Consider the following 57,671-nt stretch of genomic DNA (forward strand, 5'->3'; position numbering starts at 1 on the left):
CGTATGCTTTAGTCGGTACCGGCGGACGCTCGGGTTTATACATTGAGGCGATTACCGGCAAATATCGCCACAATGCGAAATTTGTCGCTTTCTGTGACACCAACCAGACGCGTATGGATTATGCGAATCAGCAACTGGAGCAAAGCGGTATTGCCCGGGTCTCCACCTGGAAAGCTTCTGATTTCAATACGATGCTCGACGAAACTAAACCGGATATCGTCATTGTCACCAGCATGGATCGCACGCATGACGACTACATTGTCCGCGCCCTGCACGCCGGTTGTGACGTCATTACCGAAAAACCGATGACCATCGATGAAAACCGGGCACTACGAATTCTTGATGCCGTCGACGCTACCGGTTATCAGGTTCGTGTCGCGTTCAATTACCGCTACGCGCCCCATCACAGCAAAATCCGCGAACTGCTCCAGCAGGAAACCATCGGTGAAGTCCTTTCTGTTCATTTCGAATGGCTGCTCAATACCGAACACGGCGCCGACTACTTCCGCCGCTGGCATCGCGAGAAACGTAATTCCGGCGGTCTGCTGGTACATAAATCCACGCACCACTTTGACCTGATGAATTTCTGGCTTAACAGCACGCCGGAGAAAGTTTATGCGCAGGGCGATTTGCGTTTTTACGGCAAGGAAAATGCCGAGAAGCGCGGCGTAAAAGATTTCTATCCGCGCGCCCACGGCTACAAACAGGCGCAGAATGATCCTTTCGCACTGCATATGGCAGGCAACCCGCAGCTCAAAGCGCTGTACCTCAATGCTGAACATGAAGATAACTATTTCCGCGATCAGAGCGTTTTCAGCGATGGCATCAGTATTGAAGATACGCTGTCGGTGCTGGTCAAATACCAGAACAAAGTGCAGCTGACCTATTCGCTGAACGCTTATCTGCCTTGGGAAGGCCTGAACGTGGTGTTCAACGGGTCGAAAGGCCGTATCGAGATGAAAATTGTCGAGATGTCCTACGTGAACGCGGGTGGTAAAAGGGAGAACGAAGGCAGTATAGAAAAAGCCGAAATCACGGTTTATCCGTTGTTTGCGAAACCGTGGCAGGCGCAGTTCCAGCTGGGCGAAGGCGGTCACGGCGGCGGTGATAATGCGATGCTGGAAGATCTCTTCGGCGAACGCACAGATGATCCGTTAAAACGCGCCGCCGATCACCGTGCAGGCGCTATGTCGATCCTCACCGGGATCGCCGGAAACCTATCAATGCAAACTGACCGGCCGGTTTACTTCAAAGACTTCGAACTGGTTAAACGCCTGTGTCAGAAGAAATAACACCCACAAAAAAGGGACGCGATAAGCGTCCCTGTCGGAATCATAAATAGCCAAGCAATTCGTGTTGTGGAAAGGCGGCAACCGAAGGGATCCGATGAGCTTACACCGGTAAGTGATTCGGATCCCTGAGAGAAGCCAACGCATCCACAGTGCGAAGTGCGACGGCTACTAGTCGCGAAAGTTTTTGAACTGGAACGGCTGGCCGAGATCCCCGTTGCGAATCAGCGCCATGACGGCCTGCAAGTCATCGCGGGCTTTACCGGTGACACGGACTTCATCGCCCTGAACCTGCGCCTGCACCTTAATCTTACTGTCTTTGATCAGCTTGACGATTTTCTTCGCCAGCGCAGATTCAATTCCGGAATGCAGTTTGGCTTCGAGGCTGTAGGTTTTGCCGCTGTGCTCCATCTGCTCAGGAATTTCCAGTGCGCCGCCTTCAATGCCACGCTTGGCCAGCTTTTCACGCAGAATATCCACCAGCTGATTCACCTGAAAATCAGATTCGCTGGCGACTTTAACGCTCTCGTTCTTTTCGTTGAGATCGAAGCTGGCAGGAATGTTACGGAAATCCCAGCGGGTTTGCAGTTCACGGCTGGCATTTTCCACGGCATTGCGCACTTCCTGCATGTCGATTTCGGAAACAATGTCAAAAGACGGCATAATCGCTTCTCCCTGTAGTTTTGTATTGCACGTTTTATGGCGAGCATAATGTCGATGATGGCGTGCATAATACCGCCTTCAACCGTCGATGCCAAACGGCAACAAAAAACCAGCCACACAATGTCGCGATGGTCAAAAAGTGCAGGTGAAAATGTGATGTACAGCACGAATGTCTATACTAATAAGATAACCGGACAGCAGAATATTCTTTCTACAACCGGCTTTAACGGCGGTTTTCGCCACATTCCCCGGGAGGCACAATGAAAATAACAGTTCTTGGTTGTGGTGCGCTGGGGCAACTTTGGCTTTCAGCACTTTATCAGCAAGGCCACGACGTTCAGGGCTGGATACGTATTCCGCAGCCATTTTGTGCCGTCAACGTGATTTCTCCCGAAGGCATCGCCTTTAACCGTAACCTGCCCACCAACGATCCTGAGCATCTGGCGCAAAGTGAATTACTGCTCGTGACCCTGAAAGCCTGGCAGGTTTCCGGAGCCGTCAGCGCGCTGATGCCGATACTTAACGATAATTGCGCGATATTATTGCTGCACAACGGCATGGGAACCGTCGATGAATTACCGCCTAACCGGCTGGCGATTTTGCAGGGCGCAACCACGCACGCGGCGCGCCATGAAGACAACGCCATTCTCCACGTTGCCACCGGTGCCACGCATATCGGGCCCGTTTCGCCGCGCGCTGCGGCGCTGAGTTCTCTGGCAGATGTGCTGCACCACGCGTTGCCGGACGTCGCTTGGCACGACAACATTAAACCGTCGTTGTGGAATAAACTGGCGGTGAACTGTGTGATTAATCCCCTGACTGCCACCTACGATTGTACCAACGGGGATTTGCTGGCGTATGCCGACCAGATTGAACAAATCTGTCAGGAAGTCGCGCAGGTCATGGCGATTGAAGGCGTGGAAATTCACAGCGAATCGCTGCTGAGTTTTGTTTATCAGGTGATTGATTCTACCGCCGCCAATCACTCTTCCATGTTGCAGGACATCCGCAATCAGCGTCACACTGAAATTGATTACATCACCGGTTACCTGCTGCGTCGCGGACGCAAATACGGACTTAATCTGCCGGTCAACACCCGACTATTTGAACAAATTAAAAGAAAGGAAAACGACTATGAGCGCATCGGTTCTGGTCTGCCTGGCACCTGGTAGCGAGGAAATTGAAGCCGTCACCGTGATTGATTTGCTGGTTCGCGCCGGCATCAATGTCACAACCGCCAGCGTTGCGGGGGATGGCAATCTGGAAATCCGCTGCTCACGCGGCGTGCGTATCCTGGCAGACGCCGCGCTGGTGGATGTCGCCGATGACGACCATGACGTTGTTGTTTTGCCCGGTGGCCTTGGCGGCGCGACCTGTTTCAGCGAAAGCCCGCTGCTGGTGGAGAAAGTCCGTCAGATGCGCGTGAGCGGTAAAATCGTGGCGGCCATCTGCGCCGCACCCGCGCTGGTGCTGGAATATCACGATTTATTCCCTGTCGGGAACATGACCGGTTTTCCGGGCCTGAAAGACAAAATCGATCCGAACAAATGGTCCGACCGCCGGGTAATTTTCGATCCGCGTGTAAACCTGCTCACCAGCCAGGGGCCGGGAACGTCCATGGAGTTCGCGCTTAAAATTATTGACCTGCTTCTGGGCAAAACCAAAGCCGCTGAAATTGCCGCACAACTGGTACTGGCGCCGGGTATTTATAACTTCACCGATTAAAGCGCGCGCGAATCCTAATCCGGATGCCGCAAAGCAAAAGGGGCTCAGCGATGCTGAACCCCTTTTTTTATCAGAGCGAATTTTTGTATCAGAGCATAGAACTAGGGGCGATAAACTTTGACGTTGTTAAAGCCCTGCTCTTTCAGGTATAGCGCCTGTAAACGGCTCATCACGCCACGATCGCAATACAACAAATAGGTTTTAGTCTGGTCGAGGTCGCCAAACTGAGTCGCTAGTTTGTAGAACGCCAGAGGTTTAACCTCAACGTTTTCCAGTGTCAGCGGCTGCGCGTCGACTTCATCCGGCGCACGAACATCCAGCACGATATCAGTTGACGTAAATTCAGCGACCGTTTCAACTTCCAGCACGACTTCTGCGGCTTGCGCTGCAATTTCGCGAATATCGACATTTCGCGCTTCGCTGACCACTTTATCCAGCACGCTGAAATCGAACATCGCTTCTTCGGCTTCGATTTTCGCTTTCACGGCTTTCACCGTCGGGCTTTTGGAAATCACGCCACAATATTCCGGCATAGTTTTCGCAAAATCTTCCGTGCCGATTTCACGGGCAATCTTGATAATGTGCTCTTTATCATGAGAAATCAGCGGACGCAGGATCAGCGTGTCAGACACGTTGTCGATCAGGCGTAAGTTGGTCAGCGTCTGGCTGGACACCTGGCCCAGCGCTTCGCCGGTCACCAGCGCCTGCACGCCATAACGTTCAGCAATAGAAGAAGCGGCGCGCACCATCATACGTTTGAGCACCACGCCCATCTGACCGTCTTCCACTTTCTCGAGGATCTCGCCCACAACCGGTTCGAAATCGACAGAGATGAAACGCACGCGGTGTGAGCTGCCAAAACGGTTCCACAGATAATGTGCTACCTGTTTCACGCCAATTTCATGCGCCGCGCCGCCCAGATTGAAGAAGCAATAATGCACACGACAGCCGCGACGCATCAACATATAACTGGACACACCGGAGTCGAAACCGCCGGAAATCAACGACATCACGTCTTCCTGCGTGCCGATCGGATAACCGCCCTGACCTTCGAGACGGCTTTTCACCAGCACCAGTTTGTCGTCGTTGATTTCCAGTTTCACCGTCACCTGTGGCGCGGTCAGGCTAACTTTTGCCGATTCGATATGCTGGTTAAGACCGCCACCGATGTAACGTTCTGCTTCGGTCGAAGAAAAATCATGTTTACCGCGACGCTTAACACGCACGCAGAACGTTTTTCCTTCCACTTCAGCACGATACGCTTCCAGGGTTTGTTCGAAAATATGGTGAAGATCCGTGTAAGGACGGTCTTCCACTTCTTCGACATAACGGATACCCGGAATACGGCAGAGTAATTCCTGAATCAGGTCGTGTTTGCTTTCGTCTTTGCTGCGAACTTCGATATGATCCCAGTGGCGGACTACTGCCAGCGTCTCATCATGCGGTCGCACCACGTTGCGAATGCTGCTTGAGAGGATCTTAATGAAGCGCAAACGCACAGATTGGCTCTTGATGGTGATTTCAGGGAACAATTTAATGATAAACTTCATGGCAGTCTTTTGTTAGCGGGTGAAAAAACGGGGTAGTAAGTCGCTGAATAAGGATCTAGGATCCTATTATTGCTAAGCCAGATGTATGTTATGTGTCACATTAGGCTTAGCAATAATATCTGCGGCGCAGAGTATATCACTTAAAATGCGTACTCTGTGCACAAAACCCAACAGCAGATGTCATGCTGAACAGGAATGTCTCTCGAGGCTGAAAACCAGCTCTGCGGCTCAGGCCTCTGATCATCAATTCTGATCAACGATATCAAAAGAGAATTATGCCAAAAAAATCTGCACCACCTGCCAATTTTGAAACGGCCCTGGCCGAACTGGAACAGATCGTTTCCCGCCTTGAATCTGGCGAGTTGCCTCTGGAAGATGCGCTGAACGAATTTGAACAAGGCGTCCAGCTGGCACGTCAGGGGCAGCAAAAACTGCAGCAGGCAGAGCAGCGTGTTCAGATCCTGCTCGACAGTGATAATGATGCCCCGCTGACCCCTTTCACCCCGGAAGCAGAGTAACTGGTCATGTCTGAAGCGATCTCCTTATCTTCTTCTGACAGCTTTACTGGCGAACTTCGTGCCATGCAAAAGCGTGTCGATGGCGTTTTGACGGCCTACGTCAGCGCGCAACCTCTTGCGGATTTACCGCTGGTAGACGCGATGCGCTACGGCTCGCTGCTGGGCGGAAAACGTCTGCGCCCGTATCTGGTGTATGCCAGCGGTCAGCTGTTCAGCCTCGATTTGAAAAATCTGGATGCACCTGCGGCGGCGGTAGAATGCGTTCATGCATATTCCCTGATCCACGATGATTTGCCTGCGATGGACGACGACGATTTGCGCCGTGGTCAGCCGACCTGCCACATTAAATTCGGCGAAGCCAATGCCATTCTTGCCGGTGACGCACTGCAGACACTGGCATTTTCGATTCTCGCCGATGGCGATATGCCGGACGTGGCCGTGAAAGATCGCCTGTCGATGATTTCCGAACTGGCCAGCGCCAGTGGAGCCAGCGGCATGTGCGGCGGTCAGGCTTTAGATTTGGCCGCCGAAGGTCAGCAGGTTAATCTTGAAGCGCTGGAAAAAATCCACCGTCACAAAACTGGTGCGCTGATTCGCGCCGCCGTGCGCATGGGCGCACTGGCTGCCGGTGAATCCGGACGCGCCGTGTTGCCCATCCTCGATAATTACGCACAGGCGATTGGTTTAGCGTTTCAGGTTCAGGACGATATTCTGGATGTGATTGGCGATACCGCCACCCTGGGCAAACGTCAGGGCGCGGATCAACAACTCGGTAAAAGTACTTACCCGGCCCTGCTGGGCCTGGATGGCGCAAAAGCCAAAGCGATGGATCTGTATCAGGAAGCCGTTTCCGCACTGGATCAGCTGGCTGCACTTTCTTACAACACAGCGCCACTTCTCGCGTTAGCCAGCTTTATCATTGAACGCGATAATTAAACTTACTATGAGCAACTGATGAGTCTTGAATTAGCCAAATACCCGACACTGGCGCTGGCGGAGAATCCAGAAGATCTCCGCTCACTCCCAAAAGAGAGCTTACCCAAGCTCTGTGACGAACTGCGTCAATATTTATTGGCCAGCGTCAGCCAGTCCAGCGGACACTTTGCGTCCGGTTTGGGAACGGTAGAACTGACCGTCGCCATGCATTATGTCTACAACACGCCCTTCGACCATGTGGTCTGGGATGTGGGCCATCAGGCCTATCCGCACAAGATTCTGACCGGCCGCCGCGAACGCATTTCCACCATCCGCCAGAAAGGCGGGCTGCATCCGTTCCCGTGGCGCGGCGAAAGCGAATACGACACGTTGTCCGTGGGTCACTCCTCGACGTCCATCAGTGCCGGTCTGGGCATGGCCGTTGCCGCCGAGCGTGAAGGCAAAGGCCGCCGCACCGTTTGCGTGATTGGCGATGGCGCAATCACTGCCGGGATGGCTTTCGAGGCCATGAACCACGCGGGCGATATCAAACCGGACATGCTGGTTATCCTCAATGATAACGAGATGTCGATTTCCGAAAACGTCGGGGCGTTGAACAATCATCTGGCGCAGTTGCTGTCCGGAAAGCTGTATTCGCGTCTGCGTGAAGGCGGTAAAAAAGTTCTGTCCGGCCTGCCGCCGATTAAAGAGCTGGTACGTCGTACTGAAGAACATCTGAAAGGCATGATGGTGCCGGGTACGCTGTTTGAAGAGCTGGGCTTTAACTATATTGGCCCGGTTGACGGACACGATGTGGTGGCGCTGGCGCAAACGCTGAAAAACATGCGCGAGCTGAAAGGCCCGCAATTGCTGCACATCATGACCAAAAAAGGCAAAGGCTACGCGCCGGCGGAAAAGGATCCGATCAGTTTCCACGCCGTGCCGAAATTCGATCCGGCTTCAGGCACGTTGCCAAAAAGCAAAGAAGGCCTGCCAACCTACTCCAAAATCTTTGGCGACTGGCTGTGCGAAACAGCGGCCAAAGACAGCAAACTGATGGCAGTTACGCCTGCGATGCGCGAAGGCTCCGGCATGGTGCGCTTCTCGCGTGAATATCCGCAGCAGTATTTCGACGTTGCGATTGCTGAACAGCACGCGGTGACGTTTGCCGCCGGTCTGGCTATTGGCGGCTACAAGCCGATTGTCGCGATTTACTCGACGTTCCTGCAACGCGCGTACGATCAGGTGATCCACGATGTGGCCATCCAGAATCTGCCGGTGCTGTTCGCCATTGACCGTGGCGGCATCGTCGGGGCCGATGGCCAGACGCATCAGGGCGCTTTCGACTTGTCCTTCCTGCGCTGCATTCCGAACATGACCATCATGACGCCAAGCGATGAAAACGAATGTCGCCAGATGCTGCATACCGGTTATCACCATAACAGCGGCCCGGTAGCAGTGCGTTATCCGCGTGGTAACGGCACGGGCGCCACCTGCGAACCGCTGGCGTCGCTGCCAATTGGCAAAGGCGTTGTGCGCCGTGAAGGCGAGAAAGTGGCCATCCTGAACTTCGGTACTTTACTGCCGGACGCGCTGGCAGCAGCTGAAAAGCGTAATGCCACCGTCGTGGATATGCGTTTTGTCAAACCGCTGGACGAAGCCCTGATTCAGGAACTGGCGGCCAGCCATGAAGTACTGGTGACGCTGGAAGAAAACGCCATTATGGGCGGTGCGGGCAGCGGCGTAAATGAACTGCTGATGTCCAAACGCATTCTGGTGCCAGTGCTTAATATCGGCCTGGCGGACAGCTTTGTTCCGCAAGGCACACAGGACGAAATCCGTCACGATCTGGGGCTGGACGCCGAAGGCATCGACCGTCAGATCACCGACTGGCTGGCCTGATCCTTTTCCCCTCTTTCGGCCTGAAAGAGGGGATTTTCCTTTCTAACTTTTTCCACCGTCACCCAATCCTGCCGTTCAGTAAGCTACAGTTATAGCGTGCTAATCATTTTCACGATTTTCTGACTTCAATTCATCCTGACCAGGAGATGTCATGCAATACACTATTCTCGGGAAAACCGGCCTGAACGTCTCACGCCTGTGCCTTGGCTGTATGACGTTCGGTGAACCAGATCGCGGAACCCACGCATGGACACTGCCCGAAGAAAGCAGCCGCCCTATCATCAAACAGGCGCTTGAGGCGGGAATAAATTTCTTTGATACCGCCAACAGCTATTCTGACGGCAGCAGCGAAGAAATCGTCGGCCGCGCACTGAAGGACTTTGCAAAGCGTGATGAGATTGTTGTGGCGACCAAGGTTTACAACGCCGTCACCGGCCTGAAACCGGGGCTTTCCCGCGCATCAATCCTGCAGTCTATCGATGACAGCCTGCATCGTCTCGGCATGGAATATGTCGATTTACTGCAAATCCACCGCTGGGATTACGAGACGCCTATCGAAGAAACGCTGGAAGCGCTGAATGACGTCGTCAAAGCCGGTAAGGCACGTTTTATCGGCGCATCTTCCATGCACGCCCATCAGTTTAAGCAGGCGCTGGATGTCTCCGCGCAAAATGGCTGGGCGGGTTTTGTCTCGATGCAGGACCAGTACAACTTGATCCAGCGCGAAGAAGAAAACGAAATGTACCCGTTGTGTCTGGAAAAAGGGATTGCGGTTCTGCCCTGGAGCCCGCTGGCTCGCGGTAAACTCACCCGTCCCTGGGGCGAAACCACCGCGCGTTCTGTGTCGGATAATTTTGCCAAAACGCTGTACGACGCGACGGACGAAGCGGACGGTAAAATCGCTGAACGAGTAGGAAAAATTGCAAAAGATCACGGCGTGCCGCGAGCGCAAATTGCGCTGGCGTGGATCCTCAGCAAACAAGTTGTGACAGCACCGATTATCGGCGCATCCCGCCCTGCGCATCTGACGGATGCTATTGGCGCGCTGGACATTACGTTGTCAGCAGAAGAAATTGCAGAGCTGGAAATGGCGTATGTGCCGCACGAGGCCACCGGTTTTAAATAATCTCAGCCGCTGATAAGTGGTTGAAACGTAAAAAGGCGCTGCGGGAAACCGGCAGCGCCTTTTACATCATAGCGTATCAGCTCAGAATAACGGCCAGTGATGCCCCACCATATAGATAATCGCGGCAGCCAGAACACCGGCGACCACATCATCGATCATGATCCCCATTCCGCCCTGTACATTGCGATCAAACCAGCGGATTGGCCACGGTTTCCAGATATCCAGCACGCGGAAAACGAGAAATCCGATCAGCACCCAGCGCCAGTCATTCACGGGGATTGCCATCAGGGTGATCCACATCCCGACGAATTCATCCCACACAATACTGCCGTGGTCATGAACCCGCATATCACGCGCCGTCTGGCGGCACAGATACACACCGATGCAGATGCTGAACATAACGATCATGGAATACACCTGCCACGGCAGGTAAGTCATCACGATCCAAAACGGAATTGCCGCAATCGAACCGGCGGTGCCCGGTCCGACAGGAAATAAACCACTGCCGAAACCTGTTGCCAGTAAATGCCACGGATTGCGCAGGTTCAGACGCTTTTTCGCAGCCGCCATGTCCTGCACCGGATCACCGGTTTTTCCTTTGTACCCTGCCGGGCGTTTTTTACGGCTTATATTCACAACAACTCCTTACCGGCAAAATGATCGAACCCCTGCCATTCAAGCTTAACGGCGGCCCCGGAACGCATAAATTTGAGGCCTTCAGAAAGCGGAGCAATTTGCCCGACACAGGTAAAATCAACGCCCAGATGGCTGAGCGCAACATCCAGCGCGCCACGGTTGATTTCCGGTACGGTAAAGCACAGCTCGTAATCTTCACCGCCCGTCAGCGCCCATTTCAATGCCTGTTCAGGATCAGCGACTGACTTCATGGCATCGGAGAACGGGATCGCATCGAGATCGAGGCGCGCACCACAATCACTGGCTTTAAGTATATGTTTAAGATCAGAAATCAACCCGTCAGACAGGTCGATCGCTGAGGTCGCTAAATCGCGCAAGCCTTGCCCCTGCAAAACGCGTGGGGACGGACGAAGATGGCGTTTCAGCAGAAAATCGCGGGTTTGGATATCACTGACATTCAGCTCTTCGAGAAGGATCGCCAGACCCGCTGCGCTGTCGCCCAACGTGCCGGTGACGAAGATCCAGTCTCCGACGCCTGCGCCGCCGCGTGTTAATGCGCGACCGACGGGAACCAGCCCCTGAATGGTCAACGTCATGCTCAGCGGACCGCGGGTAGTGTCACCGCCAATCAGCTGCATACCGTAATAATTGAGCTGGTCGAAAAGGCTGTCACTGAAGGCCTGCAACCAGTCAGGGTTCACTTCAGGAAGCGTCAGCGCCAGCGAAACCCACGCAGGATCGGCGCCCATTGCAGCCAGATCGCTGAGGTTAACGGCCAGCGCTTTGTAGCCGAGATCCGCCGGTGAAATCGTTTTGAGAAAATGGATGCCTTCGACAAGAGTATCGGTACTGACTGCTAAAAGTTGCTTCTCGCCCACCGTCAGTAAGGCACAATCATCACCAATGCCTAACTGAACATCCTGTCGGGCGGTTCTGAACCTGTTGAAGTAGCGAGTGATTACATCAAATTCGCCGCATGCCATAGCACAATTCCAAATCGTTAGAATGACTTAAGGCCGGAAGCCCGGCCTTAAAAAGGGGTGTCACACAGAGGATAAGCGAGGTGACATCACCAGATTATCAACAGAGTCAGTATTGCACCGAAAATGACTGTCGCCATTTGTGAATACCACTGACGCTGGCTGACGATCATTTTTTACGAATGTGCGGGCCCGCTTTGTCCAGCACACCGTTGACAAACTTGTGACTGTCTTCAGCACCGAAGGTTTTAGCCAGTTCGATAGCTTCGTTAATCGCCACTTTGTAAGGGACGTCCTGGCGTTTGCTCAGCTCAAACAGAGCCAGACGCAAAATCGCTCTTTCCACCTGGCCCAATTCATCCAACTGGCGGGACAGGTATGGCGCCATCAATGCATCGAGTTTCTCTGCACTGTTTGCCACACCAGACAGCAGTTCGCGGAAATAGGCAATGTCTACGTCTTTGACATCCTGCTCGGTCAGGAATTCTAATTCAACATCGGCGATGTCATTTTTCGACAACTGCCAGGAGTAAAGCGCCTGGACGGCACATTCACGGGCGCGGCGACGAGCAGCAGGTTTCACGGATTTCCCCTTAACAAGATTCAGGCCTTAATAGCCTTGATAACATTGATCATTTCAAGCGCGGTCAGTGCAGCTTCTGCACCCTTGTTACCGGCTTTTGTCCCTGCGCGTTCGATGGCTTGTTCGATGCTTTCTGTCGTCAGCACACCAAAGGCAACCGGGATTTCGCTGTTCATTGCAACGCTGGACAGGCCAGAGCTGCATTCGCCCGCTACGAATTCAAAGTGGGCAGTGCCCCCGCGGATCACAGTTCCGAGCGCAACAACGGCGTCGTACTTACCGCTTTCAGCCAGTGCACGGGTTGCCAGAGGCAATTCGTATGCGCCAGGGACCCAGACTACGGTGATGTTGTCATCGCTGACCTGACCGATACGTTTCAACGCATCAACAGCACCTGACAGCAGGCTGTCGTTGATGAAATTATTAAAACGAGCAATCGCGATCGCTACGCGCGCGTTCGGCGTGGCTACAGCACCTTCGATAACGTTCATAGTTTTCCTTAAAGTGGGTTCAGGAGTTTCTAACCCCCGCCGCAGGGGGGCGGATTCTATCATAAAATTACCCTGTCTGGACATGCGCTTTTCAAACCCATTCAGACAGAGAGGCGTAAAATTCTCAGTACGTGTTGTTTAGTACACCGGCTTCAGGCGCAAACGTAAATCCGGGCCAATTTGCCTGATATCGCTGAAAGCGAATTCAGGAGCATCGGCCAGATGCGTTAAGCCAGGCAGTTCACACAGCGCGCGGCCATTATTACCTAATAGCTTCGGTGCCATATAAACGATTAATTCATCAACCAGACCAGCCTGTAATAAGGCGCCCGCCAGTTGCGCACCCGCTTCTACCCAGATGGAATTTACCTGGCGTTTTGCCAGTTGCATCATCAGCAGAACCAGATCAATACGATTATCGCGTCCGGCCACGCGCCATTGTTCAACGGATTCGGGCCAGATTTGTGTGTCAGTCTCCAGACGCGCCAGCAACACGTTGCCGGGTAAATTCACCAGCTGATGCTGTGGCGTGACGCGATTCTGGCTGTCGAGAATAATGCGCAGCGGCTGACGCAGATTTTCCTGCGGATAAACCGCCTGCACATCGCTGCCCAGTTCATCCCAGCGTACGGTCAGCGACGGATTGTCTGCCAGCACCGTCGCGCTGGTGCTCAGGATAGCCGAGCTTTCTGCGCGAAAACGCTGAACATCGGCGCGCGCCGCAGCGGAAGTGATCCACTGGCTTTCGCCCGAGGCCATTGCGGTTCTGCCGTCCACCGATGCGCCCATTTTGAGCTGCACGTAAGGAAAACCGGTACGCATACGTTTGAGGAAGCCGAGATTCACGACTTCCGCCTGCGAATGCATCAGCCCGTGGCTGACCTCAACGCCATTTTGTCTGAGACGATATAATCCCCGGCCCGCAACTTCCGGATTGGGATCCTGCATCGCCGCGACAACGCGGGCAACGCCTGCGGCCAGCAATGCATCTGCACAAGGCGGTGTGCGTCCGTGATGGCTGCACGGCTCGAGCGTGACATAAGCGGTCGCGCCCCGGGCTTTCTCACCGGCCATGCGTAATGCATGAACTTCCGCATGCGGTTCACCGGCACGCAAATGATAGCCTTCACCGACGATTTCGCCATTAAGGACAATCACGCAGCCGACGTTCGGATTAGGTGTGGTGGTGAAACGTCCGCGACGCGCCAGCTCAAAAGCACGCGCCATAAAACGTTCATCACGGTGTAATTCGTCAGACGATGTTCCGGCAGGCTGTTCGGGGAGCATTTACTTTCCTTAGTCCTGAAGACGGGCAATCTCTTCGCCAAATTCACGGATATCTTCAAAGCTGCGATAAACCGATGCGAAGCGGATGTAGGCGACTTTATCCAGCCCTTTCAGGGCATCCATCACCAGATTGCCAATCATTTTGGCAGGAATTTCACGTTCACCGGTAGCCCGTAGCTGCGATTTAATGTGGCTGATGGCAGTTTCGACGTCGTCGGAGCTGACCGGTCTTTTTTCCAGCGCTTTCAGAAAGCCGCTGCGAAGCTTGTCTTCGTTGAAAGGTTCACGAACTTCATTGCTTTTAATGACGCGCGGCATTACCAGTTCCGCCACTTCAAAAGTCGTGAAGCGTTCATGGCAGTCCAGACACTGGCGGCGTCGGCGGACCTGAGATCCATCACCTACCAGGCGGGAATCGATGACTTTAGTATCAACAGCGGCACAAAATGGGCAATGCATAGCACTTCCTGACAGCGGGCATAATTGGACACCAGTTTACCCCGAAGTGTGCCGACAACAAAGGCTGTCGCTACTTTCATAGACATCAGGTTAAACTTACTCATCTTATATTGATGCCCGGATCGAATGTTTCAACGGGCAGATGAAAGGAAGTCTCTGATATGACAAAACCTCCCCGCCTCTTACTGGCCTGTGCCGTACTGTTCAGCCTGTCGGGCTGCGCGCAGCAAGATCCCAAATTACCGGAACTGAAAGCCGAAGTAGGCCAGCTGAACCAAAAGCTCTCCCGCCTGACCGATCTGGCGACAGCACTGGAACAGCAAACTACGCTGAACCGCCAGTCCACTAACGGGGTCTATTTGCTTCCTGCGGCGAAAAGCGCTGCACTGGTGAAGAGTGAAATTGGCGAACTGAGCCTTGCACTGACCCGCGTCGCACCCGATGCCAGCGGCGTTCAGGCCGTATTAGAGATTAAAAATAATGCTGGCCAGCCGCTGCCTGCATTTACCGCCACACTGAACTGGGGCCAGCTGGATCCGGTGACCGGTAAGCCGCTGACTGTAGATATGCAAACGCAGACCATCACGGTTGAACCGGATTTATTACCAAGGCCGGTGAAAACGATAGAGTTGAAATTCGATCAGGTGACGGTCGAAACGCTAGGCTTCGTTCATCTGCATAATATTGTCGCCACACAGAAACCCGCTCAGGCCGCAGAATCCGTTACGGCGAAGTAAAAACCAGACTTTCAGTTTAAGAAAAGCAGACATAAAAAAACCCCGCATTGCGGGGTTTTGACTTTCTACGCTACCGGCAGATTACGGCAGAATCGAAGGCTGATCTGCACCTTCTTTTTCCACTTTCTGCTGCAACATATGTTCACGCTTCATGCCCAGTTTCAGAGCCAGCGCGGACGCAACGTAGATTGATGAAGCCGTACCAATTGAAACACCAATCAACATGGTCAGTGAGAAACCACTGAGCAATGCACCGCCAAACAGATACAACATCAGGATCACGACTAACGTGGTACCGGATGTGATCAATGTACGATGCAGCGTCTGGGTCAGCGACACGTTAAAGATTTCGTAAGGTGTCCCGCGACGGATCTTACGGAAGTTCTCACGAATACGGTCCGATACCACGATGCTGTCGTTAAGCGAGTAACCGATAACCGACATCAGTGAAGCGACGATGGTCAGGTCAACTTCGATATGGAACAACGAGAGTACACCCATGGTGATCACAACGTCGTGAGCAAGCGCGATAACAACACCTGCGGCAAGACGCCACTCGAAGCGGAAACCAACGTAAATCAGGATAGCGATCAGCGCCACTAACAGTGCCATAGCACCATTCTGCGCCAGATCTGCCCCCACGCTCGGCCCGACAAACTCGATACGTTTCACCTGAGCATTCTGGCTGGTTGTTTCGTTAATCACGCTAAGAACTTTGGTACCCAGAACCTGGCCGCCTGTTTCACCCTGAGCCGGTGGCATACGTACCATGATGTCACGGCTGCTACCAAAGTTCTGTACCAGCGGATCGGCAAAGCCTGATTTCTCAAGCGCAGCGCGCATCACGTCCAAATCCGCAGGTTTTTCCAGCGAGATTTCAATGACCGTACCGCCGGTGAAATCCAGACCCCAGTTGAAACCTTTCACACCAATAATGGCGATAGAAAGGATCAACAGGAAACCGGAGATACCGAAAGCCCAGTAATCCCAGCGCATAAAGTCATAGACTTTACGGCCGTGGTTTAATTGTTCAACAGTATATTCCTGTGCCACAACGCACTCCTCAGATAGACAGCTTTTTGATGCGCTTGCCGCCGTACAACAGGTTTACGATGGCACGGGTACCGACGATTGCGGTAAACATTGACGTCGCTACACCAATACCGGTTGTAATCGCAAAGCCTTTAATTGCCCCGGTGCCGACGGCATACAGGATGATAACCTTGATGAGCGTCGTGACGTTGGCATCAAAGATGGAGCTGAACGCGCCTTTGTAACCTTCTTCGATAGCCTGCTGTACTGAACGTCCGTTACTAAGTTCTTCCTTAATACGTTCGTTAATCAATACGTTGGCATCAACCGCTACGGCAAGGGTTAATACGATACCCGCAATACCCGGCATGGTCAGTGTTGCTCCCGGTATCAGGGACATGATCCCAACAATAAGCACCAGGTTAGCAATCAGCGCAGTGGTCGCAATCAGGCCAAACTTCTTATAGAAGAACAGCATGAAGATAATCGAAACCACAAGTCCTGCCAGACAGGCTTCCAGACCTTGCTTGATGTTTTCCATACCCAAGGTCGGGCCGATGGTACGTTCTTCAACAATCTGAATTGGCGCAATCAGAGCACCAGCACGCAGCAGCAGAGACAACTGGCGGGCTTCATTCGGATCATTCACCCCGGTGATACGGAAGCTGTTACCCAGACGTGACTGAATCGTCGCGACGTTAATAACTTCTTCTTGTTTCGCCAGAATCGAACGGCCATTCGCATCTTTCTTACCGCTGTCTTTGTACTCCACGAACAGGGTTGCCATCGGTTTGCCGATGTTATCCTTGGTAAAGTTAGACATGGCGTTACCGCCAGCGCTGTCGAGAGAGATGTTAACCTGCGGCTGATTGTATTCATCCATGCTGGATGTGGAGTCAGTGATATGGTCGCCGGTCAGAATCACACGTTTGTACAGGACAACCGGGCGACCATCACGGGTATTTTTCACTTCACTGTCACCCGGAACACGGCCTGTTGCCGCCGCAGAGGCGTCTACATTGGTGTTAACCAGACGGAATTCCAGCGTCGCCGTTGCGCCTAAGATTTCTTTAGCGCGGGCAGTATCCTGAATACCTGGCAACTCAACCACAATACGGTCTGCGCCCTGACGCTGTACCAGCGGCTCGGCCACACCCAGTTGGTTAACACGGTTACGCAGGATAGTGATGTTTTGCTGAACAGCATACTCGCGCGCCTCATTCAGGCGGGCATCAGTCATCACCACTTTGACAGCAGTATCGCCGCTGTTGGTGATGACTAAATCGCGGTGACGTGGTGTCAGATAGCTGACCGCCGCATCGCGGGTCGCAGCATCACGGAAACGCACTTCAACGCCATAGTTGTCGAGCTTACGCACCGTGGCATAAGGGATATTCTTGTCGCGCAAATCGCTGCGCATGTTGTCCATCGTTTGTTCTTGCAGCTTGCTTAACGCGGTATCCATATCCACTTCCATCAGGAAGTGAACACCACCACGCAAGTCGAGGCCCAGCTTCATCGGCTCAGCACCCAGCATGCTCAACCAGCGCGGCGTTGCCGGAGCCAGGTTAAGTGCAATCACAAATTTGTCGCCCAGAACGCCGTTCAGCACTTCACGAGCGCGAAGCTGAACATCCGTATCTTTGAAACGGGCAAGAATAGCGCCATTCTCCAGAGCAATAGATTTACTCTGGATATTATTTTGATCTAATGCGTTACGGACTTGGTCCAGCGTTGCTGCACTGGCGTCGGAACCCCGAGCACCAGTGATTTGAACAGCCGGATCCTCACCATAAAGGTTGGGAAGTGCATAAAGCAGCCCGACGATGATCACAACGACCAGCATCAGATACTTCCACGCAGGATAACGGTTTAACACGGCAGTTCCCTTCGGGAAAATCGAAAATTAGATAGACTTCATCGTGCCTTTTGGCAGAACTGCTGCCACGAAGTCACGCTTGATCATCACTTCGTTAGTGTCGTTCAGTGCGATAACCACGTAGCCAGTTTCAGCTACTTTCGTTACGCGACCGATCAAACCACCCGTGGTCATGACTTCGTCACCTTTACCGATGGAATCCATCAGTTTCTTGTGTTCTTTAGAACGCTTTTGCTGCGGACGCAGGATCATGAAATAGAAAATCAGACCAAATACCACCAGCATGATAACCAGAGAGTAAGGACTTCCCTGTGATGGTGCGCCAGTCGCTGCGACAGCATCGGAAATGAAAAGACTCATTTAAATTCCCTCATTGTTGTTGTGAAGCAAAATTGTTTTAGAAAATAACAGTGATCCAAGCCGGAGTCTGGCGATGAAACGTCTCGCACAATACCCCATAATGCCGGTTCAACAAATTATAAAATCGGCACCACCTTGTGGAGATGCCGACACGACAAAGAAATCAGAAGTTTAAAGGCGGAACAGGCTTGCCTTTGCGCTCGTAGAAGTCTGTCACAAACTGCTCTAATTTACCTTCTTCGATAGCCTGGCGTAAACCGGCCATCAGACGCTGGTAATAGCGCAGGTTATGGATGGTATTCAACCGCGCACCGAGAATTTCGTTGCAACGGTCAAGATGATGCAAGTAGGCGCGGCTATAATTGCGACATGTGTAGCAATCACAGTGTTCGTCGAGCGTCGAGGTGTCATCTTTATGCTTGGCGTTACGGATTTTTACGATACCGTCGGTGACAAACAGGTGGCCGTTACGCGCATTACGCGTTGGCATGACGCAGTCAAACATATCGATACCGCGACGAACGCCTTCAACCAGATCTTCCGGTTTACCCACGCCCATCAGATAACGCGGTTTGTCTTCCGGGATTTGCGGGCAAACGTGCTCAAGGATACGGTGCATGTCTTCTTTCGGCTCGCCTACCGCCAAACCGCCCACAGCGTAACCATCAAAGCCAATATCTACCAGCCCTTTTAATGATACATCTCGTAAATCTTCGTAAACGCTTCCCTGAATAATACCGAACAAAGCATTCTTATTATTCAATTCGTTGAAGCGATCGCGGCTGCGTTTTGCCCAGCGTAAAGACATTTCCATAGAACGTTTTGCGTAATCCCAGTCAGCAGGATATGGCGTACATTCATCGAAGATCATCACGATGTCAGAACCGAGATCGTTTTGGATCTCCATGGATTTTTCCGGGCTCAGGAACACCGGATCACCGTTGATCGGATTGCGGAAATGCACGCCCTCTTCTTTAATTTTACGCATCGCGCCCAGACTGAACACCTGGAAGCCGCCGGAATCGGTGAGGATCGGGCCATGCCAGTTCATGAAATCATGCAGATCGCCGTGTAGCTTCATGATTTCCTGACCCGGGCGCAGCCACAGGTGGAACGTGTTGCCCAGCAAAATCTGTGCGCCGGTTTCTTTGACTTCTTCCGGGGTCATGCCTTTTACGGTGCCGTAAGTGCCCACAGGCATAAATGCCGGGGTTTCAACCACGCCACGTTCAAAGACCAGACGTCCACGGCGCGCGCGGCCGTCGGTAGTGCTTAATTCGTACTTCACATTGCCTCCAGCATCAGAGAAACAGTCTGATGAGGTTAAGTCCGTGGCATGACGCCCGGAAAAGAAAGCCCGAATACACCGAGTGCGTCCGGGCCGTTAACTGCTGATTCAGGGTTACTGGCCCACCACTTCCTGCGGCGCCAGCGGGTTACGGTTGATGAACATCGCATCGCCATAACTAAAGAAACGGTACTGCTCTGCCACCGCCTGATGGTAGGCATTCATGGTATTTTTGTATCCGGCAAACGCCGACACCAGCATGATCAGCGTGGATTCAGGCAGGTGGAAATTGGTAATCAGACAATCAATCACCTGATAATGGTATCCCGGATAGATGAAGATTTTAGTATCGCCAAAGAATGGCGCGATCAGCGCGTCTTCACCGGCTTTCGCCGCGCTTTCTAGCGAGCGAACCGACGTGGTGCCCACGGCCACGACTTTATTGCCGCGCGCTTTACACGCAAGAACCGCATCCACCACTTCCTGAGGCACTTCCGCGTACTCAGCGTGCATGATGTGGTCTTCAATGGTGTCAACGCGCACCGGCTGGAAAGTCCCCGCGCCGACGTGCAGCGTGACAAACGCCAGCTCAACGCCTTTTTCTTTCAGCGCATCCAGCAGCGGCTGGTCAAAGTGCAGACCGGCGGTCGGTGCGGCAACAGCGCCCGGACGTTCGCTGTAAACTGTCTGATACAGCTCGCGGTCAGCGTCTTCATCCGGACGGTCAATATAAGGCGGCAACGGCATGTGGCCGATTTCGTTAAGCAGCGTAAAGACATCGCGGTCTTCATTAAATTGCAGCTCGAACAGGGTGTCGTGACGCGCCACCATCGTGGCTTTAATGTCTTCGTTTTCCCCCAGCAGCAGCTCTGCGCCAGGCTTTGGCGATTTCGAGGCGCGAACGTGCGCCAGAACGCGGTGCGAATCGAGCACACGCTCAACCAGCACTTCAATTTTACCGCCGCTGACTTTACGGCCAAAAACACGGGCCGGGATCACGCGGGTATTATTGAAGACCAGCAGATCGCCGGGCAGGATTTTATCGAGAATATCCGTGAACACGCCGTGCGTTAACTCACCGCTCGGCCCGTCAAGAGACAACAAACGACAGCCGCTGCGCTGGGTCTGCGGATAGCGGGCAATCAGGGATTCCGGGAGCTCAAAAGAAAAATCGGCAACACGCATGGCTTTTCACTTCACTTTAACGACAAAAACAGGCGGCTTAGTCTAGTGGGACGGGGCATCCCCTGCAAGCTTATGAACGAAGAAAGGCACCCGCAGCCCTGTCAGGGATCAACTTTCCTGCGTTATACTCGCCCGATGAATTTTTTAGCACACCTCCATCTGGCCTCTCTGGCCGACAGTTCTCTGCTGGGCAATCTGCTGGCGGATTTCGTTCGTGGCAATCCTGACGGGCAATACAGCCCGGATATTGTCAGCGGGATCCGCATGCACCGTCGCGTCGATGTCATGACCGATTCCCTGCCCGAAGTGAAAATTGCCCGCAGCTATTTTCGTGATGATTTCCGCCGCGTCTCGCCGATTACGCTCGACGTGGTGTGGGATCACTTCCTGTCGCGCCACTGGAATTCTCTGCATCCGCAACAGCCACTGGAAGATTTTATCGCTGCCTGTCAGCAGGAAATCGAGCCGCAACTTCCGGGCATGCCGGAACGTTTTCAAAACCTGAATTTCTATATCTGGCCGCAGCGCTGGCTGGAGCGTTATGCCGTTCTGCCATTTATCGGCGAAGTCTTGCAGGGCATGGCAAGCCGCCGCCCAAAACTCAGTGCACTGAGCGGCTCGTTTCACGATATAGAGCTCAATTACGACGCACTTGAGCAACTCTTCTGGCAATTTTATCCGGTCATGATGCAACAGGCGAAAGACCGAGAACTCTGAATACCCCCTTAAAGTTGTGAGTGACGGCACGATCCTCTGCAAAACAGCGGGTTGTTGTTAAAGAAGATTGAGACTTAGGTCAAAGACTGATAGCCGAGTGCTATCTGATTGATTGGTCTGATGGGGTTTATTCACCTGAGGGTTGCCCCTATACTGGCAGTCGTTTTGTTCACCCTTTCCACTCACCTACGACACCCTCAAGGGTCTTAAAGGAGTAATTTATGGTTCTGGTAACTCGCCCAGCCCCTGACTTTACCGCAGCAGCAGTACTTGGTAGCGGCGAAGTAGTTGAAAACTTCAACTTCAAAAAACACACAGCAGGCAAACCAACTGTTATCTTCTTCTGGCCAATGGACTTCACTTTTGTGTGTCCTTCTGAGCTGATCGCTTTCGATCACCGTTACGAAGAATTCCAGAATCGTGGCGTAGAAGTTGTTGGTGTTTCCTTCGACTCCGAGTTCGTTCACAACGCATGGCGTAACACGCCGGTTGAGAAAGGCGGTATCGGTCCTGTTAAATACGCAATGGTTGCTGATATCAAACGCGAAATTCAGAAAGCCTACGGTATCGAGCATCCGGACGCTGGCGTTGCACTGCGCGGCTCTTTCCTGATCGACAAAGAAGGCGTTGTTCGTCACCAGGTCGTGAACGATCTGCCACTGGGTCGTAACATCGACGAAATGCTGCGTATGGTTGACGCGCTGCAATTCCACGAAGAGCACGGCGAAGTGTGCCCGGCTCAGTGGGAAAAAGGCAAAAAAGGCATGGGCGCATCTCCGGATGGCGTGGCTAAATACCTGTCTGAAAACGCTTCAAACCTGTAATCCCTTCACGGATTTAACGGTTATCAACGGTCAGCTTAGCTGGCCGTTTTTTTTGCTCTGGATTTGTCCCGATCACATTTTCCCGCCCCACCGACTCGTTCCTTCTTATTTACGTCTACGCTAAAAACGTCCGGTTATCGCCAGAATGGCGTGCACTTTGCATAAAATTCTCCGGCGAACGGAACAACATCGCCATTAAAAAAGCGTTATCACACAATAACCTGAAGGTTATGACTCTAAAAGACAGGGTATAAACAGGAGTTTGAATGTTACGGAATCCATGGAAAAAATCAGTCCTCGCACTGGCAATGCTGACCAGCCTCCCGCTGTACGCAGCGTCTAACCCGGCGGTCGAAGCGCAGAACGGAATGGTTGTCACCTCGCAATACCTGGCCTCACAGGTTGGCGTCGACATTCTAAAAATGGGCGGAAATGCCATTGATGCAGCCGTCGCCGTCGGTTACGCGCAGGCCGTTGTTAACCCATGTTGTGGCAATATCGGTGGCGGTGGCTTCATGACGGTGCATCTGGCTGATGGAAAAGACACGTTTATCAACTTCCGCGAAACGGCTCCCGCTGCTGCCAGCGCCAATATGTATCTTGATGCCGACGGAAATGTGAAAAAAGGCGCCAGCCTTTACGGCTATCTGGCCGCAGGCGTGCCGGGAACCGTGCTGGGGATGGACACCGTACAAAAAGAATACGGCAAACTGACCCGCCAGCAGGTTATGGCTCCGGCAATTAAGCTGGCGCGTCAGGGCTTTGTGCTGACCCGCGCGGATACCGACATTCTCGATACGACGGTTAAGCGCTTTAAAGAAGATCCAGAAGCCGCCCGCATTTTCCTGCGCAAAGACGGCAGCGCCCTGCAACCCGGCGACAAACTGGTGCAGACCGATTTAGCCAACACGCTCGAATCCATTTCTCAACACGGCCCGGATGCTTTCTATAAAGGCAAAATCCCGGCGGCAGTTGAAGCCGCATCGAAGAAAGGCGGCGGCATCCTGACCGCAGCGGATTTCGCCAGTTACAAAGTGACGGAAGACACGCCAATCACCTGTAGCTATCGCGGATACAAATTTGTTTCCGCACCGCCTCCGAGCTCCGGCGGTGTGACGATGTGTGAAATTCTCAACATCGTTGAAGGCTACGACCTGAAAAGCATGGGCTTCAACTCAGCAGCGTCCATTCATGTTCTCACTGAAGCCATGCGCCACGCTTATATGGACCGCAATACCTATCTCGGCGATCCGGTATTTGTGAAAAACCCAATCGACCGGCTGGTCAGTAAAAGCTACGCGGAAGAAATTCGTAAAAAAATAGAAGCAGATAAAGCGACGCCTTCCACGCAGGTGCAGCCAGGCATGGAACCGCACGAAAAACCGGAAACGACGCATTATTCCATCGTCGATAAAATGGGCAACGCCGTGTCCACCACGTACACCGTCAATGGCCGCTTTGGTTCCGTGGTGATTGCACCCGGAACTGGCTTCTTCCTGAACGACGAAATGGATGATTTCACAACAAAAGTCGGCGAGAAAAACCTGTACGGTCTGGTGCAGGGAACCAAAAATTCCATCGCCCCCGGTAAGCGCCCACTATCGTCGATGAGCCCGAGTCTGGTGACTAAAGACGGAAAAATCTTCATGGTTCTGGGCTCGCCGGGCGGTTCTCGCATCATCACCATTACGCTGCAAACCGCGCTGAACGTGATTGATTACGGGATGCCTCCGCAGGAAGCAGTCGATGCGCCGCGCATTCATCACCAGTGGCTACCGGACGAAGTGTATTACGAGCAGCGCGGTGTTTCTCAGGACAGCCTGAATATCCTGCAAAAAATGGGATATAAAATGGTTGAGCAAACCCCGTGGGGCGCAACGGAGCTGATTCTGGTGGGTCTGCCGGGCGCTGCGGGTGTAACGCCGGTGAACTCAGGCAACGACTCAGCGGTTTCGGGGAAAGTCCGTGAAGGCTATCTGTATGGCGCAAATGACGTGAGACGCCCTGCCGGTGCTGCTATAGGCTATTAAACCACACTAAAAAAGCCCCGATATCATCATGATGCCGGGGCTTTTATTAATCAGCCGCAGGTAAGTGCTTGCTTACGCTTTGTTGCTGAGCGCCAGTGCTGCTTTCTTACGGTCGTTACGCAATTTGAAGCGGTAACCGACCAGCAGCGCCACAACCCAGACCAGACCGACATACAGCGACACGCGGGTATCCGGGAAGTAACCAATCAGCCCGATGATAAACACCAGGAAAATGATCCCGAAGACTGAGGTGTAAACGCCGCCGCGTAGCGGGAATTCCAGCTCTTTAATCTGCTGTTTGCTGAGCTTGCGACGGAATCCAATCTGAGAGAACAGGATCATAATCCACACCCAGACGGTCGCGAAAGTCGCCAGAGACGCAATCACCAGGAAGACGCTGGACGGCATGATGTAGTTCAGATAAACCGCCACCAGCAGCGCCGCCATCATCACCAGAACGGTGACCCACGGCGTGCCGAGACGCGAAACTTTGCTGAACATTTTAGGCGCCTGCCCCTGCTCTGCCATACCGTGCAACATACGGCCCACGCCGAATACGTCACTGTTAATCGCAGAAAGAGACGCGGTGATCACCACAAAGTTCAGAATAGTCGCCGCCGCCGCAATCCCCATGTGCTGGAACGTCAGCACAAACGGGCTGCCTTGCGTGCCAACCTGATTCCAAGGGAAAATCGACATAATCACAAAAAGCGTACCCACGTAGAACACCAGAATACGCAGCGGCACGGAGTTGATGGCTTTCGGAATGGATTTCTTTGGATCTTCCGCTTCACCGGCGGTAATACCGATGATTTCGATACCGCCGTAGGCAAACATCACCAGCTGCAACGACAGGATCGTGCCCATGATGCCCTGGCTGAAGAAGCCGCCGTTCGTCCATAGATTATGGATGCCGGTCGCCTGCCCGCCGTTGCCAATACCCCAGAAGATGATGCCGAAACCGGCAATGATCATGATGATGATGGTGAATACTTTAAAGAAGGAGAACCAGAACTCCAGCTCACCGAACACCTTCACGCTCACCAGATTGATCGCGCCGATAATCAGTACCACACTCAGCACCCAGGTCCATTGAGGTACATCCGGGAACCACACGCCCATATAAATACCGAACGCCGTCACATCGGCAATCGCGACAATCAGAATCTCAAAACAATACGTCCAGCCGGTGATGTACCCGGCCATCGGCCCGAGATAATCCTGCGCGTAACGGGAGAACGACCCGCTCTGCGGATTATTAACGGACATCTCGCCCAGCGCCCGCATGATGATAAACGCGATAATACCGCCGACCAGATACGCCAGCAGCACGCTTGGTCCGGCCATTTTTATGGCATCGGCAGAACCGTAAAATAACCCGGTACCGATGGCTGATCCCAGTGCCATAAAGCGAATATGGCGCGTTGTCAGGCCACGTTTTAGCTTCGTGCCTGGCGCTTCTTTTTGCTCTGTTGGTTGTCCAGCTTCTTGCTGCATGTGCATTAACCCGTATGTTTTTTAAATATCAAAAGTGCGTATTTTAAGAAATTAACTTTTTTACCCGCCAATGAAAAAGCCACGGAAGATTCTCCGTGGCCCGATTGGCGAAACATTCAGCAGACTAATTATATTTTATGCCGTTGAACATTCACCAAATGATCATTGGTGAGCAGTGACGCTACGCGGACCGCTGATTTTGTCATAAATACCGGCCAGCACCAGCATTAATAATGACGGTGGTAACCAGGCCAAACCTTGCGCCGCCAGCGGCAGGTTCGCTGTCCAGGCTGGCATCAGGTCTGCAAAAGCAGAAGCTTTGATGCCGTCAACAATACCGAAGACCAGGCTGACAACCATCACAGGCGCGACGATACGTGTGGTGCTGTTCCACCAGCGCAGGGTGAAGCTCAGTACGACCAGTGCAATACACGGCGGATAAATCGCCGTCAGAACCGGTACGGAAATCTGAATCAGATGGCTCAGGCCCAGATTGGACACCAGCATCGAGAACAGACCCAGAATGAAGACCAGCGTTTTATATGACAGCGGCAGATACTGAGCGAAGAACTCAGCACAGGCGCAGGTCAGGCCAACCGCGGTGACCATACAGGCGATGAAAATCAGCGCGCCGAGGAAGAAGCTACCTACGCTGCCAAAAGTATGTGCCACGTAAGCATGCAGGATCACTGCGCCGTTGGTTGCATTTGGCACCAGTGAGGCGCTGTTTTCACCGAGTTTGAACAGGCTCAGGTAAACCAGCATCAGGCCCAGACCGGCAATCAGACCTGCCAGAACCGTATAACGGGTCAGCAGTTTGGCATCGGTCACGCCACGCGAACGTGCCGCGTTAACGATAACAATCCCGAAGACCAGCGCGCCCAGCGTATCCATCGTCAGATAGCCGTTAACGAAACCGCTGGAGAACGGCACCGTCTGGTAGGCGTCAACCGCAGGCATCGACTGACCAGCAGGCCACAGCAGTGCAGCGATACCCAGTGCGCCCAGCGCCACCATTTTCAGCGGTGCAAGGAAATGCCCGACGGTATCGAGCAGACGACCCGGATACAGGGAGATACCAATCACCAGAGCGAAATAAATTACGCTGTAAATCAGCAGAGGCAGCGGGCCGTCACCGGTCATCGGCGCGATACCCACTTCAAAGGAGACCGTCGCCGTACGCGGTGTGGCAAACAGCGGGCCTACAGCCAGATAACAGACGGTCGCCAGAAGAATACCGGCACCACGACCAATTGGCGTACTCAGGGCGTCAACACCGCCACCGACGCGCGCAAGCGCAATCACGGTCATCACGGGAAGCCCTACCGCCGTGATCATAAACCCGGCAGCTGCCCACCAGACTTCATGACCGGCCTGCAAGCCAACCATCGGCGGGAAAATGATATTTCCTGCCCCGACGAATAAGGCGAAGGTCATGAAACCCAGCGCCAGAATATCTTTATTTGTTAAACGAGTACTCATGATTGGTGTCGTGTTGCCTGTTCAAATGAATAAAGTGTCCGATGCTGTCGTCGTGCCACTCCGTCAGAAGGATGAATGGCGTTGTCATAGCCAGAGAGCACCAATGTAAGGATCGGAGTGAGCTAAAAACGCCTGATGATATGCAGATGATTACGTTGTTATGCAGGGAGTATCGAGCGACAGCGGGGCTTAAGGTAAACGTTTATAGCGTAGAAAGGCAAGCTGTGATCCAAAAAGCAGAGTGTTCAACCAGATTAATACAACAAAGCAGTAATAATCACTAAATACCCTTCGAAACACGCAATATGATATGTATGATTTTTGAACGAACAAAGCACAAGATATGCTCCATTGAGATTAAAAATGCGTGAAATCACCACCTGAAGGTCATTTCACGCACAATATCCAGCATTTTTACAGGTTCAAAATTTAGCCGCTTGCGGATTTACCAGACGCGTGCAGCGATATCCACCACCAGTTTCAGTTTTTCCCACTGCTGCGCTTCGGTCAGGCTATTACCTTCTTCCGTTGACGCGAAGCCACACTGCGGGCTCAGGCAAATCTGGTTAATGTCCAGATATTCAGCCGCTTCAGCGATCCGCGCTTCAACGGTTTTTGCCAGTTCCAGCTCGCCGGATTTGGTGGTAATCAACCCCAGAACCGCCTGCTGATGACCCTTTTTAATGAAACGCAGTGGCTCGAAACCGCCTGAACGTTCATTGTCATATTCCAGGAAGAAGGCGTCGATATTCACCCCGCCAAACAGAATCTCTGCCACCGGCTCATAGCCACCTTCAGAAATCCAGGTTGAACGGAAGTTACCGCGGCAAACATGCAGACCAATCACCAGATCGTCCGGTTTACCGGCGATGGCTTTGTTGAGCACGTCAGCGTAAGTACGTGCTAACGCTTCCGGAGAGTCGCCACGCTCGCGGATTTGTTTCTTCTGATCTTCAGAACACAGATACGCCCAGACGGTATCGTCGAGTTGCAGATAACGACAGCCGGCATCGTAAAACGCTTTAATCGCGTCCCGGTAAACCTGTGCCAGATCGTCAAAATAGTCTTTCAGATCAGGGTAAACGTCTTTGCTGATGGCGTTACGGCCACCGCGGAAATGCATCACGCTCGGGCTCGGAATGGTCATTTTCGGCACCGCCGTTCCGCTGATGCTTTTCAGAAAACGGAAATCTTCCAGCATCGGGTGCGAACCAAAACCGAGTTTGCTCACCACTTTGATGCTGCGCGCTTTTGTCTGTACGCCGTTGAACTGGATCCCGTGAACCGCATCGTAACCTTCCACCCCTTCCAGACCTTCGAAGAAGTCAAAGTGCCACCACGCACGGCGGAATTCGCCATCCGTCACCACTTGCAGACCGGCTTGACGCTGCAAATCCACCACACGGCGGATTTCCGTGTCTTCCACTGCACGCAGCTGCACCGCATCAATCTCACCGTCCTGAAACTGTTTACGGGCTTCTTTGATTGCGGCCGGACGCAGGAAACTGCCAACGACATCAGCGCGGAACGGAGGGGTGGTACGTTGCATGAGAACTCCTTATGGCATCACGCCCCTGGCGGAATGCGAATGATTTACAAAGTAAATAATTACGTTGCGTTATTTATAGACATCTGGATGTCTAAACGGCTTTAAGGCCATACTGTCATGCAGCCTGTTCACCTACAACAGAGGAATTTTCATGGGACGTGAAATAAATTCATGATCACGAGGCGACTTCACTCCATAAACAGAAATGAAAAAGCCTGCTATCGGCTGATAACAGGCTTTAGGGAAATTACAGAAATTAAGGTTTTACGGAGACCGGGGAGTCTGCCCCCTGAGGAACAATCAGTTTCGGTGCCAGAGTAAACATAAACCGGGTGCCGACGCCGACTTCGCTGAGAACTTCGAGTTTCGAATTATGGTGGCTGAGCGCATGTTTCACGATAGCAAGCCCCAGCCCGCTGCCGCCGGTCTGGCGTGATCGCGCCTTATCCACACGGTAAAAACGTTCGGTCAGACGCGGTAGGTGCTGCGGCGCAATACCCGGCCCGTTGTCGCTTATCTGGAACTGCGCGCCGTGCGGGATTTGCTGCCAACTGACTTCAATCCGTGTACCCGGCGGGGTGTGATTCACGGCGTTATACACCAGATTCGACACCGCACTGCGCAACTGATCTTCGTTGCCAAAGACTTTAAGCTTTTCGTTTACGCGAAACACCACCTCATGTTTCCCACCGCTCAACGTCTGCACTTCCCGCTCAAGCATGCTCAGCATCAACGGAATATCGACTTTCTCGTGCATATCGATATTGGCGGATGCTTCGATTTTCGAAAGAGTCAGCAGTTGTTTCACCAGCCCGTCCATTCGCCGCGTCTGTTCCTGCATCGTATCCAGCGCTTTGGTGCGGAACGGCTCTTCCAGCTTGGCGTCTTCCATCATTTCCAGATATCCCTGCAACACCGTCAGCGGCGTACGAAGTTCATGGCTGACGTTGGCAAAGAAGTTACGTCGCGCGCCTTCGAGCTGACGCATCTGCGTTACGTCACGCGCCACCATCAAAAGCTGCCCCTCGGAATACGGCATCACGCGAAACTCGACGTAATGTTCATTATTAAGTTGAAGGTTCAGGGCACGGCTGAAGTCACGGGTCTGGATCCAGGTGCGGAATTCCGGATAACGCAGCAGGTTAAAAATATGCTGCCCGTTATCTTCCGGCCAGCGGAAACCGAGAAGATCCTGCGCCAGTCCGTTACACCAGAAGATATTGCCTTCTTCCGTCGTCAGAACCACTGCATCCGGCAGCGATTCAGCTCCGCTGCGGAAACGTTTGATCAATTGACCTAATTCACGACGACGTCGCCGGTTGCGCACCTGCATCTGGTTCAGCCCGTAAAACAGCGGTTCCCAGCTCCAGCGCCCGTTCGGCGGGGTGATGCTGCGGTCAAGCCACAGCCAGTGAGAGAGTTTAAGCTGGTTGTAATAATTCCAGCCCAGCGCCGCGACGAGCGACGCAAAGAGGAGCCAGCCGAAATGGCCGACGAAAATTCCGAGGATCAGCGCTGGCAGGCAAAAGAGAAAAAACTCACCGGCCAGACGTTTCCATGACAAACGTTCTAACACACAGATTCTCCGCTGTGGGGGACTCAATAACGCGTTGAGAAACGATATCCGGTACCACGAACAGTCTGGATCATTCTGTCATGTCCGCTGGTTTCAAGCGCTTTACGCAAACGACGAATATGCACGTCAACCGTGCGATCTTCCACATAAACGTTAGTGCCCCACACGTTATTGAGCAACTGTTCCCTGCTGTAAACGCGTTCAGAGTGGGTCATAAAGAAGTGTAATAACTTAAATTCGGTTGGCCCCATATCGAGCGCCTGCTCGTTGGCCATCACCCGGTGAGACGATGGATCCAGACTCAGCCCCTGCATGTCGATCACTTCCTCGACCGCCATTGGCGAAATCCGGCGCATCACCGCTTTAATACGGGCAACCAGTTCTTTGGGTGAAAACGGTTTGGTGATGTAATCATCGGCACCGACTTCCAGGCCGCGCACCCGATCTTCTTCTTCACCGCGGGCGGTCAGCATCATCACCGGAATTTCGCGTGTCAGCGCTTCACGTTTAAGGTGCTTAATAAACTGAATACCGGAACCGCCGGGTAACATCCAGTCGAGCAGGATCAGTTCAGGGTAAGGTTCAACTAACTGGCCAATCGCTGAATCAAAATCTTCAGCTTCTACTGCCTGATATCCATTCTGTTCCAGTACAAAACACACCATTTCACGGATTGGAGCTTCGTCTTCAACCACCAATATACGTCTAGCCATCGTAGGTCCTGCCAATAGGTTAGCGATCTTTTATTTGATTGCGGGCGCCATTATGCGTCAGTTTTGTGACAGATTTATGAATGAAAATGATGGTTCATTTAAGGCAAATATGACAGGTAAATTCCTGCCATCCTGCTGAAATTGGTCTGATTTATCGGGGACAGGTTCCCCCGCTGACGTTTATACTTTGCCCCATTGTCGTCATACAGGGTTCACACGGGAGTCTCATGCGCCTGATCCATACCTCTGACTGGCACCTCGGCCAGTACTTTTTTACCAAAAGCCGCGCCGCTGAACATCAGGCATTTTTGCGCTGGCTGACCGGTCAGGTGCAACAGCATCAGGTGGACGCCGTCATTGTCGCCGGGGACATCTTTGATACCGGCTCGCCGCCCAGTTACGCCCGCGAGTTATATAACCGCTTCGTGGTGGAATTACAACAAACCGGCTGTCAGCTGGTGGTGCTGGCCGGAAATCACGATTCCGTCGCCACGCTCAATGAATCCCGCGAACTGCTTTCGTGCCTGAATACGCGGGTGATCGCCACCGTGGGCGAAAAACTGGATGAACAGGTTCTGGTGCTTAACACACGCGAAGGCCAGCCCGGCGCGGTGTTGTGTGCCATTCCGTTTTTGCGTCCGCGCGATTTGCTTGCCAGCCAGGCCGGGCAGTCCGGCAACGACAAACAGCTCGCCTTGCAGGAAGCCATTGCGGCGCATTATGACGCGCTGTATCAGGCCGCGCTGGCTAAACGTCAGGAACTTGGCGTGCCGCTGCCCATTATCGCCACCGGCCATCTGACCACCGTCGGCGTCAGCACGTCTGACGCCGTGCGCGACATCTATATAGGCACGCTCGACGCCTTCCCGGCGCAGGCCTTTCCGCCGGTGGATTACGTAGCACTCGGGCATATTCACCGCGCCCAGTGCGTCGCAAAAACCGAACATATCCGTTACAGCGGCTCACCCATTGCGCTGAGTTTTGATGAGCTCAGCAAAACCAAAAGCGTTTACCTGCTTGATTTCGACGGCGCTACGCTCAACGCCATCTACACGCTGGAAATCCCCGTTTTCCAGCCGATGCAGATCATCAAAGGTTCGCTCGCAGACATAGAAAAACAACTGACGCAATTTGCTGACGGCGATGCCGGTAAACCGGTCTGGCTGGATATTGAAGTCGCCACGCAGGACTATCTCAGTGATATCCAGCGGCGTATTCAGACGCTGACCGCAGATTTGCCGGTGGAAGTCGTTCTGCTGCGCCGCAGTAAAGAACAGCGCATCAGCAGCATCGAACAACAGGAAAAAGAAACGCTCAGCGAACTGAGTGTCAGCGAAGTGTTTGAACGGCGGCTGGCGCAGGAAACCGATCCCGACGAACCGCGTCAGGCGCGGATGCGCACGCTGTTCGCTCAGGTTGTCAGTCAGGTCACCAGCGGCGAGTCCGCAGAGGATGCCGCCCAATGAAAATTCTCAGTCTGCGTTTAAAAAACCTGAACTCGCTGGAAGGCGAATGGAAAATCGACTTCACCGCTGAGCCTTTTGCCAGCAATGGATTATTTGCCATCACCGGCCCGACCGGCGCGGGGAAAACCACCCTGCTCGACGCCATCTGTCTGGCGCTGTATCACCAGACGCCGCGTCTGAACGTCACGCCAAGTCAGAATGAACTGATGACCCGCCACACCGCCGAATCGCTGGCAGAAGTCGAGTTTGAAGTCAAAGGCATTGGCTACCGCGCGTTCTGGAGCCAGCGCCGTGCCAAAAACTCGCCGGACGGCAATTTACAGGCCCCGAAAGTGGAACTTGCACTGCTGGCCGATGGCAAAATTCTGGCCGACAAAGTGCGCGATAAACTTGATGCCATCGCCGAGCTGACCGGGCTGGATTTCGGCCGTTTCACCAAATCGATGATGCTTTCACAAGGCCAGTTCGCCGCGTTCCTGAATGCCGATGCCAACGACCGCGCGGAATTGCTGGAAGAACTTACCGGTACTGAAATCTACGGGCGACTTTCTGAACGCGTGTTTGAACAACATAAAGAAGCCAAAAATCAGCTCGACGGTTTGTATCAGCGCATGGCCGGTATCGAGTTGCTCAGCGAAGAGCAGCGTCAGGCGTTCGAAACGGAACTGGCCGCGCTGAACGCGCAGGAAATTATCCTCAGCCAGCAGGCACTGCAACGCCAGCAGGATCTGAACTGGCTGCAACACTGGCAGCAGGTGCAGCAAAAACATCAGCAATCTCAACAGCAGTTAGCGGCGGCGGAGCAGGAAAACCTCGCTGCAGCGCCGCAGTTGCAACAACTCGCGCGCAGTGAACCGGCTGAAAAACTGCGTCCGCTGCTCAGCGACCGGTTGCGCTGTGAGAAAGAAACGCAGGAGTTACAGCAGGCGCTTACGCAGCTGGTTCAGCAGCAGGAACAACAGGCGGCGCAGATGACGCCGCTGGCTTTGGCGCTGGAACAGGCGAAATCCGCTCGCCAGAAACAGGCCGGAGAGCAGCGCCAGCTCCAGACGCTGATGGACGAAAAAGTTCTGCCGCTGGATAACGAAATTGCCCGGTGGCACAAATCACTGACTGACACGCAGCAGGCCGTCAGTGAAGCACAGAAACAGGCCAGTGAGCACAGCGCGATGCTGGCGAAAATCACCGAAGAGCGCCGGAAGCTGGAGGCACAGAGTCAGCAGCATCAGACGAAACACGCGACGCTGACCGGTGCGCTGCAGGTTCAGCAACAACATCAGGCCGGACTGGAAAAACAACACCCGCTGGCTGCTTTGCAGAAACGACAATATGAACTGGCGCAGCTGCGTCCGGTGCGTCAGCAGCTGTTTTCACTCGCACAAATTTTCCCTCAGCTCGATTCGCGTGTCCGTCAGCAACATCAGGATTTTGCGCAGAATCAGACGGTCATCGCGGAAGAAGAAGAACGCCTTGGCAAAATCCGTCTGCAGTGCCAGAAGCAACTCGAGCATCTGAATGATGTCAAAGCGCGCCAGAAAAGCGAGGAGCTGATCGTCAGCCTGACGGCAGAACGCGCCAATCTGCAAAGCGGTCAGGCCTGTCCGCTGTGCGGTTCCACCTCGCATCCGGCGATTGAAAGCTATCAGGAGATCAAACCGTCTGAAACGGCTCAGCGTGTTGAGAAAATGCAGCTGGAATTCGATGCGGCGAAAGCCAGCGGAATCGAACTGGCGGCAAAGATTAAAAGCCTGAAAGAACAGCAATTGCGCCTGCAAACGCAGCTTGAGCAGGACCAGCAGCAGTTGAACGCGCATCTCGAAAACTGGCAGAAAACCAGCGCTACGCATGGACTAACCTTCACGCTGATGGATGCGCCGGACATTCAGCAATGGCTGGCGTCATGCGATCAGGAAGAACAGCAAACGCAGGAAACCCTTAGTCAGCATGAACAGCTGGCGCGTGCGCTGCAACAGGCGAAAGACGCCCTCAGCGAAGCCGTCAGCGAGCAACAAAAAGTCCAGCAGCAAAGCGCCTTACTGGCCGAGCGTTATATGCTGACGCAAAAAAATCTGTCCACATCGCAGGAACAGCTTGAGCGCCTGCAAACCCAGTTTGCAGTGGGCGAGAAAACGCTGAAAGAACTGACAACTCAGCGCACAGAACTCTTCGGCGACCGTCAGGCCACGCAGGTTCGCGAGCACTTACATCTGCAACAACAGGCCGCCGAAAAAACCGTCAGCGAAGCCGAGACGGCCCTGCACCGGGCGCAGGAACATCGCGATAAACTGGCCGGTCAGCTCGCCAGCACGCAGCTGCAACATCAGCAGTCCACGGCACGTCTGCAACAGGCGCAAACAGACTGGCAACGGGCGCTGGCCGCCAGCGAGTTTGCGGATGAAGTGGCGGTGAAACTCGCCCTTCTCGACGACGTATTACGCCTGCAACTTCAGCAACGTAAAGACCAGTTGCAAAAAAAACTGGCCCAGGCTCAGGCACTGTTAAACGATGCGAATGAGATGCTGGAGAAACAGCAGCGGGCACGGCCTGCGCATCTGAGTGAAAACGAAAGCGATCTCACGGCGCTGATGGCAGAGCAGGAATCGCTGTCACAAAGCCTGAAAGCGCTGCAACAGCGCACCGGCGAAGTGAGTAATCAGCTTAAATTCGACAAGGAACGTAGCGGCAGCCAGCAGCAGTTAATCGTCCAGATTGCGCAGGCGCAGCTGACCTGCGATGACTGGGGTTATCTTAATCAGATGATTGGCTCCAGCGATGGCGCAAAATTCCGTAAGTTCGCGCAGGGGCTGACGCTGGATCATCTGGTGTATCTGGCGAACCGCCAGCTGGAAAAACTGCATGGCCGTTATCTGTTGCAGCGTAAAACCAGCGACGCGCTGGAGTTGCAGGTTGTCGATACATGGCAGGCCGACGCCGTGCGTGATACCCGCACGTTATCCGGTGGCGAGAGTTTCCTGGTCAGTCTGGCACTGGCGCTGGCGTTGTCCGATCTGGTGAGCGATAAAACCCGCATCGATTCGCTGTTCCTCGACGAAGGTTTTGGCACACTCGACGCCTACACACTGGACACCGCGCTGGACGCGCTCGACAGCCTGAACGCCTCCGGTAAAACCATTGGCGTGATTAGCCACGTTGAAGCGATGAAAGACCGCATTCCGGTGCAAATCAAAGTGACTAAGGTGAACGGGCTGGGTGTCAGCCGTCTGAGCAGTGAGTTTAAAGTCCCGTCGCAGTAAACGATAAAGCCGCATGATGGCGTGACATCATGCGGCTTTTGTCTGCCAGACAATTACAACGCGAAACGCGATTGCGGCCACAGCCAGGCTGCACCGCGAACACCGCTGGAATCACCGTGCACCGCTTTGAGGATCGGCGTTTCACATTCGCCGCCAAAGACCCACTGTTTGATCAGCACGGGAACGGTCTGGTACAGACGATCCACGTTGCTCATGCCGCCGCCAAAAACGATGACATCCGGATCCAGAATATTCACCACATTGGCCAGCGCCTTCGCCAGACGACGCTCGTAGCGGCCCAGCGCCAGCTCCGCCGTTTCATCGCCCTGCTCCACAAGCTCAATAATTTCCGCGCCTTTCAGCCGCTGGCCTGACAACCGGAAATAATCTTCCGCAAAACCGGTGCCCGACACAAACGTCTCCACGCAACCGGATTTACCGCAATAACAAGGCACATCGCGGGCAAACTGAATTTCTTCTTCATCCTGCCACGGCAAGGGGTTATGCCCCCACTCTCCGGCATTGCCATTTCCGCCCGCGTGCGCCACGCCGTTAAGCGCAACGCCGGAACCACAGCCGGTGCCGATAATTACCGCAAACACTGTATGACGCGCGGCGCCCGCGCCGTCGGTCGCTTCGGAAACCGCCAGACAGTTGGCGTCGTTGGCAATATGAACTTCGCGTTTTAACAACAGCGCCAGATCTTCATCCAGCTGCTGGCCATTTAGCCAGACCGAGTTGGCATTTTTCACTTTACCGGTAAACGGCGAAAGCGTGCCGGGGATCCCAAGGCCGACGCTGCCGTGCTGGCCGGTGGCTTTTTCGGCGTCCAGCACCAGACCTTCAATCGCTTTCAGCGTGCGTTCGTAATCATTTCTTGGCGTATCCACCCGCTTGCGGAACAGTTCTTTCCCTTCGTCGGATAACGCGATGACTTCTATTTTTGTGCCGCCTAAATCAATGCCAATACGCACGTTTTCTCTCCTTTTTTTGCCGGTAGGGTCAGTTATTTTGAGGTTAAATCAGTGTAGAAGCTCGCTGCTGTCGTCACCAGAATAAGCTGTTATGCAATGTTTCATGCTGCGGTGATTTCTTAACGACGACCGGCGCTCAATTGGTTATCATGCCGCCCTGCATTCATTTAATCAGCGTACCACGAGTGCGCCGGGACAGGGATAACGCCATGTTATGGTTTAAGAATTTGTTGGTATACCGTTTGAGCCGTGAAGTTTCGTTATCTGCTGACGAAATGGAAAAACAGCTCAGCGCTTTCACCTTTACCCCGTGCGGCAGCCAGGATATGGCGAAAACCGGCTGGGTTTCACCGATGGGTTCCCACGGCGGCGACGCGCTGACTCACGTTAACGGCGGTCAGATCCTGATATGCGCCCGTAAAGAAGAAAAAATCCTGCCTTCTCCGGTCATCAAACAGGAGTTACAGGCCAAGATTGATCAGCTTGAAGGTGAGCAACACCGTAAGCTGAAAAAAACCGAAAAAGATTCCCTGAAAGATGAAGTGCTGCACAGCCTGATGCCGCGCGCGTTCAGCCGTTTCAGCCAAACATTCATGTGGATCGACACCGTCAACGGCCTGATCATGGTCGATGCCGCCAGCGCGAAAAAAGCGGAAGACATGCTGGCGCTGCTGCGTAAAAGCCTCGGTTCACTGCCGGTTGTGCCATTAACCATGGAAAGCCCGATTGAACTGACGCTGACCGAATGGGTGCGTTCAGGCCAGACGCCTGCCGGTTTTGCCCTGCAGGACGAAGCCGAACTGAAAGCGATTCTGGAAGAAGGCGGCGTGATCCGCTGTAAGAAACAGGCGCTGGTCAGCGACGAAATCGCTACGCACATTGAGAATGGCAAACTGGTGACCAAGCTGGCTGTCGACTGGCAGGAACGCATTGCTGTTGTTCTGGCCGATGACGGTAGCATCAAACGTCTGAAATTCGGCGACGAGATCCGTGACCAGAACGAAGACATCGATCGCGAAGATTTCGCCGGACGTTTCGATGCGGACTTTGTGCTGATGACCGGTGAACTGGCGGCGCTGATTCAAAACCTTATTGAGGCCCTGGGCGGCGAAGCCCAACGCTAGTTATCCCCTTCATCCTTGAAGCGGCCTCCGCGTTGGCCGCCTTGATGCAACTCGAATGATTTTGGGTATACGGAGTATGAAATAAGAAAAGGCGCTCATTGGCGCCTTTTCTTATTATGCTGTGTCTGAATAATTTATTTGGTCAGATACTTGCAGAGATACGACGTGGTTTCGCCTACCTGCAAATTGAATTCACTTTTACCCGGAATGTAGAAGGTTTCGCCCGGCTTGAAGACCTGCCAATCGGGAGAACCTGGGATCAGCACTTTCAGCGAACCGCTGATGACGGTCATTTCTTCCGGCTTAGCGGTGCCGAAAGTGTATTCGCCGACGGCCATCACGCCGACGCTGGCTGAACCCGTACTGTCGCTGTCAAAACCAATCGACTTAACTTTCCCGTCAAAATACTCATTATTTTTCAACATAGATTGGCCCTTTGCGATAATTTTCAGAGCCCCCATATTAGGGGCAGAAACCTCGTTCTGTCACTGATTATTACCGCTTTATCTGCACCAGACGACACCGCCCGCAAAGCGGCGTCGCTGATTTGATTTTAGCGTCGTACAGTGCCATTGTGGGTGGCTGTCCGCTCCGCAAAAATCCGCTTTAACTCTTAACGTCTAACGTCAGATGATCAGTTCCGCCGCCAGTTTTGCCATCAGCACGTTCGACAACAGAACCGGAATCCTGAGATGCTTTTTCAGCAATTCGGCGTGATGCCGCGTGTAACCAATACAATCGAGCACCACCACTTCCGCACCCTGCTGCGCCAGACGCATCGCCGCTTCGAGTAGGGTCTGGTCATCGGAAATATACGGGCTGGCCACCGCAAAGCACGGCGGTTTGGACAGCTTCCGCCATTTGTCAGACTGCTCGACGATCTGCTCTTCAATCGGCACGACAATTCCGGCGCGATGTTCGCCGACAATCGCGCTAATCAGCGGCGGGATAATCCGGTCAGGCTCCAGCAGAAGCGCATTGCGGGCGCGCAACTTTTTAAATTCGCCGGTACACAGCAGCAAAATGGTCATGCAGCCAAGCGCTTCCAGAACGTCGATTTTTTCCTGTAATCCGCGTTCGACCCGATGTGCCGCCATGGTGACCTGCGAACCGTCCAGTAAACGCGACACCAGCACCGCATCGCCTTCCGCAGGCGCATAACGTTGCTCAATTTGCTCCGTGCTCATTCCGTCCAGCAGCCCCACATGGGTGACTGATTTTGCCGGAAGATGCGCCATCAGCAGCGGCATAATATCGCTGCGCGGTGCCTGTCCAATGGTTAACGTCGCAAAGGTCGTCATCATAAGGCTTACTTCCGGTTTTGCAGATGGCGCAAGCTTCCGTACAGCGACAACAGGAGTTGATATTCGTCAGCATCAAAGAACTGGCACGTACCGCGCCCGAATTCTTTTGCGACTTCCACGGCAAACTTCGCCGCCAGGGCGATATCCACTTCATGGCTCGCGCCGGTACCGCAGCCTGGCACCACAGATTCTGCCGTGATCGCCACGCCTACCACCGGAACGTCGGTCGCTGTTGACGGCTGCAAAATGCTGTTGAGGTGATGAACACCGTTGCCGTATGGCGTGATGTCCTGTGTGGTGATCGGGAAAGTGACCGCCGGCTTACCGCTGGTCATCTCCATAATGCGCACCAGATCTTCGGAAATACGCAGGATGTAGCCCTCTTTCACCGTCGGCGAAATGGCGTAACCCTTGTGATTGATAATGCGGTTGCCTTTGGTGGTGTCTATGGAAAGGATCGCATCAACGCCGTCGACCACTTCGTTGTCATTCATGGTCACGTCGTCGATCGGCGAATCCATGAAATCTACCGGATCGTGCGGGCGGGTTGGCGCGTTCGGGCAGATGTGGGTCGTGATAATGACATCGCCTTCAAGCGTATCGCCTTTACGCTGCATGTCCGCCAGTTTCAGCGCGCAAGTTACCGCAGCAATCGCACCGTCCGCATCGGACACCAGACCAATGCGCGTCGGGCGTGCACCAATCCCGCCCAGACGGCCGATAATCCCCAGAGTCGGCGCAGTGCCGCCGCCGCTTTTTCCTTTGCTGCCGGGCACGGTAATACGGACGAAATCCGTGCCGCCTTTCGGGCCATCCGCACGGTTTGTGCTGGCGATGATGCCCGGATAACCGGCAAATAAATCCACAACATCCTGACCGCTGACGTGTGCGCTATCCATCAGTTCAAATACCGTTAGTGTCTGTTGCAAACTCATCACAAATCCTCTTAAAACTTCGTGACCGGCGCACAGGCGCAGAAGCCAAAACGGTCACGAATGCTGTTCATCATTGGAACAGTCAGTGTTTAATGCTGGCCAGATAACGGCCCTGGTGTTGGCAATAACGCTTTACTTTTTGGCACTGAAAACCGAGGTGAAGAAGCTGTAAAGTGCATCACCAGCAATGAAACCTGCCGCCAGCACTTCCATCGGCGTACGCCCTTTTTCACCCCAGATACGAATAATGATGATGCGCAGCACGATACCGCAGACCACCGCCCAACCCGCCATCACGCTGTTGATCAAAAGCCCGGTCGCCAGCAGTACGCCAAGCTGGCGTTTAGGCCCGCCGATCAGCTGAATCAGCGCGCCCGGAATCGCCCAAATCAGCAGGCTGTGGGCAATTCCCGGTTGAGCGCCCGCCTGTATTGTTTTGGCGTAAACGCGCGCCACCGGTGGCACCAGATCCTGCGCGAAGTAGCCGTAATGGGCGTACCACACCACCGGGATCGCAATGATAAAAGCCAGCAGCGCGGCGAATAACTGAATGCGACGCCCCGTCAGTTCGGTTCGTAAATCTTTGCCATAACCGCGCAGAATAAATCCGGCTTTCAGGTCGAAGCCCATATCGGCAAACGCCGGGCCGGTTGCAGCGGTAAAGCCGGTCAGCACGCAAAGTGCCAGCGGCGGGAACCCAATCAGAATGCCGATAATCAGCGTGATCAGTGCCACGGCAAACGCCGGGAACCAGCCGGAATGCATAGCCGCAATGCCGACGATCAGCTCGTGGAAGAAAGCGGCAAAGGCGGCGTAAGCCACGAACGCAATCAGCATGCCGACGGACATTTCGCTATACAATCCCCCGGCCAGCGCCAGCAGTGCAGCAATCGCGATATAGCCGAATGCGCCCAACCCCAGCGCCGTACGCACTTCTTTCGCCGGTTGGGTAAATGTCGTGCGGGCATCGGCATTTTTGGCGCGAACCACCTGAATCACCTGAATCAGCGAAACCAGCCCCGCGCCGACCATCATGCCGTGCGGAATTTACAGGGCATTGAGATCCAGCCCGGCTACCGGTTGTGCATAAGCGCGGATCAGTAATCCGATGCCGAACATACTGAGCGCCCAGATATTGCCGATAAACGCCGTCCCAAAAGCAGCCATAGGGATTTTCAGCACCGCGCCACCGAGCCCGATCACTACCCCCGCCACCAGCAACCACGCCTGACGCCCGCCGTTATCACCGGCTTTGATGGCTTCAGCCGCCGCCACGCCCGGAGGCCAGGCATTACTGGCCGGGAAAACTTTGGTATCGAAGAGACGGTAAAGCAGATAAGCATCCAGTAGCATCGCGGCGGCCACACCGATAAACATCGGCATAATCAGCTGCGGCTGCCCGAGAACATAAGGCACGGCAATCGGCATCAGCAGGCTGTTTGCTGCGCCAAAAGTTGCGGAAGAAATGACGGTTTGCGCCAGATTCTGGGTATGGATTGAACGGTAGCGCTGAAAAGCCTGCATCGGAATGCGTGCCAGAAGCATGGCAAACAGCGCGCCGATAATAGAAGTATTAGGGGTAACGCCTAACGTCGTTATTAACTGAACCCCGATGATAGCGCCTAAAATAGACAGAATAATCATCACGATGAGCGTGCCAATATCCTTTAGCGGATCTTCCTTATTATCTTTTGATGGTTGGTCTGACATAAGGCCCCTGGTGTTGGCTAAAAGTGAATAACAAAAATCATCCGGATCCGTTACTGGTCATTGCGATGAAAAATCATTGCCAGTACTCATCACCCAATTTTTCGGCGACTTGCCGTGTCACAGCAATCAGCCCTTCCTTTATACCTTGCGGAATATTTTTCCCCCGTTCGGGAGAAGGGAAAGACAAACAAAGTCCTACCGTTTCATTTCGGTGTTTATTAAAAATGCTGGTCGCTAAAGAACTGATGCCCTGAAGCGTTTCATTATTGGCAAACGATAATCCTGTCTGCCGGACTTCCGCCAGCCTGGCCAAAAGAAGATCCATATTTGCGGGGGAATTGACGGAGTTAACCTGATATTCCCCGTTAAAACGCTGAACCACGTCTTCGTCGCTAAAACGCGCGAGGATCGCACGGCCAATGGCGGTCTCATGCGCGGGCAGCAGGCTTCCGGCGGGCGTCACCACTTGTAAATAGGTTCTGCCGGGGAACATCCGCATAACCATGATATCGCGCCCTTCCAGCATCGACACATAGCCAGTGCATTGCGTCAGCTGACTCAGTTGCGTCATATACGGTGAAACGGAATCCACTAACGGCGCGGATAAATAATGGCTGGATACTGCCAGCAATAATTTCCCAATCCGGTATAAGCGGCTGTCCTGATCGCGTTCCAGCAGCCCTTGAGTTTCCATCGTCATCAGTAAACGTGAAACGGTACTTTTCGGTAGTTTTAAATTTTCGACCACGTCACTGAATGACAAGCCGGGATGTCCCTGCCGGATCCCCTGGGTTGAAAATAACTTCAGCACAGCAGCCGCATTTTCTAAAGTGGTCATAAAGGAGTGAGTTCCGTTATATGGAACAGGGTTCCTGTTAAGTTAAATAAAAACTAAAGCTGATACGTATCAGCGTCAAGGCGTTTATTTAACCGTCAGAAGAAGACAACTAAATTAATATGCTTAAAGAAATTCCTAAAGCAATCGAATGACGAGGAGAGGGAAATGAATGCCGAGTATTTATGAAGTGAACGATGTAAAACTCAGCAGATTATTTTGATTAAATATTGCGCAAAATATACAGCGCGATTGAAGCTTCGACCAGAATGATCGTGATCGACCAGATTGCGGGCATGGCTTTACTGTGCTGGTTAAAGAAAGACATCAGGGGTTTCATCATCGGGTCCGTTGTGGGTTTTCAGCGTCATGGCGCTGCGTCTAAGTAATCACCTGAGTTATTAGTTTACGCCCGGTCATACACCAGTACAATACTTAGGCGACTGAGATCCGCATCACGATAAATGGCCCGTTTTGTTTACAGTTTAACGCCGGATTTTAGCCAAAAAAAACGGGCCTCAAAGGGCCCGTCGTAATGACGTTTTACTGCAGATGTCATTTAACGCGCCATCTGCAACGCCAGTGCATCCACGACAGAATTCACCACCTGCGCGGGATCCTGAGTACCATCTACCACGTGGTGAGCGGCTTCCTGATACAGCGCTTCGCGTTCATTCAGCACTTGCATCATTTCTTCGGTGATAGGTCTGCCAGTCAGTGTAGGACGCTGATCTTCCTGCGGGGCATCTTCCAGACGATTTGCCAGCGTCGATGCCGGTGAACGCAGATAAATAACTGTTCCAGCTTCGCGCATAAAGTCACGGTTTTCCTGCGCCAGCACCGCGCCGCCGCCGGTCGCGACCACGGTCAGCGGTGAGCATACCGCTTTCAGGGCTTCAGTTTCACGGCGACGGAATCCCTCCCAGCCTTCAAGGTCGACAATATCCGCTACGCTGAGGCCTGAGGTGCGCAACAGGTACAGATCGGTATCGACAAATTTGTAGCCCAGCGCTTTTGCAAGCTCACTGCCCACTGTCGTTTTACCCGCGCCACGCGCGCCTACCATGAAAATGGGTTGTGTCATTACCGCTATCCTTTATTCCCCGAAAGTCCCGTATCTCACGTGATGAAAATCCATCATCAATATGAAGTCTTTGTCGCAAAAGTCGTCTGGTGTTCTTGCCTTATGCTGTACTCGCGAGATAGTACAACAAAAAAGCCTCACTGGCAGATTTTTGTCACCTGCCGGTGAAGCTTCTGTAGCGTTTTATTTACGCCATTCAGGGCATCATACTGAAAAATCCTTGTAGCGCAATGCCCTGCAAACCGCTCAGACAGCAAGAATATCTAAGTGGCTGTATCAGCGGGGTTTACAGATATACACAATGGCCGGTGGAAAATTCTTCACCACGCGTATTTTTTTCCATGTGAAATAGCGCGACAGCAGTTTCTCAGACATCTGACTGTACTGAAACAGGACCAGCACGCCGTCTTTGCTTTTCAGCTGCTGCTGCGTTTTTTGCAAAATCTTCATGCTGGTTCGCACCGGCATCGACAACAGCGGCAGGCACGAAAACACCGCGTCGTAATCCGTGCTCATGTGTTCGGCAGAATGCGCCATCACCTGAAAGCGTCGGTCTTCCATCTGATTAAGCTTACGGACAAACGCGGGCTGTATTTCAAACGCTTCCAGCTTCGCATCCGCGCGCATCCTGCTGAGGATCCTCCGGGTCAGCACGCCATCTGCGGCGCCCAGCTCTGCGATATCAAGCGACGTCGTCCAGTCAATCTGGCTCAGCATCGCATGACACAACCATGGCGAGGATGGCATCAGCGTCCCCATCGTCCGTGGTGAAGTAATAAAATTCTGCAGATAAAAAAACTGGTTCTGAAGCGAAAGACCGGTGTTCTTAATTGTCATTCTTGCGGCATTCAACATATTAACTCCTCCTGAGGAATCAGACCCCCATTAAGCCAAAAAATTCTTAAGAAATGATTAATAAGAAAAATAAACGTTTGCAATTTTTAGCTCATAAAAATCACATGGGATGATTCTCAAAAAATGTCGAAAAATAACAGAGGTGGCACAAATAATAAAAAGGCCAATGTCAGGTGACATTGGCCTTCTCACTCGTATTGACTTAATAACGTCTTAATAAAAAGTTTCAGTTATCAGCCGATAATCTATACCCAAAATAATTCTAGTTGCTTGAAGGCGGCAAGGCCGTGAATTCCCAGGCGCTTACTCAGGTCAGTGACTGGGGTGAACGGGTGCGGCCAACGCGTAAGCAGCTTGAAGTATGACGGGTATAAATCTTATTTATACAGCTCAACGTTAGCACGGGTCAGGCTGGAATCGCCGGGAGTACCGGCACCGACTACGCGGTAATGTGTCGCGCCTTTATCGCTGGCGATTTGGTCTAGCTGGTCATGCAGGCTGCCAGGGACGGTATTTGACGCACTCACTGAAACCATACCCAGTGACTGGTAGTTACCACTTTGCGCCTGCATTTCTGAGATAGGCGAGGCGGCAAGTGCTGAGAATGAAGCGACGGTAATTACAGCTGCAGTGAACATAGGTAAGAGTTTCATAATACGCACCTTTCTTTCGTTAGTTTCGTTAATTAATGGAGCGGAAGTCATCCGTTGAATTAATTATCGGCGAATCAATGAAAGCGGACGTAATGCAACGTAAAGAAGTTTAACCATTGTGGTAAAAATAAGGAGAGAATGAAAGTAAACATTTCCTGCCAGATAACTGGCCGAAAATCAAAGATATTTAATGGAGAAAGTATGGAGAGTTTTCAAAGTTATTTATAACCCGGACAACATTCGCACAAATCGACTAGGGAGTGCAATCGCTGTTATGATTATTTTTTAGGGTTTTACCTGTCGCCGTGATCACCTGCACAGCCAGGGCGACAAAGGAACGGTTTTCGCGTGCGCGAAAGCTGATTTTAACAACAAAATTCCCCTGCATCTTCCCTGCGGAATGATGACCGGGACATAAGGGAGTATTTATGGCGGGTGGCAGCCTTCTGGCCTTGATCGACGATATTGCATCCATACTTGATGATGTAGCCGCAATGAGTAAGGTCGCGGCAAAAAAAACAGCCAGTGTGTTGGGAGACGATCTGGCACTGAACGCGCAACAAGTTTCCGGTGTTAAAGCCGACCGGGAATTGCCGATTGTCTGGGCCGTGGCAAAAGGTTCGATGGTCAATAAGGCCATTCTGGTACCGCTGGCGCTGCTGATCAGCGCGTTCATTCCCTGGGCAATTACGCCGCTGCTGATGATTGGCGGTGCGTACTTATGCTACGAAGGCTTCGAGAAAGTCGCGCACAAACTGATGCCCGGCGATCATCACGAAGAGAAAACGGTCACACCGCAGGTAAAAGATGAGGCCGATGCCAAAAAACTGGAGAAAGAAAAAGTAAAAGGTGCCGTGCGTACCGATTTCATTCTTTCTGCTGAAATCATCGTGATCTCGCTGGGCATCGTATCATCCGCGCCGTTTATCAATCAGGTCACCGTTATGGTGCTGATTGCCGTCGCCATGACCGTCGGCGTTTACGGGCTGGTCGGCGCGATTGTCAAAATTGACGACGCCGGTTTGTATCTCAGCAAGCTTTCAGGTGAAAGCAGCGTGATGAATGGCGTACGTGCGTTTGGCCGCGTCATTGTGAACGCCGCCCCGTGGCTGATGAAAACGTTGTCTGTGGTCGGGACTGTCGCGATGTTCCTGGTGGGTGGCAGCATCATCAGCCACGGTTTGCCGTTTATGCACAGCCTGATTGAGCCCCTGACGCACGGCCATGAGAGCTGGATCAACACGCTGATTACCGGCGCAACAGATTTAGTCGTCGGGCTGATTGTCGGCGCCGCCGTTCTGGCGCTGGTGATGCTCGGACAAAAGATGTTTGGGAAGAAATAAAGAAGCATAACTCTCGCCCTCCCTTTCCGCGGAGGGCGAAACTCCCTTCATTTCCCTTATCCCTTAGTCGCCACCAGCATCATAATATCGCTGGTAAATGTGCCGTCGGGCTGGATTTCAAAGTGGCGGACCACGTCGTCCGACATCACTTTTTGCAGTTCGCGGATGGCGACGGCGAAATGCTCTGGCGTGCGCATGCGGGCAATCCAGCTGGTGAATTCCAGCGGCAGGCGGTCGGCGGTGACTTCACCGGCAATTAGCCCGGCACCGGACGCCATTTCCAGCCATTCGCCCGGAGAATAGTTGCGGACGTGGGAGGTATCGCGCAAAACCTCGACCGTTTGCAGATAGATATCCAGCAGCGGATGCCCCGGCGACACAACGTCCATCATGATAAATTTTCCGCCCGGTTTCAGCACTCGCGCCACTTCACGCAGCGCCTGCCCGACATCGTGCCAGTGGTGCGCGGAATACCGGCTGATGATGATATCCGCGCTGGCGCTGGCGAAAGGCAGCGATTCTGCCACACCCTGCTGAGTAGTGATATTTTCCAGCTGCTTATCTTTCGCGGCCTGTGCTACCACGTCCAACATTTGCGCCGACAAATCATAGGCAATCACATTTTTTACGGCGCGCGCCGCAACAAAACTGGCGTGCCCTGCGCCGCAGCCCAGATCAATGATCTGCGCATCTGGGAATGGCGCCAGTAAAACGGCCAGACGTTTTAAATCCGCGCCCTGCGCATGAACGGCGCTGGTCAGATAATTTTGCGCCTGCGAACCAAATTGCTTATCAACCGCCTGACTGTGTGTATTTGTTGTCATTTTCATTGCTCCTGTTTGCCTTATTATTTTGGGGAAAATGCCGGTTTCAGATGACCTCAAAATCACTATAGGCATTGTTCTATACGGGTACAATATGAGCATTTATACTGGTATGAGTTACTTCCTGCCTGAGAAAAAATATGATTGATAACGCAGAGTCGCTCAGCGGCCCGGGAGCCCTGGGCGCCTTTTTACGTACACACCGCGAACGCGTCACGCCGGAAATGGTGGGCCTTCCCGGTTCTGCGCGGCGCAGAACCAGCGGGCTGCGGCGCGAGGAGCTGGCACAAATCAGCGGTATCAGCGCCACGTGGTATACCTGGATTGAACAGGGCCGAGATGTGTCGATTTCTGCCGCCACGCTGGACAGGCTGGCGAAATCCCTGCAAATGGAACCGGCCGCCCGCGAATATCTGTTCAGTCTGGCGTCAGTGAAAGATCCGCTTGCCGTGCCCCTGTCGGGCGCGCCGGATGACAGCCTGAAGAATTGCGTCAGTCAGATCGCCGGCCCCGGCTATCTGCTCGACAGTTGCTGGAATGTGCTGGCGTGGAATCCCCCCGCAGGCGCGTTATTCAGCGGCTGGCTGGGAACGGTTGAACAGCCTAATCTGCTGGATTTTATGTTTCTGCATCCGCTTGCACGCCAGCTGGTACCCGACTGGGCAGAACGCGCGAAACGCGTGGTGGCAGAATTTCGTGCGGAAACCAGTCATTACGCTCATTCCGACGCTGTGCGTCAAAAAGTGATCAGCCTGCGCGGGCAAAGCAGCGAATTCAATCAGTGGTGGACGCAGCAGGAAGTGCTGGCGCGCGAAGGCGGCGCGCGGCGTTTTAACCACCCGCTCAGCGGCGAAACCGGTTACCAGCAGCAAACGTTTTTTCCGGCGGGTTACGCCGATTGCAAACTGGTGATGCTGGTACCGGAAAGCTGAATTGCGCTGACGGACAGACTGCTGTTTTTTCTCATTTATTCGGCCTTAACATCAATTGACATCCGGCAGCCTGATATGTGAGGCTGATTTGATTAGTTTCACAGATGATTTCCGGCCGCAGGACAACGCAGATGATGACACGCCAGATTTATCAGGATGAAAAGATTGAGATCCGTATCGCAACCGAGCTGGAAGCGATCACGCATTTTGCTGCCGTTCAGGCTTCCGTCGCCGAGATTGGCGAGTGGGAATCCTGGTGTACGGATAAATACTCGCTGGAAGACAGCCGGAAATATCTGACCGACTGTGAGCACAAACGTCATCGCGGCACAGAATTCAATTTCTGCCTGTTTGAACGCGCCACCGGCCATCTGATTGGCAGCGTGGGCATCAACCGGATCAATCAGGATTATAAGTTTTCTAATCTCGGCTACTGGATCCGCACCGGTTACACCGGTCAGGGGCTGGCCACGCTGGCGGTCAGAGCCACGGCGCGCTTCGCGTTTAAAGAGCTCGAACTGACACGACTGGAAATCGTCGCGATGGACGGCAATGACCGCAGCCGCCGCGTCGCGGAAAAAGCAGGTGCGACGTCCGAAGGTTTGCACCGCAACCGGCTTTATTATCATGGTCAGCCACGCGACGCCTGGATGTATTCCCTGATCCCCGGCGATCTCTGAGGCTGGCTCCACAAAAAAGATAAGGCAACAGAACATGACTTTCTCTACCCATACCGTTTCTACCGACTGGCTGGCGAAGAATCTGAATTCACCGGACGTGGTCATTATCGATTGCCGTAAATCGAAACCGGGCATTACTCCACCGATTGATTTTCATGGCAAATATCTTGAGGCGCACATTCCCGGCGCCATTTATGTCGAAGTCGACAGTATTTCCGATTGCACCACCGGCCTGCCACACATGATGCCGACGGCGGAAGAATTCTCCGCGTCGATGAGTCGTCTGGGCGTGGCAGACTCGCAAACCATCGTGCTTTACGATGAAGGGGATTTGTTCTCAGCGCCGCGTGTCTGGTGGATGCTGACCAGTTTCGGCGCGAAAAGCGTGCGCGTGCTCGATGGCGGGCTAAATGCCTGGATTGCCGAAGGTAAACCCACTCAGAGCGGCGAACACACCCGCGTGCCGTCGACGTTTAATGCCAGACTGGTACGCCCGGTCGTCGCCAACGCGCAGCAGGTGAAAGATGCGATCGGGAAAGTGCAGATTATCGATGCACGCTCACAGGCACGTTTCAAAGCCGAAGCGCCGGAACCGCGTCCAGGGCTGCACGGCGGGCATATTCCGCAAAGCCTCAGCGTGCCGTTTACCGAGCTGACGAAGGATGGCCATATGAAGTCGCCACAGGAACTGAAAGCCGCGTTTGAACAACTGGGCGTGGATCTGAATAAGCCGGTAATCACCAGTTGCGGATCCGGCGTAACGGCGGCGGCGCTGGCCTTCGGTCTGGACGCGCTGGGCGTTAAAGATGTGCTGCTGTACGACGGATCATGGGCTGAATGGGGCGATGTGAACGAAGATTTCCCGATAGAAACGCACTGATCTCCGGTTGAATCTGACACACTAAACCGGACATTTCTGTCCGGTTTTAGCTGACTGATTCCGGTATCAGCTCACGCACACCAAACTCTTCTGCAATTCTTTTCATCTGCCGGATCACTTCATACGCCGGTCGCGGCACCTCGGTAAACGATTCGATCAGTAACGGTTTACTCACCGCTTCACGGGAAACTTCATGTAATGCCTGTCTCAGCATCGCCAGATGTTCAGGGGATGTCAGCGCGGACGTGATCAGCGGAAGCCCCGGTACGGCGGCGGTTTGTCCCACAACGACCAGTCCGCTGACCCGTTCCGGATCGGTGCGGCGCAGAAGTTCGAGTGTCACGCAGTCAATCGCCGCAATATCGGCTTTATGCTGCTTCACGAACAGAAGTGATTCGAGATGGCTGCCGGTAGCCAGCGCCTCAGAGAAGAATTTTCCGTTTTCTGCCAGCGGCGCAACCAGCGCACGCAGGCTGTTGTAACCCGACTGGGAATCGGTGCTGTTGAAAGCCAGTCTGCGGTGGCGAAAGCTGGTGAGATGTAAGCCGCTGTGTTCTTCACGGGCCAGCAAAAAACTGCGGTAGCGAAAACCATCACAACCGGGCGCACGGTAACTGAATGTGCCAACCAGTTGCACCTCTGGCAGGCTTTCCACCAGCGGGAAGCCGCAGGTCTGGCTCAGCAGCAGATCTTTATTTTGCCAGTGCGCCAGTAAATCCGTCGGCCAGCTCAGTGAAACCGGCAGCGGCATCATGCCCAGACGCTTAAGTTTGCCCAGTAACGCAACGGTGAAAATTTCCACGTCCAGCGGGGAAATGGCGTACATCGGTAAAGACATCAGCATGATCTGGCAGCTCCGTCAGGGGGGATCCTGCTGATAATCATAGTCGCTGTGACCGTTTTCTGCTGCCGGTTCTCCCGCAGCAAACGGATGCATTTCCACCGCGACCGGCGCGCGTGTATGCTGCCGGAACCACTCGCGGTAGCCTTTTACCACAAACCCTTCGCTGCGCCGGATATACGCATCGCGGTCGGCAATATACACCTGCCTCAGCGCAAACCACGGCACGCCCGGCAAATCGTGATGTACCAGATGATAATTGAGATTCAGAAACAGCAGACGCCAGACAAATCCGGCTTCGTTGAGCGTGGAACGCGCTTCGGGTGAGTGTTCAGCGCGATGCTCGTAGAAGGAGCGCACTTTCGTCAGGCTTAACGCCGGATAGCTGATTGCCAGCACAAACCAGCCCGGAGACAACCCCTGCCGCGCCATCCAGACCAGCAACAGCGCCAGCAAAATTCCGTGGGTCAGCCACATCGCGACGGTACGCCATTCGCCGCGGAAAACCGCCATCAGCGTTCCGGTAAGCGTGCTGAAAATATCCAGCATCGGGCCAAGTATCATCCTGCCAGGCAAGGTATTGCGCAGACGGACGACGAACATCATACCGGGCGTCAGGCTTTCCCAGTTTCTGCAGCTGAAATAATAGGCTTCGGGATCGTCACCGGGGAACGTCAGATGTTCATTTTTGTGGTGCTGCAAATGCGTGTCGCGGTAAAGCCCGTAGGGATACCAGACCGCCAGCGGCAAGGTGCCGAGTAGCTGGTTCAGCCAGGCTTTACGCGTGGGATGACCGTGAATGAGTTCGTGTTGCAACGACATATACCAGGCGGTAAACCAGATAAGCGCGGGCGTGCCGAGCCACGAGCCAAGGCTGTTCCAGAAGAACACCACGGAAAACCAGCCGCCGTAAATGGCAGAAATCAGGCACCACGTCGGTATCTCCAGTCGCCACCAGAGGCTGCGGGAACGCGCTTTAATATCGCCCCGTTGCTGCGGGCTGAGATAGAAAGAAGAGGACGCCATAATGTGCCGGAGTAAGAAAACTTCGGCACATTATCGGATGACTATTTGCTGCCGCTAACTAACTTAAAACACTATCTATTGCCAGTTAGCGGCTAAGGCGGGTTCAGCCCTGCAAATCTTTATGTATGGCTTGAGTGAACTGATCCATCGGGCAGAAGCCCTGCTTATCCACTTTACAGCCGTCGATTTGCAGCGTGACGCGCTGAGGAGGATTCTTCAGGCTCAGAGCCACGTTGTTGCGGATCTGATGCGCCGTCGGATAAACGTATTCTATCTTCATCAGATCTTTATCCGCTTTCTTGTCATGCCACCGCTGGAAAACCACCGTGCCGCTGATTGGCGTACGTTCAAATTGCCCCGGCAGTGTGTAATCCTGCGTTTTCAGTGCCGCAAGCAATGAAGCGATGTTCGAATCATGCCCGACCAGCAGAGCCAGTTTTGCCTGCTGCGCAGCTTTCTCATCCGCCGTCGAGGCCTGTTTCGGATTAAGCGCGCCGGAGATGAACGTCAGCAAAGGTTTCGCCGCATTGGCGGCAATCGCCGGAGAGCCAAACAACGTTTCGTGATAAAGATTTTTGATGGCTTCCAGTTTCGTCCACTGTTCGTCGGTACTGATTTTCCCCCACGCCACGTCCTTCATCGGGTAACCTTCGTAATATTGCAGCATGAACGCATCCGCCGCGCCGGTTGCCATACGTAACGGTCCGGTAATGCCCGGTTCTTTACCCTGCGTGAGCACCACGTCCGAAGATTGAGACGCCAGATCACACTGCTGTTTCTCTTTGCAGATTTTGCTGTTTTTGTAATCGAGAATATTTTCGAGCAACGCATAGTTTGGCTTCAGGCGCTGATTCAGCCCCGGCAAACCGCCCTCGCCCGCATGCTGACTGATGGAGTTCAGCGCACTGGTTTTGAAGCTGTCATTCACTTCAGCGGTAATAATCGGGTTAAACACCGGATCCATTTTGCCAATTTCTACACGGTTAATAACCTGAACATCACAGCCGGGAAACGCACCCGTGGTGATATGTTTCGCCGTGTCGATCGTGCGCGGCAGGCTGTTGGCATAAGCGAAAACCTGCTCGGATTGCGGGCATCCTGTATCTGGCAGGAGTTTGTCTTTTGCCAGCCATGCGCGGAGGTAATGCCCCATATGCTCGGAGATTTGGCCGCCTTTCGGGGTCAGCAATCCCCCTTCCGTTTTCCAGACCGGCCACGTATGTGTGGTGGATTCCGCCAGCACATCACCATAATTCACCAGCGGCGCACGGATGCCGTGGCGGCTGAGAACAAGCACCTGTTGTAATTCAAGGTTATCAGATTGAGCAGCCTGAGCGGCGGGCAGAGAGAACGGTAATAAGCAGGCAAGTGCGGTTAAGGCGAGAGTGCGCGATGTTGTTGTTTTCACGAATGATCCTCTTTATGAATATTCCCTGAAATAGAAAAGCGCCGCACTCATTCTGCGTTCAACAGATTGATAAGTGCAGCGAATTTTCAGCATAGGTGAATATTGAGAAAAAGAGGGAGATCGTGCTCACAACCCCGGCCTGCATTGTCACAAAAGTGTAACAATGCAGAGTATCAGAACTGATACCTCAGCCAGGCAAAGAACACATTCCCGTTGTTGTAGGTTCCCGGAATATACGTGGCCTGGAAAGTCAGCTTGTTATAACCGATGGAGGCCAGCGGTAAAACGATAGGAATAGGAATATATTTATAATCATCGCGCGCCGTCACGGCAGCGGTATAACCCAGACCTAAACGAAAATCTTTATCCTGCGCAGGCGTCCATATTTTCTCCCAACCATAACCTCCGATCGGCTCCCATTTATTATGCGAGTCTTTAAACGCCATAAAATAAATGCCGTTCCAGTTCCCTTTGTTATCATAACGGGAAATACCATAACCTCCGCCCCAAGGGCGCTCGTTATATTTATCGGTTTTCTCTTTATCGTAAGTCAGGCGGTTATGCCAGGTGATGACCGGCAGATATAAATCCTGAGAATCGGAATCATTCCACGTAGTGGAAACCTTGTCTTTGAAATCAGACCACAAACCGGGAATGATGGATTCTTTTTGAGGTGCGCCGGAGCCACTGACAGGCTGAGTGCTATAGCTGGCAGCAAAAACCGGTACACAAAATGCGAGAGAAACGGTGAGACTAAGATCCCTGAATATTTTCTTTACTAACATCTTTTTTAATAACTCCCTGACGTAATGCTCGTATTATAACTGACTCTTAACATCATGGAATTAAACGTAATTAAAACAGGAAGGCACACAAGGTTAATTAATTGAAATTACTGATGTTCGCACTTTAATTATGAGAGTAATCCTATGAATATAAAGTAAAGTTTTCGTCAGCAAATAGAAAATTTAAGATAATTCGTATAAAAAAATCCGCAGGCTTTCGCACTGCGGATTTTTATTACTGAGGCTATTTAGCGCTTAGCCCAGCTGTTTACGCGCGTTACGGAACATACGCATCCACGGGCTGTCTTCGCCCCACTCTTCCGGATGCCATGAGTTGCTGACGGTACGGAAGACACGCTCAGGGTGCGGCATCATGACGGTGACGCGGCCTGAGAGGTTGGTGACAGCGGTGATGCCGTTCGGAGAACCGTTCGGGTTGGCCGGATAGTTTTCAGTCGCCTGACCGTTGTTGTCGACGAAACGCAGCGCCACCAGATTGCTGTGTTCGATCTGCGCCAGATGCGCGGCATCACGGACTTCCACATGGCCTTCGCCGTGGGAAACGGCGATTGGCATACGTGAACCGGCCATGCCCTGCATGAACATCGACGGGCTGGCAGTCACTTCAACCAGGCTGAAACGCGCTTCGAAGCGGTCAGACAGGTTGCGCACAAAGCGCGGCCAGTGTTCTGCGCCCGGGATCAGCTCTTTCAGGTTCGACATCATCTGGCACCCGTTACACACGCCCAGCGCCAGCGTTTGCGGACGGTGGAAGAATTCAGCGAACTCTTCACGTACGCGTTCATTAAACAGAACAGACTTCGCCCAGCCTTCGCCCGCGCCCAGCACGTCACCGTAAGAGAAACCGCCGCACGCGACCAGCGTGTGGAAGTCCTGCAAATCACGGCGACCTGCCAGCAAATCGCTCATATGCACGTCAACCGCATCGAAACCAGCGCGATGGAAAGCCGCCGCCATTTCAACGTGGGAGTTCACGCCCTGCTCACGCAGCACGGCTACTTTCGGACGCGCACCTTTCGCAATGTAAGGCGCTGCCACGTCTTCATCCGGCGCAAAGTTCAGTTTCACGTTCAAACCCGGATCAAGATCGTTGGTTTTGGCCTGATGTTCCTGATCGGCACATTCCGGGTTATCGCGCAGGCGCTGCATCTGCCAGGTGGTTTCTGCCCACCAGGTGCGCAACGTGGTGCGGCTTTCGCTGTACACCGGCTTATCGCCCTGCGTAATGATGAAGCGGTCGCCGGTTTCAACTGTACCGAGGTAATGCGTGCAATCTGCCAGACCAAACTGTGCCAGCGTATGCTCGACGGCTTCGCGGTCAGTAGCACGAACCTGAATCACTGCACCCAGTTCTTCGTTAAACAGCGCCGCCAGAGAATCGTTGCCCAGCGTCGCGATATCCGCCGTCAGCCCACAGTGACCGGCAAAGGCCATTTCCGCCAGCGTAACCAGCAAACCACCGTCGGAACGGTCATGGTAGGCCAGCAGTTTCTGTTCAGAAACCAACGCCTGCATGGCGTTGAAGAAGCCACCGAGTTGTTCAGCACTGCGCACATCCGCTGACGTGTTGCCGAGCTGACGATAAACCTGCGCCAGCGCCGTCGCGCCCAGAGCGTTGTGACCGGCACCCAGATCCACCAGCAGCAATGCGGTGTCGCCTTTATCGGTGCGCAGTTGTGGCGTCACGGTATGACGCACGTCTTCAACGCGGGCAAATGCTGTGATGACCAGAGACAACGGTGAAGTCATCTCGCGTTGTTCGTTGCCTTCCTGCCAGCGGGTTTTCATCGACATGGAGTCTTTGCCCACCGGAATGGTGATGCCCAGCGCCGGACAGAGCTCTTCGCCGACCGCTTTCACCGCTGCATATAAACCGGCATCTTCGCCCGGGTGACCAGCCGCAGACATCCAGTTAGCAGAAAGCTTAACGCGTTTTAGGCTGCCGATTTCGACCGCGGCCAGGTTAGTCAGTGCTTCACCGACGGCCATGCGGCCAGAAGCGGCAAAGTCCAGCAAGGCGATTGGCGCACGTTCGCCCAGAGACATCGCTTCACCGTGATAGCTGTCGAGGCTGGCGGTAGTGACCGCGCAGTCAGCCACCGGGATCTGCCACGGCCCGACCATCTGATCGCGTGCCACCATACCGGTCACGGTACGGTCGCCAATGGTGATCAGGAAGGTTTTCTCCGCCACAGCAGGAAGATGCAGAACGCGGTTTACCGCTTCGGCAATCTGAATATTTTCACCGTTGAGATCGTCGCCCTTCGCTTTCAGCGTGGTGACGTCACGTGTCATTTTCGGAGTTTTACCCAGCAGCACGTCCAGCGGCATATCAATCGGCTGGTTGTCGAAATGGCTGTCTTCCAGAGACAGATGCATTTCTTCTGTGGCTTCACCGATCACCGCGTAAGGCGCGCGCTCACGTTTACAGATGGCATCGAACTGCGCCAGCTGAGCCGGTGCAACCGCCATGACGTAACGTTCCTGCGATTCGTTACACCAGACTTCCAGCGGGCTCATGCCCGGTTCGTCGTTCAGGATGTCACGCAACTGGAAGCGGCCGCCACGATTGCCGTCGCTGACCAGTTCAGGCATCGCGTTGGATAAACCGCCTGCGCCCACGTCATGGATAAACAGAATCGGGTTGGCTTCACCGAGCTGCCAGCAGCGGTCGATCACTTCCTGGCAACGGCGTTCCATTTCGGGGTTGTCGCGCTGTACGGAAGCAAAATCCAGATCCGCGTCAGACTGGCCGGAGGCCATTGAAGAAGCCGCACCGCCGCCCAGACCGATATTCATCGCCGGGCCGCCGAGCACAATCAGTTTCGCGCCAACGGTGATTTCACCTTTCTGCACGTGATCAGCACGGATGTTGCCGATACCGCCCGCCAGCATGATCGGTTTGTGATAACCGCGCAGCTCAGGGCCATTGTGGCTGTTGACGTTTTCTTCGTAAGTTCGGAAGTAGCCCAGCAGCGCCGGACGACCAAATTCGTTGTTGAAGGCTGCGCCGCCCAGCGGGCCGTCAGTCATAATATCCAGCGCGGTAACGATACGATCCGGCTTACCGAAGTCCTCTTCCCACGGCTGTTCGAAACCCGGAATACGCAGGTTAGAAACGGAGAAACCGACCAGACCGGCTTTTGGTTTTGCACCGCGACCGGTTGCGCCTTCGTCACGGATTTCACCGCCGGAACCTGTCGCCGCCCCCGGCCACGGAGAGATCGCCGTCGGGTGGTTATGGGTTTCAACCTTCATCAGGATGTGCGCCTGCTCCTGATGGAAATCGTACAGGCCGTCTTTCGCATCGGCGTAGAAACGGCCGACCTGCGAACCTTCCATTACGGCTGCGTTATCTTTGTACGCGGAAAGCACGTGATCAGGCGTCTGTTCGAAGGTGTTTTTGATCATCTTGAACAGGGATTTCGGCTGCGTTTCGCCGTCGATAATCCAGTCAGCGTTGAAGATTTTATGGCGGCAATGCTCTGAGTTTGCCTGTGCGAACATATACAGTTCGATGTCAGTCGGGTTGCGCCCCAACGACGTAAAGGCTTCCATCAGGTAATCAATTTCGTCCTGCGCCAGCGCCAGACCCAGTTTGGTATTGGCGGTTTCCAGCGCGATACGGCCTTCGCCGAGAATATCGACATGCTGAACCGGTGCAGGCTGTTGCTGAGCGAATAGCGCGCTGGCGTCTTCGAGCTTGCCAAAGACGGTTTCCACCATGCGGTCATGCAGCAATGC

The 57,671-nt window shown here is 53.5% G+C and carries 51 protein-coding genes and 1 pseudogene (2 of these 52 only partly in view); 19 read left to right on the forward strand and 33 right to left on the reverse strand.

Annotated features, from left to right (window positions below):
- Nucleotides 1-1,292 carry the 3' portion of a Gfo/Idh/MocA family protein gene (locus ACLBVC_RS03040; protein WP_410147974.1) on the forward strand. 7 nt of this gene lie to the left of the window's left edge, so 1,292 of the gene's 1,299 nt are visible here — the last part of the coding sequence; its start codon lies off the left edge, out of view; it ends in the stop codon at nt 1,290-1,292.
- Nucleotides 1,293-1,460: 168 nt separating this feature from the next.
- Here the strand turns inward: ACLBVC_RS03040 and ACLBVC_RS03045 are convergent, their stop codons facing one another.
- Nucleotides 1,461-1,952, reverse strand: a complete 492-nt coding sequence (locus tag ACLBVC_RS03045) for a YajQ family cyclic di-GMP-binding protein (RefSeq protein ID WP_101075481.1) — start codon at nt 1,950-1,952, stop codon at nt 1,461-1,463.
- A 48-nt stretch (nt 1,953-2,000) separates the two neighbouring features.
- On the opposite strand from ACLBVC_RS03045, the gene ACLBVC_RS03050 reads away from it, so the two are divergent.
- The 3 genes from ACLBVC_RS03050 to yajL are packed head-to-tail and all read left to right on the forward strand — an operon-like array spanning nt 2,001 to nt 3,677.
- Nucleotides 2,001-2,216, forward strand: a complete 216-nt coding sequence (locus ACLBVC_RS03050; protein WP_410147976.1) for a hypothetical protein — start codon at nt 2,001-2,003, stop codon at nt 2,214-2,216.
- Nucleotides 2,213-3,124, forward strand: coding sequence for a 2-dehydropantoate 2-reductase (gene panE / locus ACLBVC_RS03055; RefSeq protein WP_410147977.1), 912 nt, complete (start codon nt 2,213-2,215; stop codon nt 3,122-3,124). Before ACLBVC_RS03050 ends, panE begins: the two co-directional genes overlap by 4 nt.
- Nucleotides 3,087-3,677, forward strand: coding sequence for a protein deglycase YajL (yajL, locus tag ACLBVC_RS03060; protein WP_410147979.1), 591 nt, complete (start codon nt 3,087-3,089; stop codon nt 3,675-3,677). Before panE ends, yajL begins: the two co-directional genes overlap by 38 nt.
- A gap of 101 nt (nt 3,678-3,778) precedes the next feature.
- Here the strand turns inward: yajL and thiI are convergent, their stop codons facing one another.
- Entirely contained in the window at nt 3,779-5,227 is a 1,449-nt protein-coding gene (gene thiI / locus ACLBVC_RS03065; protein WP_410147980.1) for a tRNA uracil 4-sulfurtransferase ThiI, read from the reverse strand.
- A gap of 275 nt (nt 5,228-5,502) precedes the next feature.
- Here thiI and xseB point away from each other — a divergent pair, with 275 nt between their 5' ends.
- The 4 genes from xseB (at nt 5,503) to ACLBVC_RS03085 (ending at nt 9,688) form a co-directional block, all read left to right on the forward strand.
- Nucleotides 5,503-5,745, forward strand: coding sequence for an exodeoxyribonuclease VII small subunit (xseB, locus tag ACLBVC_RS03070; RefSeq protein ID WP_013576657.1), 243 nt, complete (start codon nt 5,503-5,505; stop codon nt 5,743-5,745).
- Between the two features lie 6 nt (nt 5,746-5,751).
- Nucleotides 5,752-6,681, forward strand: a complete 930-nt coding sequence (gene ispA / locus ACLBVC_RS03075; protein ID WP_195814320.1) for a (2E,6E)-farnesyl diphosphate synthase — start codon at nt 5,752-5,754, stop codon at nt 6,679-6,681.
- An 18-nt stretch (nt 6,682-6,699) separates the two neighbouring features.
- Complete coding sequence (gene dxs / locus ACLBVC_RS03080; protein ID WP_195814321.1) at nt 6,700-8,562, forward strand: 1-deoxy-D-xylulose-5-phosphate synthase; 1,863 nt, start codon at nt 6,700-6,702, stop codon at nt 8,560-8,562.
- 151 nt (nt 8,563-8,713) lie between these two features.
- Nucleotides 8,714-9,688 (forward strand): aldo/keto reductase, encoded by a 975-nt coding sequence (locus ACLBVC_RS03085; RefSeq protein ID WP_410147981.1) that lies wholly within the window; start codon nt 8,714-8,716, stop codon nt 9,686-9,688.
- Nucleotides 9,689-9,769: 81 nt separating this feature from the next.
- Here the strand turns inward: ACLBVC_RS03085 and pgpA are convergent, their stop codons facing one another.
- The 6 genes from pgpA to nrdR all read right to left on the reverse strand — a co-directional run bounded on the left by pgpA (nt 9,770) and on the right by nrdR (nt 14,124).
- Nucleotides 9,770-10,258, reverse strand: a complete 489-nt coding sequence (gene pgpA, locus ACLBVC_RS03090) for a phosphatidylglycerophosphatase A (RefSeq protein ID WP_410148096.1) — start codon at nt 10,256-10,258, stop codon at nt 9,770-9,772.
- A gap of 62 nt (nt 10,259-10,320) precedes the next feature.
- A complete protein-coding gene (gene thiL / locus ACLBVC_RS03095) occupies nt 10,321-11,307 on the reverse strand; it encodes a thiamine-phosphate kinase (protein WP_410147983.1) in 987 nt (328 codons plus the stop codon).
- A 166-nt stretch (nt 11,308-11,473) separates the two neighbouring features.
- Entirely contained in the window at nt 11,474-11,887 is a 414-nt protein-coding gene (gene nusB / locus ACLBVC_RS03100; RefSeq protein ID WP_101075473.1) for a transcription antitermination factor NusB, read from the reverse strand.
- 20 nt (nt 11,888-11,907) lie between these two features.
- Nucleotides 11,908-12,378: a 6,7-dimethyl-8-ribityllumazine synthase gene (gene ribH, locus ACLBVC_RS03105; RefSeq protein WP_101075472.1), complete on the reverse strand. Its 471-nt coding sequence runs from the start codon at nt 12,376-12,378 to the stop codon at nt 11,908-11,910.
- 138 nt (nt 12,379-12,516) lie between these two features.
- Complete coding sequence (gene ribD / locus ACLBVC_RS03110; RefSeq protein WP_410147985.1) at nt 12,517-13,665, reverse strand: bifunctional diaminohydroxyphosphoribosylaminopyrimidine deaminase/5-amino-6-(5-phosphoribosylamino)uracil reductase RibD; 1,149 nt, start codon at nt 13,663-13,665, stop codon at nt 12,517-12,519.
- Nucleotides 13,666-13,674: 9 nt separating this feature from the next.
- On the reverse strand, nt 13,675-14,124 hold the full coding sequence (gene nrdR / locus ACLBVC_RS03115) for a transcriptional regulator NrdR (RefSeq protein ID WP_104923087.1): 450 nt from the start codon (nt 14,122-14,124) through the stop codon (nt 13,675-13,677).
- A gap of 161 nt (nt 14,125-14,285) precedes the next feature.
- Here nrdR and ACLBVC_RS03120 point away from each other — a divergent pair, with 161 nt between their 5' ends.
- On the forward strand, nt 14,286-14,861 hold the full coding sequence (locus ACLBVC_RS03120; protein WP_410147986.1) for a SadB/YajI family lipoprotein: 576 nt from the start codon (nt 14,286-14,288) through the stop codon (nt 14,859-14,861).
- 81 nt (nt 14,862-14,942) lie between these two features.
- Here the strand turns inward: ACLBVC_RS03120 and secF are convergent, their stop codons facing one another.
- From secF to queA, 5 genes are all read right to left on the reverse strand, one after another.
- Nucleotides 14,943-15,914: a protein translocase subunit SecF gene (gene secF, locus ACLBVC_RS03125; protein WP_195813965.1), complete on the reverse strand. Its 972-nt coding sequence runs from the start codon at nt 15,912-15,914 to the stop codon at nt 14,943-14,945.
- Nucleotides 15,915-15,924: 10 nt separating this feature from the next.
- On the reverse strand, nt 15,925-17,772 hold the full coding sequence (gene secD / locus ACLBVC_RS03130; protein ID WP_410147987.1) for a protein translocase subunit SecD: 1,848 nt from the start codon (nt 17,770-17,772) through the stop codon (nt 15,925-15,927).
- A 27-nt stretch (nt 17,773-17,799) separates the two neighbouring features.
- Nucleotides 17,800-18,132 (reverse strand): preprotein translocase subunit YajC, encoded by a 333-nt coding sequence (gene yajC / locus ACLBVC_RS03135; protein WP_013576670.1) that lies wholly within the window; start codon nt 18,130-18,132, stop codon nt 17,800-17,802.
- A gap of 163 nt (nt 18,133-18,295) precedes the next feature.
- Nucleotides 18,296-19,420, reverse strand: coding sequence for a tRNA guanosine(34) transglycosylase Tgt (gene tgt / locus ACLBVC_RS03140; RefSeq protein WP_152327855.1), 1,125 nt, complete (start codon nt 19,418-19,420; stop codon nt 18,296-18,298).
- Between the two features lie 114 nt (nt 19,421-19,534).
- Nucleotides 19,535-20,605 (reverse strand): tRNA preQ1(34) S-adenosylmethionine ribosyltransferase-isomerase QueA, encoded by a 1,071-nt coding sequence (gene queA / locus ACLBVC_RS03145; protein ID WP_410147989.1) that lies wholly within the window; start codon nt 20,603-20,605, stop codon nt 19,535-19,537.
- Nucleotides 20,606-20,740: 135 nt separating this feature from the next.
- Between queA and ACLBVC_RS03150 the strand changes: the two genes are divergently transcribed.
- The 3 genes from ACLBVC_RS03150 to ggt all read left to right on the forward strand — a co-directional run bounded on the left by ACLBVC_RS03150 (nt 20,741) and on the right by ggt (nt 24,176).
- A complete protein-coding gene (locus ACLBVC_RS03150; RefSeq protein ID WP_410147991.1) occupies nt 20,741-21,322 on the forward strand; it encodes an acyl carrier protein phosphodiesterase in 582 nt (193 codons plus the stop codon).
- Between the two features lie 221 nt (nt 21,323-21,543).
- Nucleotides 21,544-22,146 carry a peroxiredoxin C gene (locus tag ACLBVC_RS03155; protein ID WP_013576674.1) on the forward strand — a complete coding sequence of 201 codons (603 nt, stop codon included), beginning with the start codon at nt 21,544-21,546 and terminating at the stop codon, nt 22,144-22,146.
- Nucleotides 22,147-22,412: 266 nt separating this feature from the next.
- The gene (gene ggt / locus ACLBVC_RS03160) at nt 22,413-24,176 is read left to right on the forward strand and encodes a gamma-glutamyltransferase (RefSeq protein WP_410147993.1); all 1,764 of its coding nucleotides are present in this window, start codon (nt 22,413-22,415) and stop codon (nt 24,174-24,176) included.
- A gap of 72 nt (nt 24,177-24,248) precedes the next feature.
- Here ggt and proY read toward each other — a convergent pair whose 3' ends face one another.
- From proY to phoB, 5 genes are all read right to left on the reverse strand, one after another.
- Nucleotides 24,249-25,673, reverse strand: a complete 1,425-nt coding sequence (proY, locus tag ACLBVC_RS03165) for a proline-specific permease ProY (RefSeq protein WP_410147995.1) — start codon at nt 25,671-25,673, stop codon at nt 24,249-24,251.
- Nucleotides 25,674-25,835: 162 nt separating this feature from the next.
- A complete protein-coding gene (gene brnQ / locus ACLBVC_RS03170; protein ID WP_165059281.1) occupies nt 25,836-27,155 on the reverse strand; it encodes a branched-chain amino acid transport system II carrier protein in 1,320 nt (439 codons plus the stop codon).
- Nucleotides 27,156-27,600: 445 nt separating this feature from the next.
- Nucleotides 27,601-28,704, reverse strand: a complete 1,104-nt coding sequence (locus ACLBVC_RS03175; protein ID WP_410147997.1) for a cobalamin-independent methionine synthase II family protein — start codon at nt 28,702-28,704, stop codon at nt 27,601-27,603.
- 256 nt (nt 28,705-28,960) lie between these two features.
- Nucleotides 28,961-30,280: a phosphate regulon sensor histidine kinase PhoR gene (phoR, locus tag ACLBVC_RS03180; RefSeq protein WP_410147998.1), complete on the reverse strand. Its 1,320-nt coding sequence runs from the start codon at nt 30,278-30,280 to the stop codon at nt 28,961-28,963.
- A 23-nt stretch (nt 30,281-30,303) separates the two neighbouring features.
- The gene (gene phoB, locus ACLBVC_RS03185) at nt 30,304-30,993 is read right to left on the reverse strand and encodes a phosphate response regulator transcription factor PhoB (RefSeq protein WP_013576682.1); all 690 of its coding nucleotides are present in this window, start codon (nt 30,991-30,993) and stop codon (nt 30,304-30,306) included.
- A gap of 227 nt (nt 30,994-31,220) precedes the next feature.
- On the opposite strand from phoB, the gene sbcD reads away from it, so the two are divergent.
- The gene (gene sbcD, locus ACLBVC_RS03190; RefSeq protein WP_410148000.1) at nt 31,221-32,459 is read left to right on the forward strand and encodes an exonuclease subunit SbcD; all 1,239 of its coding nucleotides are present in this window, start codon (nt 31,221-31,223) and stop codon (nt 32,457-32,459) included.
- Complete coding sequence (gene sbcC, locus ACLBVC_RS03195) at nt 32,456-35,713, forward strand: exonuclease subunit SbcC (RefSeq protein ID WP_410148002.1); 3,258 nt, start codon at nt 32,456-32,458, stop codon at nt 35,711-35,713. The genes sbcD and sbcC overlap by 4 nt, the downstream gene beginning before the upstream one ends.
- Nucleotides 35,714-35,766: 53 nt before the next feature.
- Here sbcC and mak read toward each other — a convergent pair whose 3' ends face one another.
- Nucleotides 35,767-36,687 (reverse strand): fructokinase, encoded by a 921-nt coding sequence (gene mak, locus ACLBVC_RS03200; RefSeq protein WP_410148004.1) that lies wholly within the window; start codon nt 36,685-36,687, stop codon nt 35,767-35,769.
- A gap of 209 nt (nt 36,688-36,896) precedes the next feature.
- Between mak and rdgC the strand changes: the two genes are divergently transcribed.
- Entirely contained in the window at nt 36,897-37,811 is a 915-nt protein-coding gene (gene rdgC / locus ACLBVC_RS03205; protein ID WP_410148006.1) for a recombination-associated protein RdgC, read from the forward strand.
- A 134-nt stretch (nt 37,812-37,945) separates the two neighbouring features.
- Here the strand turns inward: rdgC and ppnP are convergent, their stop codons facing one another.
- From ppnP to ACLBVC_RS03245, 8 genes and pseudogenes are all read right to left on the reverse strand, one after another.
- Nucleotides 37,946-38,236, reverse strand: a complete 291-nt coding sequence (gene ppnP / locus ACLBVC_RS03210) for a pyrimidine/purine nucleoside phosphorylase (RefSeq protein ID WP_101075794.1) — start codon at nt 38,234-38,236, stop codon at nt 37,946-37,948.
- A gap of 201 nt (nt 38,237-38,437) precedes the next feature.
- A complete protein-coding gene (locus tag ACLBVC_RS03215; RefSeq protein WP_410148008.1) occupies nt 38,438-39,115 on the reverse strand; it encodes an AroM family protein in 678 nt (225 codons plus the stop codon).
- Nucleotides 39,116-39,120: 5 nt separating this feature from the next.
- Entirely contained in the window at nt 39,121-40,050 is a 930-nt protein-coding gene (locus ACLBVC_RS03220) for a DUF1177 domain-containing protein (RefSeq protein ID WP_410148010.1), read from the reverse strand.
- A 132-nt stretch (nt 40,051-40,182) separates the two neighbouring features.
- Nucleotides 40,183-41,760, reverse strand: a pseudogene (locus ACLBVC_RS03225) (OPT/YSL family transporter).
- Nucleotides 41,761-41,833: 73 nt separating this feature from the next.
- Nucleotides 41,834-42,598 (reverse strand): IclR family transcriptional regulator, encoded by a 765-nt coding sequence (locus ACLBVC_RS03230; RefSeq protein WP_410148011.1) that lies wholly within the window; start codon nt 42,596-42,598, stop codon nt 41,834-41,836.
- A gap of 556 nt (nt 42,599-43,154) precedes the next feature.
- On the reverse strand, nt 43,155-43,679 hold the full coding sequence (gene aroL / locus ACLBVC_RS03235; protein WP_410148012.1) for a shikimate kinase AroL: 525 nt from the start codon (nt 43,677-43,679) through the stop codon (nt 43,155-43,157).
- Between the two features lie 276 nt (nt 43,680-43,955).
- Nucleotides 43,956-44,534: a class I SAM-dependent methyltransferase gene (locus ACLBVC_RS03240; protein WP_410148013.1), complete on the reverse strand. Its 579-nt coding sequence runs from the start codon at nt 44,532-44,534 to the stop codon at nt 43,956-43,958.
- A gap of 377 nt (nt 44,535-44,911) precedes the next feature.
- Complete coding sequence (locus tag ACLBVC_RS03245) at nt 44,912-45,187, reverse strand: YdgH/BhsA/McbA family protein (protein ID WP_410148015.1); 276 nt, start codon at nt 45,185-45,187, stop codon at nt 44,912-44,914.
- A 428-nt stretch (nt 45,188-45,615) separates the two neighbouring features.
- On the opposite strand from ACLBVC_RS03245, the gene ACLBVC_RS03250 reads away from it, so the two are divergent.
- On the forward strand, nt 45,616-46,530 hold the full coding sequence (locus tag ACLBVC_RS03250) for a DUF808 domain-containing protein (RefSeq protein WP_410148017.1): 915 nt from the start codon (nt 45,616-45,618) through the stop codon (nt 46,528-46,530).
- Nucleotides 46,531-46,586: 56 nt separating this feature from the next.
- Here ACLBVC_RS03250 and ACLBVC_RS03255 read toward each other — a convergent pair whose 3' ends face one another.
- Entirely contained in the window at nt 46,587-47,354 is a 768-nt protein-coding gene (locus ACLBVC_RS03255; RefSeq protein ID WP_410148019.1) for a class I SAM-dependent methyltransferase, read from the reverse strand.
- 140 nt (nt 47,355-47,494) lie between these two features.
- On the opposite strand from ACLBVC_RS03255, the gene ACLBVC_RS03260 reads away from it, so the two are divergent.
- The 3 genes from ACLBVC_RS03260 (at nt 47,495) to sseA (ending at nt 49,846) form a co-directional block, all read left to right on the forward strand.
- The gene (locus tag ACLBVC_RS03260; protein ID WP_410148020.1) at nt 47,495-48,286 is read left to right on the forward strand and encodes a helix-turn-helix transcriptional regulator; all 792 of its coding nucleotides are present in this window, start codon (nt 47,495-47,497) and stop codon (nt 48,284-48,286) included.
- A gap of 131 nt (nt 48,287-48,417) precedes the next feature.
- Nucleotides 48,418-48,966, forward strand: a complete 549-nt coding sequence (locus ACLBVC_RS03265; RefSeq protein WP_410148021.1) for a GNAT family N-acetyltransferase — start codon at nt 48,418-48,420, stop codon at nt 48,964-48,966.
- Between the two features lie 34 nt (nt 48,967-49,000).
- Nucleotides 49,001-49,846 (forward strand): 3-mercaptopyruvate sulfurtransferase, encoded by an 846-nt coding sequence (gene sseA / locus ACLBVC_RS03270; RefSeq protein ID WP_410148023.1) that lies wholly within the window; start codon nt 49,001-49,003, stop codon nt 49,844-49,846.
- A 46-nt stretch (nt 49,847-49,892) separates the two neighbouring features.
- On the opposite strand, the gene ACLBVC_RS03275 is transcribed toward sseA, so the two are convergent.
- From ACLBVC_RS03275 to purL, 5 genes are all read right to left on the reverse strand, one after another.
- Nucleotides 49,893-50,690 carry a phosphate/phosphite/phosphonate ABC transporter substrate-binding protein gene (locus ACLBVC_RS03275; protein ID WP_410148024.1) on the reverse strand — a complete coding sequence of 266 codons (798 nt, stop codon included), beginning with the start codon at nt 50,688-50,690 and terminating at the stop codon, nt 49,893-49,895.
- A 15-nt stretch (nt 50,691-50,705) separates the two neighbouring features.
- On the reverse strand, nt 50,706-51,713 hold the full coding sequence (locus ACLBVC_RS03280; protein ID WP_410148025.1) for a fatty acid desaturase: 1,008 nt from the start codon (nt 51,711-51,713) through the stop codon (nt 50,706-50,708).
- Nucleotides 51,714-51,816: 103 nt separating this feature from the next.
- Nucleotides 51,817-53,121 (reverse strand): bifunctional glucose-1-phosphatase/inositol phosphatase, encoded by a 1,305-nt coding sequence (agp, locus tag ACLBVC_RS03285; RefSeq protein ID WP_410148026.1) that lies wholly within the window; start codon nt 53,119-53,121, stop codon nt 51,817-51,819.
- A gap of 173 nt (nt 53,122-53,294) precedes the next feature.
- Complete coding sequence (gene pagP, locus ACLBVC_RS03290) at nt 53,295-53,906, reverse strand: lipid IV(A) palmitoyltransferase PagP (RefSeq protein ID WP_410148027.1); 612 nt, start codon at nt 53,904-53,906, stop codon at nt 53,295-53,297.
- A gap of 255 nt (nt 53,907-54,161) precedes the next feature.
- Nucleotides 54,162-57,671: the 3' portion of a phosphoribosylformylglycinamidine synthase gene (purL, locus tag ACLBVC_RS03295; protein ID WP_410148098.1), read on the reverse strand. 384 nt of this gene lie beyond the right edge of the window; only the last 3,510 of its 3,894 coding nucleotides appear in the window; its start codon lies off the right edge, out of view; its stop codon occupies nt 54,162-54,164.

Source organism: Rahnella selenatireducens (genome assembly GCF_046449555.1).
Taxonomy (GTDB): Bacteria; Pseudomonadota; Gammaproteobacteria; order Enterobacterales; family Enterobacteriaceae; genus Rahnella; species Rahnella selenatireducens.

What these genes read in the sequence shown, in the direction of transcription:
- ACLBVC_RS03045 (WP_101075481.1), bottom strand. Translation starts at nt 1,952, where the DNA reads ATGCCGTCTTTTGACATTGTTTCCGAAATCGACATGCAGGAAGTGCGC.
- ribD (WP_410147985.1), bottom strand. Translation starts at nt 13,665, where the DNA reads ATGCTCCCCGAACAGCCTGCCGGAACATCGTCTGACGAATTACACCGT.
- ACLBVC_RS03215 (WP_410148008.1), bottom strand. Translation starts at nt 39,115, where the DNA reads ATGATGACGACCTTTGCGACGTTAACCATTGGACAGGCACCGCGCAGC.
- ACLBVC_RS03255 (WP_410148019.1), bottom strand. Translation starts at nt 47,354, where the DNA reads ATGACAACAAATACACACAGTCAGGCGGTTGATAAGCAATTTGGTTCG.
- ACLBVC_RS03050 (WP_410147976.1), top strand. Translation starts at nt 2,001, where the DNA reads ATGTCGATGATGGCGTGCATAATACCGCCTTCAACCGTCGATGCCAAA.
- ACLBVC_RS03120 (WP_410147986.1), top strand. Translation starts at nt 14,286, where the DNA reads ATGACAAAACCTCCCCGCCTCTTACTGGCCTGTGCCGTACTGTTCAGC.
- queA (WP_410147989.1), bottom strand. Translation starts at nt 20,605, where the DNA reads ATGCGTGTTGCCGATTTTTCTTTTGAGCTCCCGGAATCCCTGATTGCC.
- ACLBVC_RS03240 (WP_410148013.1), bottom strand. Translation starts at nt 44,534, where the DNA reads ATGTTGAATGCCGCAAGAATGACAATTAAGAACACCGGTCTTTCGCTT.
- proY (WP_410147995.1), bottom strand. Translation starts at nt 25,673, where the DNA reads ATGCAGCAAGAAGCTGGACAACCAACAGAGCAAAAAGAAGCGCCAGGC.
- pagP (WP_410148027.1), bottom strand. Translation starts at nt 53,906, where the DNA reads ATGTTAGTAAAGAAAATATTCAGGGATCTTAGTCTCACCGTTTCTCTC.
- yajC (WP_013576670.1), bottom strand. Translation starts at nt 18,132, where the DNA reads ATGAGTCTTTTCATTTCCGATGCTGTCGCAGCGACTGGCGCACCATCA.
- ACLBVC_RS03175 (WP_410147997.1), bottom strand. Translation starts at nt 28,704, where the DNA reads ATGCAACGTACCACCCCTCCGTTCCGCGCTGATGTCGTTGGCAGTTTC.
- ACLBVC_RS03260 (WP_410148020.1), top strand. Translation starts at nt 47,495, where the DNA reads ATGATTGATAACGCAGAGTCGCTCAGCGGCCCGGGAGCCCTGGGCGCC.
- sbcD (WP_410148000.1), top strand. Translation starts at nt 31,221, where the DNA reads ATGCGCCTGATCCATACCTCTGACTGGCACCTCGGCCAGTACTTTTTT.
- thiI (WP_410147980.1), bottom strand. Translation starts at nt 5,227, where the DNA reads ATGAAGTTTATCATTAAATTGTTCCCTGAAATCACCATCAAGAGCCAA.
- phoB (WP_013576682.1), bottom strand. Translation starts at nt 30,993, where the DNA reads ATGGCTAGACGTATATTGGTGGTTGAAGACGAAGCTCCAATCCGTGAA.
- ACLBVC_RS03150 (WP_410147991.1), top strand. Translation starts at nt 20,741, where the DNA reads ATGAATTTTTTAGCACACCTCCATCTGGCCTCTCTGGCCGACAGTTCT.
- ACLBVC_RS03275 (WP_410148024.1), bottom strand. Translation starts at nt 50,690, where the DNA reads ATGCTGATGTCTTTACCGATGTACGCCATTTCCCCGCTGGACGTGGAA.
- ACLBVC_RS03280 (WP_410148025.1), bottom strand. Translation starts at nt 51,713, where the DNA reads ATGGCGTCCTCTTCTTTCTATCTCAGCCCGCAGCAACGGGGCGATATT.
- ACLBVC_RS03230 (WP_410148011.1), bottom strand. Translation starts at nt 42,598, where the DNA reads ATGACCACTTTAGAAAATGCGGCTGCTGTGCTGAAGTTATTTTCAACC.
- ACLBVC_RS03220 (WP_410148010.1), bottom strand. Translation starts at nt 40,050, where the DNA reads ATGAGTTTGCAACAGACACTAACGGTATTTGAACTGATGGATAGCGCA.
- ACLBVC_RS03085 (WP_410147981.1), top strand. Translation starts at nt 8,714, where the DNA reads ATGCAATACACTATTCTCGGGAAAACCGGCCTGAACGTCTCACGCCTG.
- xseB (WP_013576657.1), top strand. Translation starts at nt 5,503, where the DNA reads ATGCCAAAAAAATCTGCACCACCTGCCAATTTTGAAACGGCCCTGGCC.
- nrdR (WP_104923087.1), bottom strand. Translation starts at nt 14,124, where the DNA reads ATGCATTGCCCATTTTGTGCCGCTGTTGATACTAAAGTCATCGATTCC.
- ACLBVC_RS03155 (WP_013576674.1), top strand. Translation starts at nt 21,544, where the DNA reads ATGGTTCTGGTAACTCGCCCAGCCCCTGACTTTACCGCAGCAGCAGTA.
- aroL (WP_410148012.1), bottom strand. Translation starts at nt 43,679, where the DNA reads ATGACACAACCCATTTTCATGGTAGGCGCGCGTGGCGCGGGTAAAACG.
- yajL (WP_410147979.1), top strand. Translation starts at nt 3,087, where the DNA reads ATGAGCGCATCGGTTCTGGTCTGCCTGGCACCTGGTAGCGAGGAAATT.
- panE (WP_410147977.1), top strand. Translation starts at nt 2,213, where the DNA reads ATGAAAATAACAGTTCTTGGTTGTGGTGCGCTGGGGCAACTTTGGCTT.
- ggt (WP_410147993.1), top strand. Translation starts at nt 22,413, where the DNA reads ATGTTACGGAATCCATGGAAAAAATCAGTCCTCGCACTGGCAATGCTG.
- thiL (WP_410147983.1), bottom strand. Translation starts at nt 11,307, where the DNA reads ATGGCATGCGGCGAATTTGATGTAATCACTCGCTACTTCAACAGGTTC.
- sbcC (WP_410148002.1), top strand. Translation starts at nt 32,456, where the DNA reads ATGAAAATTCTCAGTCTGCGTTTAAAAAACCTGAACTCGCTGGAAGGC.
- brnQ (WP_165059281.1), bottom strand. Translation starts at nt 27,155, where the DNA reads ATGAGTACTCGTTTAACAAATAAAGATATTCTGGCGCTGGGTTTCATG.
- ribH (WP_101075472.1), bottom strand. Translation starts at nt 12,378, where the DNA reads ATGAACGTTATCGAAGGTGCTGTAGCCACGCCGAACGCGCGCGTAGCG.
- ACLBVC_RS03250 (WP_410148017.1), top strand. Translation starts at nt 45,616, where the DNA reads ATGGCGGGTGGCAGCCTTCTGGCCTTGATCGACGATATTGCATCCATA.
- sseA (WP_410148023.1), top strand. Translation starts at nt 49,001, where the DNA reads ATGACTTTCTCTACCCATACCGTTTCTACCGACTGGCTGGCGAAGAAT.
- ispA (WP_195814320.1), top strand. Translation starts at nt 5,752, where the DNA reads ATGTCTGAAGCGATCTCCTTATCTTCTTCTGACAGCTTTACTGGCGAA.
- rdgC (WP_410148006.1), top strand. Translation starts at nt 36,897, where the DNA reads ATGTTATGGTTTAAGAATTTGTTGGTATACCGTTTGAGCCGTGAAGTT.
- ppnP (WP_101075794.1), bottom strand. Translation starts at nt 38,236, where the DNA reads ATGTTGAAAAATAATGAGTATTTTGACGGGAAAGTTAAGTCGATTGGT.
- ACLBVC_RS03265 (WP_410148021.1), top strand. Translation starts at nt 48,418, where the DNA reads ATGATGACACGCCAGATTTATCAGGATGAAAAGATTGAGATCCGTATC.
- pgpA (WP_410148096.1), bottom strand. Translation starts at nt 10,258, where the DNA reads ATGGCGGCTGCGAAAAAGCGTCTGAACCTGCGCAATCCGTGGCATTTA.
- ACLBVC_RS03245 (WP_410148015.1), bottom strand. Translation starts at nt 45,187, where the DNA reads ATGAAACTCTTACCTATGTTCACTGCAGCTGTAATTACCGTCGCTTCA.
- dxs (WP_195814321.1), top strand. Translation starts at nt 6,700, where the DNA reads ATGAGTCTTGAATTAGCCAAATACCCGACACTGGCGCTGGCGGAGAAT.